The following is a 44693-nucleotide window of genomic DNA, read 5'->3' as shown; positions in this document are numbered from 1 at the left end:
GTGTCGGAGTGGGGGCAGGGGTCGGAGCAGGCGTGGGACTGGGCGGCGGTGTGGAGCCGACTGATCCCCCGCCGCACCCTGCAACCAGAACAAACGAAAGCGCAGCTGCCAGCATATGCAGCTTTGGTTCCAGTATGATCGACTTCGACATCTGCACTGCCTTCCAGCCGTTTAGCCGGCCCAGCATGCCGGCCAACTATGGTTGCTACTCTTTGCCACACGAATGCTTAACCAGATATTTCTGCCAGCTTGGGGTAAAAGGTCGTGCTTGCCCCTGAGCCAAGGGCCGGATAATCGCCGCTGGACATCGCCGAACGGCGTCACCGAAGAATTTGGGGATTTGCAAATGAACGCCACGCTTGCCGCCGCAATCGAAAGCGCCTGGGACGCGCGCGACAGCGTAACACCCGAAAGCCGCGATGTCCGCGCTGTGGTTGATGCTGCGCTGGAACTGCTCGATTCGGGCGAAGGCCGAGTGGCGGAAAGCGATGGCCAGGGCGGCTGGCAGGTCAACCAATGGCTCAAGAAGGCCGTGCTGCTAAGCTTTCGGCTGAATGACAATGCCGTAATGGACTATGGATCGGCCGGGGCCCCTTCGTTTGACAAGGTTCCGCTCAAATTTACCGGCTGGGATGCTGATCGGTTCCGCGCGGCGGGGATCCGCGCGGTGCCCGGCGCAATCGTGCGGCGCGGCGCACATATCGGTCGCAACGTGGTGCTGATGCCCAGCTTTGTGAACATCGGCGCCAACGTTGGCGATGGAACGATGATCGATACCTGGGCCTCGGTTGGTTCCTGCGCGCAAGTGGGCAGAAATTGCCACATTTCGGCCGGAGCCGGGATCGGCGGCGTGTTGGAGCCGATGCAGGCCAATCCGACGATCATCGGTGACAATTGCTTCATCGGCGCACGCAGCGAGATTGTTGAAGGCGTGGTGGTTGGCGAAGGCTGCGTGGTCGCGATGGGGGTGTTCATCACCGCCACCAGCAAAATCGTCTATCGCGATACTGGCCAGGTGATCACCGGCCACATCCCGCCGTTCAGCGTGGTGGTGCCCGGCGCGATGCCCGGCAAGGCCCTGCCCGATGGATCGCCCGGCCCTTCGCTGGCCTGCGCGGTGATCATCAAGCAGGTTGATGCCCAAACCCGCACCAAAACCGCGATCAACGAACTGCTGCGCGATTGATGCGGCGGCTGGCGGCCTTGCTTTTGGCGCTGTTGGTGGCGCCGCTAGCCGCCCAGCCAGCTGCGCCTACCGAGATCCCGCTGGAACGGGCGGCGCTGGTAAAGCGGTTTCCCCATGATCCTGCGGCGTTCACGCAAGGGCTGTTCATCGATCGCGGACAGCTGTTTGAAAGCACCGGAATGGTCGGCCGATCTTCGGTCCGCCTGGTCGATCTGGCCAGCGGCAAGGTGCTGAAATCAGCAGCCATCCCTGCGCCCCATTTTGGCGAGGGGATCGCCCCGTGGAACGGACAGGTGCTATCGCTGACCTGGCAAAGCGGGCTGGGTTTCCGCTGGGGCCGAGGCAGCTTGCGGCAGATCGGCACATTTCGTTACAGCGGCGAAGGCTGGGCGCTGACCAGTTCCGGCAAAGAACTGGTCATGTCTGACGGAACCGACACACTGCGCTTTATCGATCCCAAAAGGTTCGCAGTACTCCGCTCGGTCAAAGTCACGATCAGGGGCCGCCCGCTGAACCAGATCAACGAACTGGAATGGATCGAAGGACAGCTGTTCGCCAACATCTGGATGACCGACTATGTGGTGCGGATCGATCCCGCCAGTGGCAAGGTGATCGGCATTATCGATCTTGGCGATCTGCACCGCGATTCCGGCGCTTTCGGGCATGGTCAGGTTGCCAATGGAATCGCCTGGGATGCCAGGACCAGAAAGCTCTACCTGACCGGCAAGGAATGGCCCTGGCTATACGAGGTAAAGCTTGAACCAGCCGGTTCGGCGGGTTGAACCGATGAACCAGCTGTTCGCCCAATTTGCCGTTTCAACGCTAATGGTGCTGCTATGCGTGGCAATCCATGGGCTGGGCCTGTTCAGCCTGAGCCGGGTTTTGCGGACCGAGGCAGCGATCGAGCGGCTGCGCCATATCCGCGCATTAAGTCCGCGCGGGGCCGGGTTCACGCTGCTGATCGTGCTGGCCATGTTCATGCTCCATGGCTTTGAGATCTGGGCCTTCGCGCTGGTCTATTGGGCGCTTGGGGCAGTTTCCGGCCTTGAAGGCGCGCTCTATTTCTCAACCATCAGCTATTCCACCGTGGGGTACAACGATACCCATATCCTGACCCAGTGGCGATTGCTGGGCGCATTCGAGAGCATTCTGGGGGTGTTTCTGCTGGGTTGGTCAACCGCCTTCTTCTTCCGCATGCTGGGCCGGATCGAGGCGCATTAGGGTTCATTCCGCTTACGAAGAAGTGGGCCCTGGGCGCTCTGTTTCAGCTTGACTGAAACAGTCTCCAATCAAAAACTCACCGCGTTTTCAATCGGCGGGTCGCCGCGATGGGCAAAGGCATAGGCCTCTGCCGCTTTCAGCACCCGCAGCATGTTGCGGCTGGCAAGCTTTTCAAGATCGGACTGGCTCCAGCCGCGCCGCGCCAGTTCGATGAACAGCGCGGGATAGGTAGAGGCATCTTCCATCCCGGCAATCGTCACTTCGATCCCATCAAGATCGCCGCCCAGCCCAACGTGATCCGCGCCGATCCGCCTGGCGATATAATCCAGGTGATCGGCCACATCGCCGATCGTGCCGCGCGGCATCGGGTGGGCCTTGTCCCAATCGGCCAGTGCCGCCTTGGCCCCGGCCGGATCGCCGCGATGAAGCGCCTTGGACCGGGCTTCGGCAGCATCGCGTTCGGCCCCCCATTGCCGGGCAGCTTCCAGCACATAGGGCGGATAGAAGTTGACCATCACGATCCCGCCATTGCGCTTTATCGCATCCAGCGCGGCATCAGGCACGTTGCGCGGATGATGGTTGATCGCAAAGGCATTGGAATGGCTTACAATCACCGGCGCGCCGCTGATCGCCATGGCATCAAGCATGGTCTTTTCACTAACGTGAGCCAGATCGACCAGCATCCCCAGCCGCTGCATTTCACGCACCACATCCTTGCCCAGCGCCGTCAGACCGCCATGCAGCGGCGCATCGGTGGCGCTATCGGCCCAGGCATTGTTCTTGAAATGGGTCAGGGTCATGTATCGCGCGCCCAGCGCATGCATCTGGCGCAGCACGGCCAGACTGCCGCCGATCGAATGGCCGCCTTCCATCCCGATCAACGAAGCGATCTTGCCGCTTTTCCAGGCCGCCTCGACACAGCGCGAATCGATGCACAGCACCAGATCACCAGCACTGCGGGCAATCAGTCGCCGGGTCACGTCGATCTGTTCAAGCGTCGCCTGGACAGCCTGCGGCTCTGGTAGATTGGCCGAGACATAGACCGACCAGAACTGTGCCCCGATCTTGCCCTGGCGCATCCGGATCAGATCGGTCTGCATCGCGCCAACATTGCTGGCAGGATCGGCGGTGCCGGTGGTATCACGGAAATCGAAATCCCCCAGCACATTCCTGCGCCGATCACGCAGCTGCTCAGGCACATCGTTGTGCCCATCCCACACCGGCGCAGCCGCCAGTGCGGCCAGCGCGATCTGTTCAGGGGAGCGGGCCGGCTTGGCCGGAAGCGAAGCTGAAAGGGCGAGCAACGAGGCCAGCGATCCGGCCAGCAAAATGGAATGACGCATGGGTAGTTTCCGTTTCCTGTTCGCCGGGCAGCCTAGTCAAGCTCTCCGGCAAGGTCGAGCAGCTTGAGCATCACGGCGGCCCCGCACTGCTGCGATCGCGCTTTGGGATCATAACGGCCGTCGGCCACAAATTTGCCGCGCTCATACAAGGTTGAAAAGCTCCACAAGTATGGCGAGGCGCGCTTGGAGTGGCGATAGCCGAACCCGTTGTACGCCTCTAGCCGGTGGAGCATCCGCGGCACAGACCAATCGCTTTGCCCGGTGAAACCCAGCAGGCGCAGGGCATCAAGCGCGCTGGCTTCCCAGCTTGACGGCGGCAGCCAGGCGCGCGGCCGGCCAGCGGGCACCTGCCTGGTGCGCTGGTGCAGCGGATAATCGCCGTTGTGCATATGCGCGCGGAAATTGAAACTGGCCTCAAGCCCGTGGATTGCAGCGATGAATTGCCACGGCACGCCAACCTGTTTGCCCAGCGCCGCATAGCGGCTGCGCGACTGGCGCATCATCGTCAGGTGCCAATCGGTGCTTTCGCGGTGTTTGGGCCGGATTTCGGCAGCGCCAAACCAGGCGGCATATTCATCTGAAATATCATCAAACCTGTGACTGGCGCTGATGCCCGGCAAGGGCACTGTGGGCACATCTGGCACCGCCGGTTCGGCCACAGGCGCAGCCAGAACCACACCGGGCAAAACTGGCTGGGCCGGCAGATCGCCATCAAGCGGCGTGGCAATCCGCTGTGGCCGGGCGGTCTGCGGGAAATCAACGCTTGGCAAAGCCGGCATCAACGATCCCTGAAACCAGCCATCGGGGGCGACATACTGGGTCTGGTGCAACCGGAACAGCAGCGCCGCCGCCTTGTCCGCCAATTGCGGCACTCTGGCTTGCGAACGGTCAATCAGCGCAACCAGCCGCGGCATCACCTGTTCGTAGAGCCGCGATGTATCGCCGGGAATTCCGCCGCTGCCGAACGCCAGAGCAGAGGCCGGAAGCCGCAGTGCCTTGGCCTCTTCCTCAAGCCTTAGCAGCTCTGCAATCAGCTCTGCCGCGCCCCGCGCCTCGTCTGGCAAGAGGGCGCTGACCTGCGCTGGCAGGATCTGTTCAAGCGGGCCCGGTAGCGACAAAGGGCCCGCCAGCGCCGCCGCCATCGCCGCGCTGGCCGATCCCAGTAAGTCCCGCCGGTTGATGTCTTGCCCCATCGACTCGCTCCTTCGGGGCAAGTCTAGCACTTCCAGCAGCTTACCCAAGTGGCGGCAGATCAGCCCTCGGCCTCACGCTCAAACGCGGCTGCACCGCCCAACTTTGCCGCCAGCCGGCCCAGCGTGGCCAAAACCACCACCGCCACCAGCGTGGCCATGATCGCATAGGCATAAAGCCCGGCCAGATCATCGCTGATCCCCAATAATGCCAGTGTTGCCTTGATCGCCTCGTTCCAGGCCAGCGCCGCGACCAGCCCAAGCGAGGCCGAAGCGAGTGAAATCATGGTCTGCACCATGGCGCGTGGATCGGTCATATCAAATAGTCCCCATTGTCTGAAAAAATGTCGCCCCGCACCCTATCGCCCCGCGCGGCGGGGACAAGTGCTGGATCACGCTTTGCGAGCGGCTGATCCGGCAGGTTCCGGCCTGGGCCTAGTCGATTTCACCCAGCAGCCTGGCCGCCGAATGCGCGAGACCAGGAGAATCGAGTGCCGCCGCCCGTTTGGCGACCGAAGCCGCTTTGCGGCAGAACACGGCCGGATCGCGCTGATTGGCGAAGCGGTTGTAGATCCTGGTCTGATGGTGTTCAAAGCCGCCGCCATGACGACGCTGTTCGGCAGTATGGGCCGATGCCAGCAGGCCGCGATGCCGCCCAAGGAGCCGGGAATAGTCTGAGGCGACCGATACTCGGCCGCGCCCTTTGCACATCAATGCCGCAACATTGAGCCCAACCCGCAAATGCCAGACCGCTTCGGCCGGGTCGCCGAAAGGCTTGGCCCGAACGGTTTGCTGGCTTTGTTGCGATTGGCCGGCACACCCCCCCAGTAAGCCCAAAATGGCCAGAAAAGGCATTGCTCTGTGCATCGGCAGGGTCCTCCTGCTGCACCAATCAGACAGGTGCTTCCTGGCGGCAAGTCTGCGGAATGCGCGATGCGCCAGAGCGGCGCTGGGGTGCGACCAAGCCGCCGTGCCAGCCCCAAACGCAAAGCAGCCCGGAACGCAAAGGTTCCGGGCCGCCCTGAATTGCGGTTCAGCAATCGGCTGGCTTACTTGTCCTTGGTTGCCTCTTCGACAACTTCGACAGCAGCCTTGCCCATGTTGACGCAGGTGCTCATATTTTCTTCAATGTAGCCATCGCTCTTGGCGCTATCGCCCAGGATTTCGATGATCTTGTCGCTTTCGGTCGAAACTTCGGCGCCAACTTGTTTGGCATCCTTGTCGGCACTGACCGCCGCAATAACCATCAGCGAAACCGAATAGCCGTTGAACTGGTCGATCTGGTCCTTGTTCTTGACCTCGCCGCCATCAAGACCCAGCACGCCTGCAACCACCTGGTTGAACGCGGCGCAATGAACCAGATCGTTATAATTCAGGCCTGATTCGGCTTGGCTTGCGGTGGGTACGGTGATCGCCGAAAGGGCGAAGAGCGGCGCAATTGCCTTGCGTAAAAAGCTGGCTTTCATTCTTGGAACTCCCCTAAATATTAGACGGTCCGGGTAGCACCCCTTTACGCCGTCCAGATTGTAAGAACGCGTCGCAGTCTCGCACTCTGACAACACCCCCTTGTAATAGGATTTCTTGCTTTCGCCAGCCTGAGCCGGCTGTTTGCTGGCGTTCATGTTGGCCCATTTTGGGATATCCCACTTTTGTGAGGGCAGCGCCTAGAACGGCAACTCGGCCTGGCTGGCTGCGCTGGCCGGTGCCGGCTGGGCATCCTCATCCAGCGCCGAAAGGGTTAGCCCAACCAGCCGAACCGGCTGGGCCAGCGGTAGCACTTCAGCCAACAACGCGTGGCCGATCGCGGCGAATTCAGCCTTGTCTGCCACGGGCCGGGACAGTGACCGGGCCCGGGTCAACTGGCTGAAATCGGCATGTTTGAGTTTGAGCGTAACGGTTCGTCCGTGCGAGCCCGCGCTTTCGATCCGCCGCCAGATGATGTCGATGATCCCGGCCAGAACATCACGCAGTGCCGCACCTGAGGACACATCCTTGCCCAGCGTCCGCTCTGCCCCAACCGATTTGCGGGCGCGGTTGGCCTTGACCGCACGCAAATCGATCCCGCGTGCCGCACGGTAAAGGTAATCGGCCTGGCTGCCGAAATGCTTGCGCAGGAAATCGATATCGCGCCCGGCCAGATCGGCTCCGGTCTCGATCCCCAGCGCGGCCATCTTTTCGGTGCCCTTTGGGCCGATCCCAAAGAACCGGCGGACCGGCAGGGCGGCAACGAATGCGGCCCCTTCACCCGGCCGGATAACACACAGCCCATCAGGTTTGTTCTGATCGCTGGCCAATTTGGCGAGAAACTTGTTGTACGAAACGCCGGCACTGGCGCTGAGCCCGGTTTCGGCCTTGATCCGGGCGCGGATCAGCTCTGCAATCCGGATCGCCGAACCAATCCCCTGGCTATCCTCGGTCACATCAAGAAACGCCTCATCAAGACTGAGCGGTTCAACATGCGGGGTATAGTCGCGAAATATCTCGCGGATCTGGCGCGAGACGTCGGTGTAAACCGCAAAGCGCGGCGGGCGGAAAATCAGCGATGGACACAGCCGCTTGGCGGTGATCGATGGCATCGCGCTGCGGCAGCCAAATTTGCGCGCTTCATAGGAACAGGTGGTCAATACTCCGCGCGGGCCATCGCCGCCCACGGCGACCGGCAGCCCGCGCAATGCCGGATCATCACGCTGCTCCACGCTGGCATAAAACGCATCCATATCGACATGGATCACCTTCCTTAGGCCTTGTGCCTCATCGCCGGGATCATCGGCTTGGGTAGATGGTTCGATCATGGCCCCGGTGATAGCGCGCATCGGGCCAATACGAAAATGCACTGGCCTAAAAAGCCCAATCCGGTCATGGGCGGCGCATGTCTGCTGACTTGCCAAGCACTGAACGCCATATTCGCCCGCTGGGTGAACGCGAATTCGTGTTCATGATGGCGACGCTGATGGCCTTGGTGGCGCTTTCGATCGATTCGATGCTGCCCGCGCTGGACGAGATTGCGGCCGATCTGAACGCGGGCGATCCCAACCGCCGCCAGCTGGTGATCGGGGTTTATCTGGTTGCTGCTGCGCTGGGTGCACTGATCCCTGGCGCGCTGGCTGACCGGTATGGCCGCCGCCCGGTGCTGCTGGGCGCGCTGGGCTGTTATGCGGCGCTCGCGCTGGTCTGTGCGCTGGTCCGTGATTTTGAAACCTTGCTGGCCGCACGCGGGCTTCAGGCGCTGACCAGCGCCGGGCTTTCGGTGCTGCCCAGCGCGATTGTGCGTGATCGCTTTTCGGGCGATCGGATGGCGCGGGTGCTTTCAACCATCACGCTGGTATTCATGGCGGTGCCAATGATCGCGCCGTCTTATGGCCAGCTGATCCTGCTGGTGGCAGACTGGCGTTGGATCTTTGGCGGCACCACCGTGCTGGCGATGATTGTGGCGGCATGGGTCTGGCTGCGGCTGCCAGAAACGCTTGAACCGGCCAACCGCCAGGACATCCACATTGCCACGATTGGCAGAAATATGGGTCAGGCGCTAACCAGCCGCGCCTCGATCGGCTATGTCGTTGGTGGGGGGATTTTGTGGTCGGGGCTATTCGGCTATCTCAATTCCTCGCAGCAGCTGGTTGCAGAGCATTTCGGTGCGGGCGATCGGTTTGCGCTGTATTTTGCGCTGATGGCCGGGATGATGGCGATCGCAAACCTGACCAATGCATCGATCGTGATGCGGTTTGGCGCGCGGCGGGTTTCGCACAGCGCGCTGTTCGCGTTCATCGCGGTTGCCTGCCTGCAAATCTGGCGCGCGTTCAGCGGGCATGAGGCGCTGTGGGATTTCGTGCTGCTGATGGGCGCGCAGATGAGCCTGATTGCCTTTATGGGCGCCAATTTCACTTCGATCGCGCTGCAGCCGTTCGGACGTACCGCCGGAGCTGCGGCATCAGTCCAGATGTTCGTCCGCTCCAGCCTGTCATCGGTTCTGGGGATCGCAATCGGCCAGGCCTATGATGGATCAGCCCGGCCGATATCAGTGGCCCTGCTGATCGGCGGCTTGATTGCGCTGGTTTTGGTTCTGTTCAGCGAAAACGGCCGGCTGTTTCGCCGCCTCAATCCACCAGGTAGCCAGCCAACATGAGCACCACCGAACTTTACGACCTGGCCATCATCGGCGGCGGTGTGAACGGGGCCGGGATTGCCCGGGACGCAGCCGGACGCGGCGCGAAAGTGTTGCTGCTGGAAGCCGGCGATCTGGCCCAGGGAACCAGTTCGGCGTCAACCAAGCTGATCCACGGCGGCCTGCGCTATCTTGAGCACTACGAATTCGGCCTGGTTCGCGAATCGCTGAAAGAGCGCGAGGCACTGTGGCAGATCGCCCCGCATATCATCCATCCGCTGCGCTTTGTGCTGCCGCATGTCGAAGGGCTGCGCCCACGCTGGCTGCTCAGGCTGGGGCTGTTCCTTTATGATCATATCGGCGGGCGCAAACGGCTTGCCGCAACCCGCACGGTGGATTTGCGCCGCCATCCAGCCGGGGCGCCGCTCAAAGGTGGGTTTGCGGCTGCGTTTGAATATTCCGATGGCTGGGTTGATGATGCCCGGTTGGTCGCGCTGAATGCGCTGGACGCGGCCGAACACGGGGCCACCATCCTGGTCCAGAGCCGGCTTACCGCCGCGCACCGCGATGGGGATAGCTGGGAACTGAAAACCGCAGATCGCACGTTCCGGGCGAGCGCACTGGTCAATGCGGCCGGGCCACAGGTGCTGTCGGTTGAAGGCTTGCTGGGCGACAAGCCAGACTATGCAATGCGGTTGGTGCGAGGTTCGCACATCGTGGTGCCAAAGCTGTTCGACCACCCCTATGCCTATTTCTTCCAGCTGCCCGACGGGCGGATATTCTTTGCGATCCCTTATCAGCGTGATTTTACCCTGATCGGCACCACCGACCGCGATCAGCAAAGCGGCGATCCGATCGCGGCCAACGCTGAAGAGATCGCCTATCTGTGCGAAGGGGCGAGCCGTTATTTCGCCAAGACTATTACGCCGGCGGACGTGGTCTGGACCTATTCCGGGGTGCGCCCGCTGATTGACGATGGTTCTGGCAAGCCCGAGGCGGCAACCCGCGGCTATCGTCTTGAACTTTCCGATCCGGCGCGCGGCGCACCGCTGCTAAGTGTTTATGGCGGCAAGATCACAACCTACCGCCATCTGGCTGAAGAAGCGGTAGACAAGCTGGCGGCGCGCCTGCCTGCGTTATCGGGCAAGCGGTGGACCACCGCCCGGCCGCTGCCTGGCGGAGATTTTCCAATCGATGGGCTGGAAGCCCTGAAGGCCGATCTGGCCGCGGCCTATCGGTTTCTGGGTGAGGGCGATGTAGACCGGATCAGCCGCGCCTATGGCACCCGGGCCCGCGTATGGCTGGGCGATGCCCAAGGGTGGCAGGCGCTGGGCCGCAATTTTGGCGCCGGGTTGACCAAGGCCGAAGTCGATTATCTGTGTGCCCATGAATGGGCCCATCACGCTGAAGACGTATTGTGGCGCCGAACCAAGCTGGGCCTGCGGCTGAACAAGGCCGAACAAGCGGATCTGACCGAATACCTTGGCGGCTAGTCGTATCCACTTGCGTAAAAGCGGCACCGGCTAGGCCGCACCCAAGCCCTGCCACGCCAGCCCGGCAAATTCGCACAGCAGCGGGCGGGTATCGCGCGGATCGATGATCTCCTCGATCCCGAAGATCTCAGCTGTGCGGAACGGGCTGCGCACTTTGTTAAGCCGATCGCGGATCGCCGCAAGATGGGCCTGCGGATCGGCGGCTGCTTCGATTTCCGCCTTGTAGGCCACCTCGATCCCGCCCGCGATCGGCAGGCTGCCCCAATCGCCCGATGGCCAAGCATAGCGGTATTGAAAAGCATCGGCGTTGCTCATCGCCGATCCGGCGATGCCATAGGCCTTGCGCACCACCACACAGCACAGCGGCACTGTCGCCTTGTAGATCGCATTCATTGCATTGACGCCGTAACGGATCGTCCCGGCCATTTCGGCGGCATTGCCGATCATGAAGCCGGGATTATCAACCAGGTGGACCACAGGCAGGCGGAACTGATCGGCCAGCTTGATAAAGCGTTCTGCCTTTTCGCTGGTCTTTGCTTCCCACGATCCGCCCAAAAAGCTGGGGTCGCTGGCCAGCACCGCCACCGGCCAGCCATCAAGCCGGGCAAAGGCGGTGATCGCGGCGCGGCCCCACATCCGGCCCATTTCGAAAACCGAGCCTTTATCGAACACGGCTTCGAGCACCAGCCGCATCGAATAGGCCTGGGCAGCGCTGCGCGGCACGGTTGAAATCAATGCTTCCTCGCGCCGATCCACCGGATCGTTGCACGGTGTGCGGGCGGCAAATTGACCGACTGCGGAAGGCAGGTAGGACAAGAACCGCCGGGCGCGGGCAAATGCCTCAGCTTCGCTGCCCACCTCCTCATCCACCACGCCGTTGCGGGTGTGGATCTCGCTGCCGCCCAGGCTTTCCTTGTCGCTCTTCTCGCCAATCGCCTCAACCACTGCGGGCCCGGCGGCGAATAACTGGCTGAGCCCCTTGACCATGATCGAATAGTGGCTGGCCACCACCCGCGCTGCACCAAGGCCAGCCGTGGGGCCTAGCGAAAGCGCAACAACCGGCACCGTTTCCAGATTGCGGATCACATCGCTCCAGCCTGGCACAGCGGGCACATAGGTTGCCCCGATCACCTCCAGCGTTTTGACCGATCCGCCTCCGCCAGTGCCATCAATCATCCGGATCAGCGGAATTTTAAGGGTGTGGGCCATCGCCTCAACCTGTTCGAACTTGCGCCGGATCGCGGCATCAGCCGCCCCGCCGCGCACGGTGAAATCATCCGCGCTGGCCACCACCGGCCGGCCTTCGATACTGGCCCGGCCAAAGATCAGGTTTGATGCGGCCAGCCCCAGCAGGTTGCCATCACCGTCATAGCTGCCCTTGCCCGCGATCTTGCCGATCTCGCGGAACGAGCCGGCATCGACCAGGCCGGCGATTCGCGCCCGGGCATCCAGCTTGCCGCGCGAATGTTGCCGGGCCACCTTTTCCGCCCCGCCCATTTGCTCGGCCAAAGCCTCGCGGGTGCGCAATTCTTCGATTTCCCGTTCCCAGCTCACGCTTCTCTCCCGCTACTGCGTGGATAATTCGAACTATGGGCTAGAGTGCTATGCCGCGCACCGCAATGCCCCTTGCGCTTGGGCTTTCGCCTGACTAGAGCGACGCGCAAAGCGCAAATCCCAACGGGGCATAGACAATGGCAGACCGCTTCAACACCATCGCTGGCTGGACCTTGGGTGCAGGCATCGTCGCACTCGGATTGTCCAGCATTTCGGGCCACTATTTTGGCGCGGGCCAGCATCATCGGCCTGAGAAGATGGGCTACAAAATTGATGGCGTAATCGAAGAAGGCGAAGGCGGCGTTGAAGCCGAACCGCTCGAAGCCTATCTGGCCAAGGCCGATCTGGCCAAGGGTGAGGCCAGCTTCAAGAAGTGCGCAGCTTGCCACACCGCCACCCAGGGCGGTGCCGCCGGGATTGGCCCGAACCTGTTCGGGATTGTCGGCAAGGGCATCGGCGCTGGCGGCTTTGCCTATTCCGATGGCCTCAAGGGCAAGGGCGGCAAATGGGAATTTGCCAGCATGAATGCCTGGCTGACCAGCCCCAGCGCATTCGCAACCGGCACCAAAATGAGCTTTGCCGGGATTTCGGATCCGCAGGAACGCGCCAACGTGATCGTCTATCTGAACAGCCAGGGTTCAAACCTGCCGCTGCCGGCCGTGCCGGAAAAGAAGGAAGAAGCGGCTCCGGCAGCGTCTGAGGATGCCAGCGCCGCGGCCAAGCCGAAATAGACTTTCCAGCATCGTGATGAATGCAAAGGGCGCAGCCGCGGGGCTTGCGCCCTTTTGCTTTCCCCAAACCTGCTATCCCTTGAAGCCTTGCGCAATCACGTACCATTCGGACGAATCCTTGCGGCTTGCCGGCGGCTTGGCGTGCTTGACGCTTGAAAAGTGCTGTTTAAGCAGCGCCAGCAATTCGGTATCGGTTCCCCCGGCCAGAACCTTGGCCACGAAGGCCCCGCCCGGTGCCAGTTCCTGAATAGCGAAATGGGCGGCCAGTTCGACCAGCCCCATCGTGCGCAAATGATCGGTCTGCTTGTGGCCGGTGGTGTTGGCGGCCATATCCGAAAGCACCAGATCGGGTTGGCCATCAAGCGCGCCGGTCAGCGCAGCCGGCGCTTCATCGGCCATGAAATCCATTTCGAAAATCGTCACGCCTTCGATCGGATCTGTCGGCAGAAGATCAATTCCGACCACGGCCGATTTGGGGCTTTGCTTGCGCACAACCTGCGCCCACCCGCCCGGCGCAATGCCCAGATCAACCACCCGCCGCGCGCCCTTGAGCAGGCCAAACTTCTCATCGATTTCGATCAGCTTGAACGCCGCGCGGCTGCGCCAGCCCTGGGCCTTGGCCTTCTGGACATAGGGATCGGCCAATTGCCGCGATAGCCAGCGCGCCGAGCTGGCCGTGCGCTTGCCTGATTTCCTAAGCCGCTCGGGCTCTTTACCCTTGCCGCGCATCGCCCAGCCTTTCAGCCAGCGGCAGCGCCGCGGCGCTCGCCATACAGCGCTCCATCCTGGCCCCTCTCATGTCTGGCTTCGCCGGGCGGCACGCAAGGCTGCGCGGCTCTTTTCAGCCGCACCGCTGGTTGCCATCAGGCTGCGCAGAATGCCTTCGCGAATACCGCGATCGGCCACGCCCAGACGATCGGCCGGCCATAGCTCGATAATCGTTTGCAAGATAGCGCAGCCGGCCACCACCAGATCGGCGCGCTCGCGCCCGATGCAGGGCTGCTCGCGCCGCTGCAATGGGGTCATCAAGGCCAACCGCTCGCACAGCGCGGCCATGTCCTGCGATGCAACGATCAGCCCATCGACGGCCCGTCGATCATACTGCGGAAGCTCAAGATGCAAGCTGGCGAGTGTGGTCACGGTGCCGCTGGTACCCAGCAGGCGCAGCGGAACCGGCGATCCGGCCTCCTCCGCGATCCGTTGGGCAAAGGGGGCCAGACTATCGCGCACCAGGCGGCGCATCGCATCATAGCGTTCGGCCCGGCCCAGCGCTTGATCAGGTTCGGCCTGGACGCTTTCGGTCAGCGAGACCACCCCCCAGGGCACGCTGTGCCAATCATGGATCATGGGAACCTGTCCGTCGCGGCTCTCCACCAGCACCAGCTCGGTCGAGCCGCCGCCGATATCAAAAATCATCGCCGGACCATCGCCTTCCTCAAGCAGCAGATGGCAGCCCATCACCGCCAACCGGGCTTCCTCCTTGGCGCTGATCACATCCAGCAGGATGCCGGTTTCGCGGGCCACCCGATCAATAAATTCCGTGCCATTTTCTGCTCTGCGGCATGCCTCGGTCGCAACCGAGCGGGCCAGGTGGACATTGCGCCGCTTGAGCTTTTCAGAGCAGATCCTGAGCGCACCCAGCGCGCGATCCATCGCCGCTTCGCTAAGCCGGCCCGATTGCGCCAGACCTTCGCCAAGCCGCACCACGCGGCTGAACGCATCGATTACCATGAAATTGCCCCCCGCCGGGTGGGCGATCAGCAGGCGGCAATTGTTGGTGCCCAGATCAATCGCGGCAAAGGCCTGCCGGTGATAGGGTGCTTCGCGCACGGCTGGCGACCAGCCCGGCTGATTGCCGTTCGGCTCCCCGCTTCGGGTTCTCTCGCCGGAGCGGCGTGAGCGCTGCGTGGATTGCACTGCGCCTGCACTGGAGCCAGAGCTGCCAGCCGGCGCGTTGCTTTCAACACCCTGCATCTCGCGCGTCGCCGGCGGTGGATCATCCGCCATGGCACTTGCACTCTTATCATTATCCCACCCTGCGGGGCGGGTACCTGGCCTGTCGGTAGCCGGGTCGGCGTTCGGGGGCAAGTGTGGATGCATTGCCCGGCTTGACGCGGACCGGACGCCCGCCTAGAGACCCCGCGCTATTGCCCCGTCGTCTAAAGGTAAGACTACGGTCTCTGACACCGTCAATCGAGGTTCGAATCCTCGCGGGGCATCCAGTTCCCAATTTTTTGATTGGTGCGCCAATCGCCTCCGCGATTGGGCTGCAACACCGGGCCGGGGGAGCGGGCTGGTGTTGCAAGGTCAGACGGACGTCTGACCGCACCGGCGTCAGCCGGATCAGAACGCCTTCTCGTGAACCAGCACTCCCAGAGTGGCAATCAGGATCCTGAGATCGCGCCACAGCGACCAACCGTTCAGGTATTCAAGATCGGCTCCCAACCGATCCGCCAGATCGCGCTCAACAAAAGTCGCGCCGCGCAGGCCGCGAACCTGCGCCAGTCCGGTGAGGCCGGGCTTGAGCGCATGGCGCAGCCAATAGCGGCGATCGACCTCCCAGAACAACTTGTCACCAGCTTGCGATCCCAGCGCATGCGGGCGCGGGCCGACCAGCGACATCTTGCCCTCGATCACATTGATCAGCTGCGGAAGTTCATCAATGCTGGTCCGGCGGATAAACCGTCCTACCCGGGTCAGCCGTTCATCATCGCGCTGGGTTGAAGTATCGCCGGCCCGATCAGCCCGGGCGGCCCGCATAGAGCGGAATTTATAGACCTGGATAAAGCGGTTGGAGCGGCCAACCCGGCGCTGAACGAACAGGATCGGTGCGCCATCTTCCAGCAGGATGGCCAGACAGGTTACCAGCAGCACCGACGATAGAACGATCAATGCCCCGCCGGCCAGGATCAGATCGAACAGGCGTTTGCTGGCCCGCGCCCGCAGCCCAAGCGGCCCGATCGAGACTCGCAGCAATCCGTGCCCAGCCGTTATTCGTGCGCCATGTGCGCCAAGCTCTGCCACGCTGTCATCCAGCACTTCGCCATCGATATTGGCGCCTTTGAGGATCATCGCCCAGGCCGCGCGCCGCGCTGGCGGACAAGATACCACGGCCCGGTCGATCCCATGCAAAACCGCACCGATCCGGTTGAGCGCAGCCGGATCGTCCAGCGCCGGGATCAGTTCCATTGCCCCGGCATCGACGTGGAATGCCCCCGGCAATTCCAGCACCGGGCCGCCATCATCGATCACCAGTTCGTTGGTCACGCGCGCGCCGCAGCGCCAGGCCACAAAGGCCGCCATCTGGAACCGGAGCCAGACCAGCGCAAGCGCCCCAAAGATCGCGCCGCCCGTAAACAGCACGCGTGAGAATTCAGCGCTTGATTTGGTGTAAAAGGCGATGAACACCACCACCGCAACCGCCATCGCCAGCGAGAGCAAGGCCCGCTGCACCCCGCGCACTGCCGATTGCAGTCCGGCCAGCGAATAGGCCGCATTGTATAGCGCCAGGGTCAGGTAGACCGGCAGCAACAACTGGGCGAGAACCGCCGCCTGGGATAGCCCTTCCTGCCCGAGATAGAGATAGCCTCCTGCGCAAAAGCCCGCGAACACGGCCAGAATATCGCCCAGCATCTGCGCCAGATAGGATTGCAACCGCCGCCGCTCGAGCGGCTCTGGCGGGGAATACGGCGCGGCGGCAGCCTTTCCCGGATTGTCCTGATGGACGCCTGGCACTGCGTGATTTACGCTCATCTGTTGCGGCCCTGGACCAGTGTCTGCCCGGCCTGATTGGCCCAATTTGTCCGACAGTCAACCGCGCGGAGCAGCAGCCCGGGCGATCTCGGCCAGGCCATGGGCCAAAAGCAGTTCCGAATTCTGGCTGTTGGCCAGCAATTGCCGGTGCAATTCGATCAGGCGTTCGGTCAGCCGGCCCAGCTTGCGGCCGCGCCAGACCGCCAGTTGCTGGATCAGATCGCGCTGATCTTTCCAGAATACCCGGCGGGCGTTCGATTCGGCTTCGATGAATTCGCGAACCTTGCCGTGCGGGCCCATCCGCGCGGCCAGCTGGGCCAGCTGCGCAGCGCGGCGCTCAAACGCCAGCAGCAGGCCAACCGGGTTCAGCCCCTGTTCGCGCATCCGCCCCAGTTCTGCCCCCAGCTTGGCCACTTCGCCGCCCAGCACCACATTGACCAGCGGCATGAAGCCATCGTCATCACAGGCCGCGCCGATCGCATCCAGATCTTCGCTGCGGGCCTGGCGCGGGGCTTGCGGCCCGGCATCCAGATAAAGCGCCAGCTTGGTCACTTCGGATGCGGCCAGCCGGGTATCAAGCAGCGCGGCGCGCGCGATCCGCTCAGCCAGATCGCCGCTTAGCGTTACCCCGGCGGCATCAGCCATGCCGCGCACGCTGGCCGCGGCACTGCGCAGATCGGGCGGATAGAACATCGCAACCAACGCATCGCTGCGCGCGGCCAGCAGCTTTGCTGTGCGTGATTTGTCGGTGGCCGAAGTGGCGACAATCAGCACCGGACACGGTTCACCTTCCGCGTTCAGCAGGTTCTGCACGGCATCGTGCACTTCATCGCCGGCTGCGCGAACCCAGATGTGCCGCGCATCCCCAAATAACGAGCTGGACCGGGCTTCATCACCCAGCCGCACAGGATCGCGTTTCAGATCGGCCCCAGAAAGCTCGACCCGCTCACCCGGATCGCTCAGCAGTGCCGCAATCTGGTGCGCGGCATCGTGGGCTCCGGCTTCATCCGGTCCGCAAAAAAAGAACACCCTGGCTTCGCGCGCAGCACGCGGGGCCTGGCTTTTGAAATCCTTCTGGGTGGCCTTCACCGCTGGCCCGCATCCAGGCTGCGCAATTTTAACGCAAGCCGGGTCACGATCCGGTCAGCCACTTCCTTGGTCAGGTTTTCCAGCGCGGTATTTTCCGCCGCAATCGTTGCATATTCTGATGAAACCACATCGATCCCGGCATCAAGCCCAACGGTTTCATCAAGCACGATTTCGCCAGTGGCCAGATCGACCAATTGATAGCGTGCGCGCAAGGTGCGGCGTTCGCGGGTAACGGTATCATCCGAAAGCAGGCCAAGCCCTTCAAGCTTGTCATCAAGCCGGACATCCAGCCGGTAGCGTGCAGCCCCGCTGCGCCGCGCCGAGCCGAGCCGGTCGGTCAGCGCAGACTGCATCAGCCAGCCCGATTTCCCCTCAATCGGGGAAACATCAATCGCGGTAAGGCCCTGGGCAATCGCGCCGCCTGCTCCGCCGGCGTACATCGGCTTCAGCCCGCAAGCGGCAAGCGGCACAGCCAGCGCCAGCACAAGAGCCAACCGCCGCATCATGCCACCAGATTTACCAGCCGGTCGGGCACCACGATCACCTTTTTCACTGCCTTGCCATCAAGCGCACGCTGGACCTTCTCGGATGCCAGCGCAAGCGCCTCCAGCTCCTCGCGCGGCAAGCCCTTGGCGACGGTCACGGTATCGCGCAGCTTGCCCAGCACCTGGATCGCGATGGTCACTTCATCTTCAATCAGCAGCGCGGGATCGAACGGCGGCCACGGCGCATCGGCAGCCAGCCCCAGATTAAGCTGCGACCAGGCCTGTTCAGCCAAGTGCGGCATCATCGGCGAAACCAGCAGGATCAGCTTGCGGATCGCGTCGCTGCGGCTGGCCGATGGCGCGGCCTTTTCCGCCGCTGCGGTCAGCTCATAGATCCGCGCCACTGCCTTGTTGAACGACAGCGCCTCAATATCAGAAGCAACCGCGGCAATGGTCTGATGCAGCTTGCGATCAAGCGCGGCATCGTGCTGGGCATCGGCCCCGGCGCCGCCATTGCCGATCTGTCCAAACAACCGCCAGAGCCGCTGAACAAACCGCGCGCAGCCTTCGATTCCGGCTTCGGACCAGGGCAGGTCGCGTTCGGGCGGTGAGTCCGAAAGCATGAACCAGCGCACCGCATCGGCGCCGTACTGGGCGATGATGTCATCGGGATCGACGACATTTTTCTTGGACTTGGACATCTTGATGACCCGGCCGATTTCAACCTGATTACCATCGGCCTTTAGCGCTGCATTTTCACCACCACGCTCAACTTCGGCCGGGCTGAAATAAACCGGCTGGCCATTGACGGGGTCGGTCCGGGAATAGGTCTCATGCGTCACCATGCCTTGCGTGAACAGGCTGGCGAACGGTTCCCTGACATCGATCATCCCGATCCGCGCCAGCGCGCGGGTCCAGAACCGGGCGTAGAGCAGGTGCAGGATCGCATGTTCGATCCCGCCGATGTACTGTTCAACCGGCAGCCACTGTTTGATCACTTCAGGATCGAACGGGCGGTCAGCGGGCTGGCTGGCAAACCGCAGAAAATACCACGAGCTGTTGGTGAAGGTATCGAGCGTATCGGTCTCGCGCCGGGCCGCCTTGCCGCACTCGGGGCAGTCCACGTGCTTCCAGGTTGGGTGGCGATCCAGCGGATTGCCGGGAATGTCAAAGCTGACATCCTCGGGCAGCACCACCGGCAGCTGGTCCTTCGGCACCGGCACCACGCCGCAGGCATCGCAGTGGATGAACGGGATCGGGGTGCCCCAATAGCGCTGGCGCGACACGCCCCAATCGCGCAGCCGCCACACGGTGGTGCCGTGGCCCCAATCCCCCTGTTCAGCCCGGGCGATCACTTCGGCCTTGGCCGCTGCCACGTCCATCCCATCGAGGAACCGCGAATTCACCAGCGCGCCCGGTCCGCTATAGGCCTCATTGCCTTCGAACACCGGATCGACGGCATCACCATCGGCAACCACGCGGATAACCGGCAGGCCATATTTGCGGGCGAAATCGATATCGCGCTGATCGTGCGCCGGGCAGCCGAACACCGCGCCGGTGCCGTAGTCCATCAGCACGAAGTTGGCGATGTAGAGCGGCAGTTCGATCCCATCATCGAACGGGTGCTTAAGCCGCAGGCCGGTATCGAACCCGAGTTTCTCCTGCGTTTCGATTTCCGCGGCGGTGGTCCCGCCTTTGCGGCACTGCTCGATGAAGGCGGCGACGGCTGGATCATTCGCCAGGCCCCTCGCAATCGGATGCTCGGCCGCAATCGCGACAAAGCTGGCCCCAAAGATCGTGTCGGGGCGGGTGGTGAACACCTCAACTTCGGTCGCGCGATCGGCGCTGTGGAATTTGAACTGCAAGCCCTGACTTTTGCCGATCCAGTTTTCCTGCATCAGCTTGACCTTTTCGGGCCAATTCTTGAGCTCGCCCAGGCCTTCCAGCAGCTCGTCGGCAAATTCGGTAATCTTGAGGAACCACTGGCTCAGCTTGCGCTTTTCAACCAGCGCGCCGCTGCGCCAGCCGCGCCCGTCGATCACCTGTTCGTTGGCCAGCACGGTCATATCGACCGGATCCCAGTTGACCGCGCTTTCCTTGCGGTAAACCAGCCCGGCGGCATACATATCGAGGAACAGCGCCTGCTCGTGGCCGTAATATTCCGGCTCGCAGGTTGAAAGTTCGCGGCTCCAATCGAACGAGAAGCCGAGCCGTTTGAGCTGCTCGGTCATCGCCGCGATATTGGCGCGGGTCCAGCCGCCGGGGTGAACACCCTTTTCCATCGCGGCATTTTCGGCCGGCATCCCGAACGAATCCCAGCCCATCGGATGGAGCACTTCAAAGCCCTGCATCCGCTTATACCGGGCCAGCACATCGCCCATCGTGTAGTTGCGCACGTGGCCGATGTGGATCCGGCCCGAGGGATAGGGAAACATCTCAAGCACGTAGCTGCGCGGCTTTGGCGAAGCATCATCGGCGCGGAAAGTCTGGGCGCTTTCCCACGCCGCTTGCCAGTGGGCATCGGCGCTGGCGGGATCGAAACGTTCGCTGGTCATCTGGGCGCTCTAACGGCTGACGCGGCAATGTCGAGATCGGAGAGGGTTTTGATGGGCTCTCGCCGGTGCGGGAAAGCCGTCCGGCTTTCCCTGGCCTGGCCGGCCCGCTCCCCCGGCCCGTCCACCCACGGGGTACCTTAAACGGGAGGACGGGCCGGGGGAGCGGGCCGGCCAAGCCAAGCTGATCGCGGAGGCGATCAGCGCACCCAGATCAGTTCGGCGAAGAAGCCTGGCGGCGCAGATCGCGGGCGCGGGTCAGGATTACGTCTTCAAGCTTTTGCACGGTGGCGGCCTGCACCGGGGCATCGGCCCAGACCCCGCCGGCCATCACCTGGCGGCTGGCGGCAACCCGCAGCGCATCGGCGCGCAGATCCTGATCAAGGATCGTTACGGTAACCTTCATCCGCTCGTTCGGGTTGTTGGGATTGGCGTACCAATCGGTCACGATCACGCCGCCATTGCTGTCAGTCTGCAGCAGCGGCATAAAGCTGAGCGCTTCAAGACTGGCCCGCCACAGATAGCTGTTCACCCCGATTGTGGTGATCCGCGAAGCAGCCAGATCGGCCTTGGGTGGGCCCTTTGAGCCGCAAGCCGAAAGCGCAACAGCGGCAAGGGCAATCAGCCCGGCCCGGCCAAGGAGGCGCAGGTTGCTGGCTTGGGGGAAAGTGCTGCCGTTCATGATGGTTTCTTCCGGATCCTGATCGCCTGGGCGTTTGCCTGATCGCCTGGGCATATGATTGCAAAATGCGTGTTGCGCTGTGCCTCTATAGCCAAGGCGCGCTTGGCGGCAAGAGTGCGTGTAACAAGGCCAGCGCTAATGCCGTTTCGCGCCGTGAACCGCGGCTGAATGGCGCTGCGGGCGCGCTCTCTTCCATGCCTGTTCCAGCAGAACTGAAGCGGCGCAAAGCGCGCCATTCAGCGCGGGTTCAGTGCGGTTTGGCCATTGCTGCTTGCAATCCGGGCTGGATTGGCGTGAAGAACTGCGCAGCAAGCCCGCGATGGGCGTAGGAATTTCAGCAGCATGGTACAGCAAAGCACTGGCAAGCGTGGTTCGGGCGGCATGACGTCGGCCTTGCAACTGTGCTGCGCGGTTGCGGCATTGGCATTGCCCAGTGCAGTGCTGGCTTTCTCAACCGGCTTTCCGGCCGAACCGTCTGATAGCGCAGCCGAAATCGCGGCCTCTGGGGCATTTGTCCCGGCAGAGGTTGATCCCCGGCTGACCCGATCGATCACTGTGCGGGCCCTGTCCAAGGGCCGCTATTTCCGCTTCACCCCGGCCGCCACGCCCAGCCGGGTCGATGCTTCGGTAGTTACTGTCGCGGTTCGGCTGAACGGCAACAGTCTGCCACAGCTTAATCTGCGCCGACCCACGGTTGTGCCAGAGGTTAGCCAGGGTGCATCACTTGCGATCGCGCCTACCGCCTATAGCCTTGGCACCGCGCGGGGTTATTCCAGCTTTGCGCAAAACACCGCCAAACCGGCAGTGACCAGCCCGATTCGCCAGCTCGATGCCCCTGATCTGGCAAGCTATCGCCCGCGTGGCGGGGTTTCACCGGCGCCCTCGCGCCTGGCCCCGCGGATCGCGCTGGATGAAAAGCAGAAAGCCGGCCGCAGCCCGCAGACTTTCGAGCAGAGCGATCAGCAGGTCGATCTGGGCGGCAGCTACCGGGTCAGCCGCAATCTTGATGTTACCGCTGGTGTGCGGGTGACATCAGACCGTGACCGGCTCCGCCCGTTAACCGATGGCCGGCAGGATAATCAGGCGGTCTACGTCGGCACCCAGTTCCGGTTCTAGGGCATAATTGGTTTGATGCGCTGATCGCCTCCACGATCAGCTTGCAACACCGGCCCGCTCCCCCTGCCCGACCACCCCAAGGGTACCATGTAACGGGTGGCCGGGCAGGGGGAGCGGGCCGGTGTTGCATTTCGCGCAAACGAAGCACCTTTACGTATGCGTTAGCTTGCGCTGGCCCGCGCCTTGCGTAAATTCGCCTGAGCATGCCGTAGCGGCGGCTTGCAAAAGGAAGGGCACACCATGGCACGCGTAGCAATTGTAACCGGGGGAACGCGCGGGATTGGCGCGGAAATCTGCAAACGCCTGCAACGCCAGGGCCACACCGTGATCGCCAACTATGGCGGCAACGAGGAAAAGGCCAAGGCCTTTACCGCCGCCACCGGCATTCCTTCATACCGCTGGGACGTGGGCGATCATGAAGCTTGCATCCACAATTGCAACGATATTGCCGCCACTCACGGCCCAGTTGATATCGTCATCAACAACGCCGGGGTGACCCGCGACGGGGTGCTCCACAAGATGAGCTTCGATGACTGGAACGAGGTGATGCGGATCAACCTGGGCGGCTGCTTCAACATGGCCAAAGCAACCTTTCCGGGGATGCGCGAACGCGGCTGGGGCCGGATCGTCAACATCGGTTCGATCAACGGCCAGTCCGGGCAATACGGCCAGGTCAACTATGCCGCGGCCAAGAGCGGTATCCACGGCTTCACCAAGGCCTTGGCTCAGGAGGGCGCGAAATTTGGCGTAACCGTCAATGCGATCGCGCCAGGTTATATCGATACCGATATGGTCGCTGCGGTGCCGCCTGCGGTGCTGGAAAAGATCGTCGCCAAGATCCCGGTTGGCCGGCTGGGCATGGCCGAGGAAATCGCCCGCGGCGTAGCCTTCCTCACTTCCGAGAACGGCGGCTTCATGACCGGATCGACCATGAGCATCAACGGCGGGCAGCATATGTATTGATGGGAAAGCCGATGGCTTTGGCAATGGACCTGGCCGCAGCTCGGGCCGATTTGCGCCGGGCACATGTGGGCGGCGCTGCGGGGGTAATCGTTTCAGGACTGGTCTGGCTGTTTACCGGGCTGGTCTGGATGGCAACCGGGCCGGGCCATGCCCTGATCTTGCTGTTCATTGGCGGAATGGCGATTGCCCCCATGGCCGAACTACTCTCGCGGTGGTGGTTCAAGGCGCCCAAGGCCAGCATCGGAAAACGGCTTGAACTGGTCGGTCTTGTCACCGTGCCGATCATCCTCGCCGGATTCTATTTTGGCTGGAAATGGTACGGGCTCGAATCGCCGCAAACCATTGCTGTTGTCGCCGTGGCGGTCGGCTTGCGTTACCTTACCTTCCCGGCGATGTTCGGCGGCACGCTGTTCTGGATACTGGGGGGTCAGTTTATCGGATTCGGCATGCTGGCGCTGATGGCCTGGCCGGTGCCGCTCTTCAACGTGGCCATGGCATTGGGGCTATGCGAGTTGGCCATTGCCGCGCTGCTCTATCGCGCCAGTACCGACAGCGGCGGGGCCAGTTGATTGCCCGAAGGCAAATGTTAGCGCTGCGTTAACCGCACTCGGCTAGGTTCGGTTATCCATAGTCAGACCGAGGCCAGCATGAGCGCCACCAATGCAACCGACCCACGCCAGGAACAGCGCCACACGCTGATGCTGCGGACCGCCAAGGTGGTGTGCCAGAGCGGCGAATATGTCTGCCTGGTGCGTGATGTTTCAGCTGGCGGAGTTGGGCTGCGGTTCCTGCATGATGTACCTGAAGAGAAACGCATTTTCCTCGAACTGGCCAATGGTGCGCTCTATCCGATCGAGCGGACCTGGGCCGATCAAGGCCAGGCCGGCTACCGTTTCGCGGCGCAAGTGGTGCTGGAAAACTTTCTCTCCGAAGCCAGCCTGTTCGCGCATCGCCCGGTCCGCCTGCGGCTGAAAGTGCCGGTGCTGCTGACGGTCGATGGCCATGATTTCCGCGCGATGCTGGCCGATATTTCGCGCTGCGGGGCCAAGTTGAACGTGGACCGTTTGCTTCCCCAGGGTGCTTTCGCCCGGTTTGACGCGGCCGGCCTGCCGCTGCGCTTTGGCCACATCCGCTGGCGCAAGGATCATGACCACGGAATCGTCTTCCAGGAAGCTATTCCGCTGGAAGAACTGGCCCGCTGCCTCCACACGCTTCAGCCTTGCGCCGTGGCACCGGGCGGCGAGGTGCAGCAAGGCGAAATCCGCGCAGCCTAGACCTTCGCCCACAGCGCGCTTACCAATGCGCGCATGACCACGCCCTACCACCCCCCGGTCAAACGCTCGGTCGAGATCGCCGGGCACAAGACATCGATCAGTCTTGAGCCGCTCTACTGGGCGCTGCTCAAGCAGGCCGCCGAGGCGGAACGCCTGCCGATCAACGCGCTGGTCGCCCGGATCGATGCGGAACGGATCGCAGCACCAGTCCCGCCGGGACTGGCCGGCGCGGTGCGGATCTGGCTGGTGGCGTGGCTGGCAGGGAGGATCGTCTAGGCCAGATTCCTTTGCCTGCTATTAGTCCTGCGCTTCAAGCCAGCGCTGCACGCCAACGGGATCGGGTACAAGAATGCGGCGATACCCGGTTTCGATCAGCCCGTTTGCTTCCAGAATACGCAGCCCTTTCGCAATTGTGACTGCGGAAACGCCCAGAAACTGAGCCAGTTCTTCCTGCAGGCAAGTGATTTGGCCAGCCTGCCCGGATTGCATCAGCAGGGCCAGCAAACGCTTGGCCAACCGCGCTTCGATCTTGAGCATGCGCATATCGTCGACCAGATCGACCGCCGCGACCAGTCGGTGTGCCGCAACGCGATACAATGCCTCTACTATCTTTGGCTCGTTTTCCAGTATGCGCCGAAAGGCTTCGGCCGAGAGAAAATCGATTTCGGTTTCGCCGACCGCAATGGCCCGGTGGGTGCGGACAAGGCTATCCAGCGCAACGCTGTCGCCGTAGTTTTGGCCCTCGAGCACGGTCAGGGCAAAGGCCACCTCGCCGCTTTGGTTCAGCCGCATCAGTTTGACGCCGCCTTTGATTACCAGCCCCATCTCCAGATCCGGATCGCCGCGTTCGTGGACCACCTCGCCGTCGCGATAATGGCGGCGGTGGCAAAACCCGCTGAGCAATTCGGCCTCCCGGGGTGAAAGCAGCGCAAGCAGGTTTGGGATCCCAGGATTGTTCAACGGCCACACCAATTCCAAAGATATTTATATTTGATGCCGGATAACAATGATAACGATCCGGCACAACTAAGCAGACCGGAGGGACCAATGGGTATTACGCGCCGTGAACAGCTGGCCATGTTGGCCGCATCCCCGTTTGCGCTTGCCGCCACAGAAGGCGGCTTGGCCTATCCCGGCATCACGGTGTTCGAGGCTGCCAGGATCGTCACGATGGAGCCATCCAATCCATCTGCGCGGTTTGTCGCGGTTGCCGATGGAATTATCCTGGGCACGGCCAACACACTGGCAGAGCTGGAGCCGTGGACCCGCGGGCGCACCGTCCAAATCGACCGGCGCTTTGCCAAGGATGTGCTGATGCCTGGGCTGATCGATCCGCACGTGCACCCAATGCTGGCGGCAGTCGCGCTCAATATGCCCTATCTTGCGCCCGATGACTGGAAGCTGCCTTCGGGTTTTTACCCAGGCGTGCAAACCCAGCCGGCCTATCGCCAGAAGCTGGCAGAAATGCTTGCCGGATCGAAAGCCGATCCGTTCCTGTGCTGGGGCTACCATGAACTGTTTCATGGCCCGCTGGACCGTGCGGTGCTGGATCAGATGTCACCCGACCGGCCCGTGATCATCTGGCAGCGCAGTTTCCACGACATCATCGTCAACACTGCGATGATGAAGCGCTGGGGCTTTGAGACCCAGGCGCAGCTGGATGTTGCGATTGCGGCGGCCAAGGCCAATCCTGAGCACATCGATTTTGCCAAGGCGCATTTTTCCGAAACCGGCACCAATGTCGCGCTGGCCAAGATGCGGCCGCTGATCCTGACGCCGGAAAAGATCCAGCAGGGCATGGCTGCGCTTAAGCAAATGATGCTGACCAGCGGCGTAACCACGGTATCGGATATGGGAATTGGCGTGTTTGCCAGTGCCGAAATGGAAGCGGGCCTGATCAAGGCGGCGTTTGAACAGAGCCGCAATCCATCGCGCGTGTTGTTGATGCCGTCGGCAGGCAAATTGAACGCTGTGACCGATCTTGATGGCTGGATGGCCAATTTCACCAAAACCTACGCGTCGCACCACGTGCGGATTGATCGGCGAGTCAAGATGTTGGCCGATGGGGCCTTCTTCGGGCTCAACATGCGGATGAATGCACCAGGCTATCTCGATGGCCACATCGGCAAGTGGCTGACCGAACCGCAGTATCTGCGCGCCGAGTTCACGCGGTTCTGGGCGGCAGGCTTTTCCCTCCATATCCACGTCAACGGCGATGAAGGTCTCGACGTGGTTCTTGGCCATCTGGCCGAACTGCCGCGGCGCGCCAATCAAACGATCACACTGGAGCATCTGGGCTATTCAACCGAAGCGCAAAACCGGCGGATTGCGCAGATGGGGCTGATGGTCTCGGCCCAGCCCAACTATATCCGTGTGCTGGGCGACGTTTACGAACGCGAAGGCCTGGGCCCCGACCGCGCGGCCCAAATGAACCGGCTTGGCTCGCTTGAGCGCAAGGGCGTGCCGCTGGGGCTGCACAGCGATTTCAATATGGCCCCGATTGATCCGCTCTACCTCGCCTGGGTCGCCGCCAACCGCATCACGATCGGCGGCAAGGTCAAGGCCCCGAACGAACGGCTGAGCCTCGGCAAGGCACTGCGCGCGGTCACCATCGAAGCCGCACAAGTGATCGGAATGGATGCACTGGTCGGTTCAATCGCGGCGGGCAAAAAAGCCGATTTCACCGTGCTTGACCGCGATCCTTATTCGGTTGGCGCGGCACGATTGCGCGAGCTGAAAGTCAAAGGCGTGATTTTCGAGGGAGCGTTCACCGCATCGGGCGGTTGAGCGCGAGGTTGGCGGTGTTGCTAGTTGGATGGGCGGGTTAAACGTAACTGCATTTAATTCTTGCCAATTGCGAAAATGTAGTTACAGATAATTCGTGGAAATCGTATTCGATCCGGCCAAAGATGCGATCAACCGGGCTAAGCATGGCTTGTCGTTGGCCGATGCCGCCGCGTTCGAACTCGGTTCTGCCGTCGTCGAGCTCGACGGCCGGTTCGACTATGGCGAGATGCGTTTTCGCGCCTTCGGACGGGTCGATGGGCAAGCCCGCTGTCTGGTCTTTGCCTGGTCGGGCAGCACCATCCGCGCGATCAGTTACCGTCGCGCCCATGGCAAGGAGATGCGCCGTTATGAGTAAGCCCAAGCCGCCCGTCGATTACGACGACAACCCGGAATGGACCCAAGCGGATTTTGCCCGCGCCCGCCCCGCAACCGAAGTGCTGCCCCCCGAAGTGCTCGCCGCATTCGGCAAGGGCAAACGCGGCCGCCCGCTTGGCTGGACCAAACCCGATGCCAAGAAGTCGATCACCCTGCGGCTTGATCCTGATGTCATCGAGGGCTGGCGCCAGAGTGGGCCGGGCTGGCAGAGCCGGATGAACGCGGCGTTGAAGGAGGCTTTGGGGTAAGGTGAAAGCCACAGCCCTTCCATCCGACAACCAGATCGAAAATGCGGTACGGGTATTTCGCGCAGCAATCGACACCGCAGGGCCTGAACCTTGGATTGCCAAGCATATCACATTCCCACGTGGTGCATGCGGCCACGCAGCTGAACTACTTGGCAGATATCTAATTGATCAACTCGAGATCAGGCCTGAATACGTCAACCAAGTTGCCTATGAAGAAATTGGAGGGTGGAAGGACTCGCACGCCTGGCTTGAGTGGAATGGACTGACAATCGACATTTCGGGAGATCAATTTGGCTGGGATCCGGTAATAGTAACTCGCAGCCCACAATTTCATGGTCGCGGTGAAGAGTGCGCTCGCAATCTCGTCTGTCTTGAAAATCAACAGGAATGGTGGGTCAGAGAATGCGGTTCAATTTGGACGGCAATCGCTCCATTCCTTCGAAGTTAGAGCCGCATAGCATCAATCCCCGCCAACCCGCTCGATCTGCGCGCCGACCAAGGCCAGCTTTTCCTCCAGCCGCTCATACCCGCGATCAAGGTGATAGAGCCGGTGAACCTGCGTCTCACCCTCTGCCGCGAGGCCGGCAATTACCAGGCTCATCGATGCGCGCAGATCGGTGGCCATCACTTCGGCGCCGGTCAGCTTGCTCACCCCGTGGACCACTGCGGTGCGGCCCTTGGTTTCGATGTGCGCGCCCATCCGGTTGAGTTCGGGCACGTGCATATAGCGGTTTTCGAAGATCGTTTCGGTCAGCACCGTTGAACCTTCGGCCAGGCACAGCATAGCCATCAACTGCGCCTGCATATCGGTGGCGAAGCCGGGATAGGGCGCGGTTGAAAGGGTGACGGCCTTGAGCTTGCCGTCAGAGGCAATCTGGATCCCGCCCGCCTTGGGCTCAACATGCACGCCGGCATCGCGCAGCGCCTGCAACGTCGCGTCCATTTCCTCCGCCACGGCGTGTTTGAGGAACACTTCGCCGCCGGTAATCGCAGCGGCGCAGGCATAGGATCCGGCCTCGATCCGGTCAGACATCACGCGGTAAGTTGCACCGTGCAGGCGCGGGACACCGTGGATGGTGATGTCGCTGCTGCCAATCCCCTCAATCTGGGCCCCCATTGCCACCAACAGGTTGCACAGATCGACAATTTCCGGCTCGCGCGCGGCGTTGTGGAGCACTGATTTGCCCTTGCACAGCACCGCTGTCATCAAGGCATTCTCGGTCGCGCCCACGGATACCACCGGAAAGCTGTAACGCCCACCGGGCAGCCCGCCATCGGGAGCGACAGCGCGGACATATCCTGCCGCCAGTTCAATCGTGGCGCCCAGCGCTTCCAAGACCTTGAGGTGGAGATCGATCGGGCGATTGCCGATCGCGCAGCCGCCCGGCAGCGAAACCGTTGCTTCGCCCATCCGCGCCAGCATCGGCCCCAGCACCAGGATTGAGGCGCGCATCTTGCGGACCAGTTCATACGGCGCGACCGACGACGTGATCCGCGGTGCTTCCAGTGTCATCACCCGGCCGAAATCTTCGGGCCGTGATCCGGCGATGCTGGTCGAGATCCCGAACTGGTTCATCAGGTGCTGGAACCCATCGATATCCGCCAGCCGCGGCAGGTTGCGCAGGGTCAGCGGTTCCTCGGTCAGCAGCGCGCAGGGAAGCAGCGTGAGCGCGGCATTCTTTGCGCCAGAGATAGGAATGGTGCCGGAAAGGCGCTTGCCGCCTTGGATGATGATTTTGTCCATAGACAATCGATTTAGCGGGATTCCGCCGCGCGGCAAGCAGGTGAATGGCAGGCGTTGCGCATGGCAGTGGAAACCGCTTTAACGTAGCTGAAACAGGAACGTGGTTAAGGGCCGCTGATGACCGACAGTTCGCTTCGCAAACCGATCAGAAAGGCCGTGTTCCCCGTCGCCGGGCTGGGTACGCGTTTCTTGCCTGCAACCAAGGCAATCCCGAAGGAAATGCTGCCGATAATCGATCGTCCGCTGATCCAGTATGCGGTGGATGAAGCGCGTGAGGCCGGGATCGAACAGCTGATCTTCGTGACCGGGCGCGGGAAAACCGCGATTGTTGAGCATTTTGACACCGCTTACGAACTGGAAGCCACCATGAGCGAGCGCGACAAGTCGCTCGACGTGCTTGAGCCAACCCGGATCCAGCCGGGCAACCTCGTTACCGTGCGCCAGCAGGTGCCGCTGGGTCTGGGCCACGCGATCTGGTGCGCGCGGGCGATTGTGGGGGATGAACCCTTCGCGATCTTTCTGCCTGACGAGCTGATGATCGGCCAGCCCGGCTGCATGAAGCAGATGGTCGACGCCTATAATGCGGTTGGCGGCAATGTTATCTCGGTGCTCGAAGTGCCGCAGGACGAAGTTTCAAGTTATGGCGTGATTGCGCCTGGCAAGCGTGATGGCGCACTGACCGAAGTGCTGGGGCTGGTCGAAAAGCCCAAGCGCGCTGATGCCCCATCGAACCTGATTATTTCAGGCCGCTATATCCTCCAACCCGAAGTGATGCGGGTACTGGAAAATCAAGGCAAAGGCGCCGGCGGCGAAGTGCAGCTGACCGATGCGATGGCCCAGATGATCGGCCAGCAGCCGTTCCACGCGGTGACCTTCGCGGGCAAACGCTATGACTGCGGCAGCAAGACCGGGTTTGTCGAAGCGACCTTGGCAGTGGCACTGGAGCGCGCGGATATGCGCGATGAAGTGCGGGCGATGGCGAAAAGGTTGCTGGGCTAAGCCCGTGCCTCTTCCACTCCGGCCGAATTGTGGCGCAGCGCGGTCAGGACGCAATCGACGATTTGCGGGGCGTTGAGCCCGGCAGCGTCGTATTGCTTGTCGGGACTGTCATGATCCTGGAACAGGTCGGGCAGGCGCAGGGTGCGGATCTTGAGGCCCCCGTTTGCATTATCAGGATCGGTTAGCCCTTCATCGCTGGCCATGGTCAGCACATGCGCGCCCAGCCCGCCGATACTGCCTTCTTCTACCGTCACCACCACTTCATGGGTGGCCATCAGCGAACGGATCAGATCGCTGTCAATCGGCTTGGCAAAGCGCAGATCGGCCACCGTGGTGGACAGCCCCTTGGCTTCCAGCTGGTCCGCCGCCTTGAGCGCTTCGGCCAGCCGCGTGCCCAGCGAGAGCAGCGCGACCTTGCTGCCTTGCTTGACGATCCGGCCTTTGCCGATTGCCAGCTGCCGCGGTTCGGCTGGAAGCTCTACCCCGGTGCCGTTGCCGCGCGGATAGCGCAAGGCAATCGGGCCGCTGTCATGGCAAGCCGCAGTGTAGGTCATGTGGATCAGCTCCGCCTCATCCGCCGGGGCCATCACCACGAAATTTGGCAAGCTGGCCAAATATGCGATGTCGAACGAGCCGGCGTGCGTTGCCCCATCCGCCCCGACCAGTCCGGCACGGTCTATCGCAAAGCGGACCGGCAGGTTCTGGATCGCGACATCATGAACTACCTGATCGTAGGCGCGCTGAAGGAAGGTTGAGTAAATCGCGCAGAACGGGCGCATCCCTTGCGCGGCAAGTCCAGCGGCGAAAGTCACCGCGTGCTGTTCGGCGATCCCGACATCGAAAGCGCGATCCGGATGGGCGGCTGCGAATTTGTCCACCCCGGTGCCGCTGGGCATGGCGGCGGTGATCGCGCAGATTTTCGGGTCAGTATCTGCCAGCCTGGCCAGCGTTTCGCCAAACACGTTCTGATAGGCCGGTGCGCTGGCCGGGGCCTTGACCTGCTGGCCGGTGACAACATCGAATTTCTGGACACCGTGGTACTTGTCGGCGCTGGCCTCTGCCGGGGCATAGCCCTTGCCCTTTTGGGTCACGACATGGATCAGGCACGGTCCTTCGGCAGCATCGCGGACATTTTCCAGGATCGGCACCAGCTGTTCGATATTGTGCCCATCGATCGGGCCGACATAGTAAAAGCCAAGTTCCTCAAACAGCGTCCCGCCCATCGCCATGCCGCGCGCGAATTCATCAGTCTTTTTGGCCGCGCGGTGCAGCGGTTCAGGAAGTTTGCGCGAAAGCCGCCGGGCAATATCGCGCAAGGACAGGAACGGGCGCGAGGAGACCAGCTTGGCGAGATAGGCCGAAAGCCCGCCCACCGGCGGAGCGATCGACATGTCGTTATCGTTGAGGATCACCACCAGCCGGTTGCCCGCGGCCTGTGCGTTGTTCATCGCCTCATAGGCCATGCCCGCGCTCATCGCGCCGTCACCGATAACCGCAATACCCTTGCCAGGAGTGCCGGCTATCTTATTGGCAATGGCAAAACCCAGTGCCGCTGAAATAGAGGTTGAGGAGTGCGCGGCACCAAACGGATCGTATTCACTCTCGCTGCGCTTGGTAAAGCCCGAAAGGCCTCCGCCCTGGCGCAAAGTGCGGATCCGGTCACGGCGTCCAGTCAAGATCTTGTGCGGGTAGGCCTGGTGGCCCACATCCCAGACCAGCCGATCAGCGGGTGTGTTGAACACATAGTGGATCGCCACGGTCAGCTCTACCACGCCAAGCCCAGAACCAAGGTGCCCGCCGGTTTGCCCAACCGCGCTGATCATCTCAGCTCGCAATTCATCGGCCAGCTGGCGCAATTGATCAGGGCGAAGCCGGCGCAGGTCGCTTGGCAGTGGAACCGTATCGAGCAACGGGGTGGGCGGATTCGAACTCATCGCGATGCGCCTTACACGCTGGTTTCAATCGTGTCGATTGACACTACATTGCAGTTTCAATGGCCGTTTGATGGAGGATCCCAATGTCACTGCCCGCCAATTCCCCGCCCGTGGTGTTCATTCTGACCGCCGACCGATCCCGGTCATTGCCGTTTTACCGCGACGTGCTGGGGCTGCGATTAATGGGAGAAGACAGCCACGCCGCGACTTTTGATCTGGGTAACCGCACCCCGCTGCGGCTGACCGACTTGCCCGGCCATCAGGGCGCGGCCCATACTGTGCTGGGCTGGCATGTGGCCGATATCGCCGCCAGCGTGGCCGCGTTGGCGGCAAAAGGCGCTGTATTCAAGATCTACGAAGGCTTTGGCCAGGACGCCCAGGGGATCTGGGCCTCAGGCGATGGCGGCGCGAAAGTGGCCTGGTTTGCCGATCCCGATGGCAATTTGCTTAGCTTGACGCAGATCGGCTGATGTATTGGGCAGGCCCCGGGGCCCTCCCAATTCAGCTACACGCCGCGCAAACCCCGCGCAGTTCAACCACCGGGCGGATATCGGCAAAGCCAGCGCCCTTGGCCGCGTCCACCAGCGCGCCGGTCAACTTGTCATCATCGATATGTTCGGCCCGGCCGCAGGCATCGCAAATCAGAAATATGCAATCGTGGCGGCAGCCAGGGTGCGGGTTGGCGATGTAGGCGTTGGCACTTTCAACCCGGCGGGCCAGATTGGTCGCCACAAACAGATCGAGGATACGGTAAACTGAATTGGCCGCCACCCGCTTGCCGCGGGCCTTGGAGACATCTTCTGCCACATCATAGGCCGAAGCCGGCCGTTCACGCGCAACCAGCGCTTCGAAAACTTCGGCGCGCATCCCGGTCCATTGCTCACCGGCGTCAACCAGTGCGTGGGCGGCAGCTTCGATCAGGCTTTCGCCGGTCGGTTCGTGATGGTGGTGATGGGCAGCCATGGCCCCGATATAGGCGCTTGAACGCGCCGCGGCAATTGTAAGGGTCAGAACCTGTTTATGGTGCAACCATGGTCTGATCAGGCAGGCTTGGGGCCGCGGCTACGGCAGCGGGGATAACCTGATCGGCGATGCTTTGTTCAAACGGCGAACCCATCATCGCAACCAGCGCGGCACTGCCCAGCAGAAAGCCGATCGTGAAGGCGCGCAGCAGGTCGGACTTGAACAGGGTCATGGAAGAATCGCTTTGAACAGGTGTGGTTTGCTTGAGCGCCCTCCTGCACAAATGAAAGTTACCGTCCAGTGAATGGCGCGTGCAGGTTCGCGTCATCGCGATGAAGCGATTTGCGCCTGCGGTGAGCTGTTGCGATCAATGGCGAAAGTGGCGCATCCCGGTGAAGACCATGGCAAGACCGGCTTCATCGGCGGCCGCGATCACATCGTCATCTCGGATCGATCCACCCGGCTGAATCACCGCCGTTGCCCCGGCTGCTGCTGCGGCCAGCAGACCATCGGCAAAGGGGAAGAACGCATCAGACGCGACTGCGCTGCCCACGGTGCGGCTTGCTGCCCAACCGAACTTCTCGGCAGCTTCGGCTGCTTTCATCGCAGCAATCCGGCTGCTGTCGCGGCGGTTCATCTGCCCGGCACCGATCCCGGCGGTGATCCCATCGCGGGCATAGACGATTGCGTTTGACTTGACGTGGCGGGCGACGGTCCAGGCGAACAGGCAATCCTTAAGCTCTTGCTCGGTCGGAGCACGCTTGGTCACCACCTTCAGGTCAGCCAGGGTAATCGCACCGTTATCGCGGCTCTGCGCCAGGAGCCCACCGGTGATCGGTTTGACCAGCAACCCGGCGCGGCGCGGATCGGGCAATTCTCCGGTCAGCAGCAGGCGCAGGTTCTTCTTCTTCGCAAACGCCGCCCGCGCGGCATCATCAGCTGCCGGAGCGACGACAACTTCGGTGAAAATCTCGCAGATCGCTTCGGCGGTGGGCCCATCAAGCGGGACGTTGACCGCAACAATCCCGCCAAACGCCGAGACATCATCGCATTGCAGCGCGCCCTGCCAGGCATCAAGCAGGCTGGTGCCCTGCGCCACGCCGCACGGATTGGCGTGCTTGACGATAACCACCGCCGGCGCACCGCCGCGAAACTCGCTGACCAGTTCCAGCGCCGCATCGGCATCATTGTAATTGTTGTAGCTCAGCGCCTTGCCCTGCAGCTGCTCGGCCTGCGCAATCCCGCGCCCGTGTGGCCCGACCGGAAGATAGAGCGCCGCGCGTTGATGCGGGTTTTCGCCATAGCGCAATTCCTCTGCCCGCCTGGCGGTGATCGCCAGCGTTTCGGGAAAGACCTGCTGCTGATCGGCAAAGGCGAACCATTGGCTGATCATCGCATCATAGGCCGCAGTCGCCGAATAGGCCCTGGCAGCCATCAGCTTGCGAAAGTCGTATCCGCTGGAACCGTCTCTGGCGTCAAGCTCGGCCAGGAAGGCGGGGTAATCGGCCGGATCGGTCAGGATTGTGACATAGGCGTGGTTCTTGGCGGCAGAGCGCACCATGCTGGGCCCGCCGATATCGATGTTTTCGATAATCTCGTCGCGGCTGGCACCCTTGGCCACTGTTTGCGCAAAGGGATAGAGATTGACCACCACCAGATCGATCGCGCCAATATCATGATCGGCCATCGCGGCGGCGTGTTCGGGATTGTCGCGCACCGCCAGAAGCCCGCCGTGAACCTTGGGGTGCAGCGTCTTGACCCGCCCGTCCATCATTTCGGGAAAGCCGGTCAGATCGGAAATATCCATCACCGCAAAGCCCGCATCGCGCAGCGCCTTGGCCGTGCCGCCGGTGGAAACCAGTTCGACCCCGCGCGCCGCCAACGCCCGGCCCAGATCGGCCAGCCCAGCCTTGTCCGACACCGACAGCAGCGCCCGGCGGATCATAACATCGTTCACAATTCAAACCCTCTTCGTGACGAGCACTTGGTTGTATCGACATTTAGTTCAGAGCGAGCCGAAAATGGTGATTTTGCGTGACCCGGAGCGCAGCGACCGTTTTGGTCGTGAGCACCGGAAGCGCGCAGAAGCGCCATTTGCAGGCCGCTATGGGCTAGATGTCGATACAACCTAGCCCATCTTCTTGAGCAGCCAGGAGAAACTTCCCCCACCGCGCGAAACCATGCCCTGGATCACCAATTGCTGGATTGGCTGTGGGCGGCCCTGGCCATCGGCCCACAGGCTTTCCTCGATCGTCACCTGGCCTTCACCGCCGGCGCGGAATTGCCAGTAAGAGCCATCGGGCAGCGCCAGTCCCGCGCCCTTGCCGTCTTCGGAAAGGCCCGCTTCAATCCCTGGCCCCAGGTGGAACCGGATGGCAAAGCCGATCCTGCCAGCCTTGCCCTTGCCGCTGGCCGGGACCAGCAAATCTTCCCCGCGCAGTTCGGTGCCATCATCGCGCAGAATAAGGATCCGGCGGTGGATCAAGCCAAAGCGCGACGCATAACCGTTGTGGCTTGCTTCAAGCCGGGTTGCACCGGCATTCTTCTCACCAATCAGGGTGCGGCGATCAACATCAACCTCGGAAACCCCGCTGCCAATCGCACCATTGATCAAGACTGCGGTGGAGTTCGCATCATCAAGCACCAAAGTTGAATGGGCCGCAGTGGCGCGCAGGCCCTGTTCTAGCCGGACCGGGATCAGCCCGCCGGCGCAGGCCGCACCGCCGCAATTGACCACCAGCCGCTGACCGGCATGGCTGAATTCGAACGCCAGCGTCGATCCGCAGCCGGCCCGGGCATGTTTGGCCAGCGGCGGCGGAGCGGCATCGAATTGCAGCACGCCCTTTTGCGCCACCACGCGCTGATAGCCCCATTGCCGGACATCGCGCAAAGGCCGGGTCCGGACTCCGCTGGCCTCGATCAGGCCGGCCAGTTCCGAAGCATCGATTGCCCAGCCGCCCTGCCACGAACCGATCGAGCCATCACCGTGGGTCAGTGCCAGCAGCGGCGGCACCAGCAGATCCAGCATGGTTTCAAGCGCGCGCGGCATATCGCGCTTTACCGCCTGATAACAGGCCCGAAGCCGCACCAGCAAAGCAATCGCATCAATCTGGCCCAGCGGACTGCGCGACAGGACTCCGCCGTCATCGCCAACCATTTCGCCCAGCGCGCGGATCAGTCCGCTTTCCCCGAACAGCCTGCGCGGCTTGCCTTGCGGCAGCAGCAGCCCGGCCGCAACAATCCCGCACCAGCCAGCCACTTCGGCCAACCGATCTTCCGCGCGGCCAACATGCTTGTCGAGCCAGCGCGCGGTATCTGAAATGGCATCGAAAGTGCGGGTGCGCAGCACGCGATCCTGACCGGAAAGGATCAGCGGCGCGTAGACCAGCCAGTTGACCAGCCGGTTTCCGGCATTGTCGATGCTCCAGGCGGGGCCCTTGCCCGGTTTGGCCGGCAGCTTGAGATTGGCATCAAGCCAGGCGCCCAGGATCCGTTCGGCAACCGGAGCCACGGTTTCACGCGGGGCGCAGGCTTCAAGATCGGCCAGCCAGGAAAACGAATGGACCGTCCGTTCCAGCGGCGGAGCCATCCTTCCGGCCCCGACGAAATCGATCTGGGCGATCGGCGATTTGACCCCGTGGACCAGAAAATGCCCGGCGCGCAGGGCCGTCCCGGAAACCTTGCTGCCCTGCAGTGGGCAGCTGGCCGTGGCCAACAGCCGGAGCCGTGCGGCCTTGGCAAATGGCGTGCTGAGCGTAGAGCCTGGCACACCCATCCGATAGGCAAGGCGGATCAGGCGTTCGCCCATTCCCAGCGCGGGCGGCCCGAAATCAGCCAGCGCCAACGCGCGGCCCGGCTCAACCAGTTCACCCGGCGCAGTCTGAACCGCTGCGGCCGATTGGGGCATAGCAGTCACGGGCGCAGCCTCGATCACCAGCGCAGCCTCGTTGCCCAAGCCCAGGGGAATGGCCGGTTCATCGCCTGCCCAGGCCGGCGCGGTGCGGGTTGAGACTGCGGCATCGGCCATGCTTCATCCCGCACCTTTCAGCGCGGCAATATTGGCAGCATAGCAATCAGGTCCGCCCTTGAACGTGGCCGAACCCGCCACCAGCACATCGGCCCCGGCATCAACACACTGCCGCGCGATGGCGGCATCAACCCCGCCATCAACCTCAAGCCAGATATCACGCCCGGTCTTGTCGATCGATTTGCGGATCGCCTCTATCTTGCGAATCTGGCTGGAAATAAAGCTTTGCCCGCCAAATCCGGGGTTGACGCTCATCACCAGCACCAGATCGATCTCTTCATAGAGATAATCGAGCATCTTGGCCGGTGTGGCCGGGTTCAGCGCAACCCCGGCCTTTTTGCCCAGCGCATGGATCGCCTGGACGGTGCGGTGCGCATGCGGCCCGGCTTCGGGGTGGAAGGTGATGATATCGGCCCCAGCCTCGGCAAAAGCGGCCAGAAAGGGATCGGCCGGCTCGATCATCAGGTGAACATCAAACAGTTTTGCGCTGTGTGGACGCAGCGCCTGTACCACCATCGGCCCGATTGTCAGATTGGGAACGAAATGCCCGTCCATCACATCGACGTGGATCCAATCGGCGCCGGCAGCGTCGATCGCGCGCACCTCCTCGCCCAGCCGGGCAAAGTCGGCGGACAGGATCGAAGGTGAAATCAGCGGAGTTGCCATGGTGTGCGGGGTTGCTCCCTTCCCTCGCGCTTAGCCAGCACCCTGCATGCAAACAACGGGAAGCGCCGCGTTTTCCACATCGCTTGGCAGTATTTCACCGCAGGACGGGCACAGGGCATCGCGATTGACACAGACAAGGGCCAGCGGGCACAGCGCAGCCACGATGCGGACCCCGGCTGAAACCATGGCGCTGATCGCGCGCGAAACCCGCAGCCAGCCCGGCGCGGTGCCCAAGCATTTGGGCGGGCATGAAATTCCCGGCGGCAACCGGCTGTTCGCACTGGGCCAGTTCGTGTTGCACACCGGGACCGGCTTTGGCTTTCACTATCGCCCAGGAATTGGGGTGAGCTATACCGTGGATCCTGGCGCCGATCCGGCTGAACTGGAACTGTGGCTTTATGGCAGCGTCTATGCGGCGATCGCTTGCCTCAACGGGCTCTATCCGGTCCATGCCTCGGCGATTGCCGATAATGGGCGGGTTCACGCCTTCACCGGGCCCAGCGGAGCCGGCAAATCAACCCTGGTGGCCGGGCTTGGCAGGCGTGGTTATCCGCTGTTTTGCGATGATACCCTGCTGCTTGATCTGTCCGATCCCGGGCGGATCGTGGCCTTGCCTGGGCACAAGCGGCTGAAACTGACGGACCATGCGCTGGCGCTGGCCGGGGCCGAGGTGCTGGGCCCGGTCGGATCGGGTACCGGCAAAAGCTATGCCGCGCCCGCAGCCGGATCGCTGCGCGAACCGCTTGATCTGGCCAGCCTGACCTTTCTGGAACAAGGGGCCGAAGCGGTGCTGGATCCGATCAGCGGCGCGGCCCGCTTTGCCCGGCTTGATGACGATCACTACACCCAGCAGCTCTATTTCGACGCCCAAGCCCCGACCCGCGCCATGATGTTCGCGCTACGCTCCAGATTGGCCCAGCACCTGGCCATGGCCCGGCTGGTCCGGCCTTTTTCAGGCGAAGGGTTTGCAAAGTCGCTGGATCTCGCCGAAGCTGCGGTTCGCCAGTTTTCCAAGGAGCCCCCGCAGTGACCCGCGTTCTGGCCAAGGCCGCCGACCAATTCAGCGAAACCGTGATCGACGACGAGATCGTGGTGATGAGCCTCGCCAGCGGAGACTTCTTCTCGTTGACCGGGTCTGCGCGGGCAATCTGGGAACTGATCGACGGCACCCGCACACGCGCGGCCTTGCTGGCCGATCTGGCCGCTGCATTTGGCCGGACTGAGGCCGATCTGGCTGGTGATGTGGACGCTTTTGTGGCCCAGCTTGGGTCTGCGGGGCTGCTTGAGCCCGATTGACGCCTGGGCCGCCCGGCTGCACACCTTGCGCGCGATCGGCTGGCTGTTGCTGGCCCAGGCGCTGGTGGCAACTGCACCGTTCCGGTTATGGCGAGGCCGGCTGGGCGGGCGCGGCGGTGAACACGCCGATGCCCCGGCAACACGGAGACTGGCCGCCCAGATCGAACGCGCGGCATGGCGTTTGCCGTTCACGGTCAAATGTCTGCCGCAGGCCATTGCGCTAAGCTGGCAGCTGCGGCGGCGGCGGATCGCCCACGGCCTGGTCCTGGCAATCCGGCCGCCGGACAAGCGCGGAGGACGCGATGATCTGCACGCCTGGATTGAATGCGATGGCACCATCGTGCTGGGCCAGCGGCCCGGCCCCTGGGTCAGGGTCCACACGCTGGGGCAAGTCCCGGCGCACCGAGCCGAACCAGAATAGGGTTGCTAAATACCTGCAATTCGGGGCATAGTGCGCAAGAAACAGCAGGGTCGCGCAACGCCTTAGCTCGGAGATTACCCAATGCAAAAGCCCGCCCAAACCTGGACCAAGCCGGAACTCGTCCGCCTCGGCAAGATCGCCGATGTGGCCAACTCTGCCCCGGGGCCTGCTCAATGCGGCCCTCAGCCTTGCACCAACAAGTCCTGATTGCAGGCGGCGTGCCTGCCTGCTGAATGATTCTGTTCCAGCGCGATTGGTGCGGCCCCAGCTGGGCGCAGCCGCGCCGCGCGCTGCAATCACTGGGCCTGTTTGCGGGCCAAGCGCCCAATTGCGAACAATCCGGAACCGATTTCCTGGCCGAACTGGCCAGCCCGCGCGCGCGCCCCGTATTGGGCTGGCGCGCCGCACGATTCGCGAACGATAGCCCCGCGCTGTTCAGCGGCTGGCTGGATAACGCGGCTGAACTGGCCAGCGAGCTTGGCCTGTCGGGGGCCAGCCCGGCCAGGATCTATGCCGAAGCCTATAGCCGCTGGGGTACCGCCGCTGATCGCCGGGCAATCGGCTGCTATGCTGCGGTGCTGGGCCTGCCCGATGGCCGGGTGCGGCTGTCGCGCAGTCCGTGGGGCGGACGAAGCCTGTTCTACCATAATGACGGCGATGTGCTGCTGGCCTGCTCGATCCCGCGGCCCCTGTTTGCCGCCGGTCTTGACAAGCAGCTGCGCCCTGAGGCGATCGACCGGCTGATCGCGATGGAATTGCCCGATCAGGAAGAATCGCTGTTCGCCAATCTGCGGGTGGTGCCGCAGGGCAGCGAAGTGATTGTAGCGCGCGGCCAGCAACGGACCCAGCGCTGGTACGATCCGCTTGATCTGGCCCCGGTCCGTTTCAAGCGCGATGATGATTATGTTGAGGCGGCTGAGGCGCATTTGAGCGCAGCCGTAAAGGCCGCGCTGGCCGGGGCTAAGCGGCCGGGGGTGGCGCTATCGGGCGGGCTCGATTCGGCGCTGGTCTGTGCAGAGATGTTGCGGCAACTGCCACCGGGCGAACGGCTGCCCAGCTTTACCTTTCATCCGTGCCGCGAATTTGATGGCCAGGTGCCGCCTGGCAAATTCGGTGATGATCGCCCCTGGGTTGAAGCCTTTGCGCGGATGCATCCGGCGCTTGATCCGCATTTCTCGGACAATCCCGGGATCAGCTTTGAAGATCGGGCCGAACAGGTTTTTGCGGCCTGCGATGCGGGCTATCCCAGCCGGGTGATGGGCACGGTCCATCACGGACCGATGCGCGATGCGGCTGCACATGGTTGTGACTGGCTGCTGGGTGCCGATACGGGCAACATGACCTTCAGCAATTCCGCGATCTGGGCCGCGCCTGAATTTTTGCGGCAAGGCAAGTGGCTGGAATTGCTCCGGCTGGTGAGCGGCCAGGCCGGCAATCACTGGCCGGTCTGGCGGCGGATTGCGGCGCAGGGGCTGATGCCCAATCTGCCGCCTGGCTTGCAGCATTCAATCCGGCGGCTGATGGGCAAGGATCACCGGGACATGAATCTTTTTGCCAACCCTTTCATTCGCAGCAGTTCGCGCCTGGCCGCCTGGCGCGACGAAGCCGCAATCGCCAACAACATGCTGACGGTTGATCGCACCGAATCGCGCGCCGCCTATATCCGCGCAAATTATGATGCCTGCAGCCTTGGCCTGGAAGTAGTGCATGGCCACGAGCAGGTTTTCGGGATCGGGCTGCGCGATGTCACCGCCTATCGCCCGCTGATCGAATTTTGCCTTGCGCTGCCCACTGCCCAATTTGTCCGGGCCGGCGAAAGCCGCTGGCTGGCCCGGCGCATGGCCAAAGGCCGCATGCCCGAAGCCCAGCGCACCAATCGCCTCTATGGCGAGCATAACAGCGATTGGCATCAACGCCTTGGCGCCCAGCGCGCCGAGCTGCGCCGTGCGGCGACAGCATTGCGCGATCATCCGCAGCTTGGGGCCGTGCTGGATGTAGCCGCGATGGAACGGGCGCTCGATGATTGGCCGGCGCAAGCCCCGCAGACCAGGGACCAGATCAACCAGCTGCGCTTCTACCTTCCCGCAATGCTCTATGTGGCGCGGTTTGTTGATCATACCACCGGGCGCAACCAGCCATGAGCCTGGTTGCGCTTAGCCCGATGATTTCGCGGCCCAAGGCAGCCGTGCTGGCATGGCTGATGCTGGCCAGCGCACTGACCGAAGGCCTGGGGCTGGTGTTGCTGGTGCCTTTGCTGACAGTATTGAGCCGCGATCAGCCTGGCCGGCTTGATCGCTGGCTGGGGGCATTGGGAATTCCGGTCACGCTTGAAGCGCTGCTGGGCTTGTTCGTTGTACTCGTCGCATTGAGATCGGCAATCAATCAGGCGCGGCTGGTGATGGCCGAACGGTTCCAGCTTGGCCTGATCGACCAGCTGCGCAACAGAGCCTGGCATGCCCTGCTGCATTGCGATTGGCGGGTTCTGCAATCGTTGCGGCGCTCTGATAGTGCCAGCTTGCTGCTGGGCGAGGTTGAGCGGGTCGGCTACGGTGTCCAGCAGGCGATTTCTGCGATCGGGATCGTATTGACCCTGGCAGCGATCCTGCTGGCCGCGCTGACCATTTCGCCCTTGGTAACAATCAGCGCCGGTCTGTCCGGGGTGGTTGTATTGGCGGCCTATGCCGGGCTGCGCCGCCGCGCCAACGTGTTGGGTGAAAATCTGGGCCGGGCCTTTAGCGATAGCTATGCGGCATTCTCCGAAGGGCTAAGCGCCATGCGGGTGATCAAGAGCCTGGCCGGAGAAGACCGGGCAGAGGCTGAAACCCAGGCAACGGTGGCGGCGATGCGCCAGGCCCAGATCGGCTATGTCCGCGATCGCGCCATGGGGCAGGCTGCGCTCCAGCTTGGCGGGGCTGCTGCGCTGGCCTTGTTGGTCTGGCTGGCGGTGCAGCACTGGGGCATGGGGGCCAGTGCTATACTGCCGATGGTGGCGCTGTTTGCCCGCGCACTGCCGTTGCTGGGGAACCTTCAGGAAAGCTGGCTGCAATGGCGCCATTCACGGCCCGCGCTGGATGCCACACTGGCACTTATCACCCGCGCCGAAGCCGCCCGCGAACCCGATTCCATCGATCCCAGCGCACCGCTCTTCAGCCACGAACTGCGGCTGAGGGACGTCACTGTCCAATTTGAGGAGGCAGAACAGCCTGCCCTCAATACCATCAGCCTTACCATTCCAGCGGGTTCGATTGTGGCCATCAGCGGCGCTTCGGGGGCCGGAAAAAGTACTCTGGCCGATCTGCTGGGCGGATTGATCTCACCAGATAGCGGGATCATGACGGTCGATGGGCAGATCATCGATCCCGCACGGCGCCGGGCCTGGCGGCGGCGGGTAGGCTATGTCCAGCAGGATCCGGTCATGCTGGCGGCCAGCGTGCGTGAAAACCTGATTTGGGGACAGGACTATAGCGATAGCGCCATAGAGAGCGCCCTGGCGGCTGCTTCGGCAGAGTTTGCGCTGGCCCTGCCGCAAGGGCTGGGAACCCGGCTGGGCGATGGCGGGCGGATGCTGTCGGGCGGAGAGCGACAGCGGCTGATGCTGGCCCGCGCGCTATTGCGCCGTCCTGCGCTGCTGATCCTTGACGAAGCGACCAGCGCGCTTGATGCCGAAAACGAAGCCCTGATCGCGGCGGCGCTGCAAGGCCTGAAGGGTCAGATGGCGATCCTGCTGATCGCCCACCGTGGCGCGCTGGGCGATCTGGCCGACCTGACTTACCGGCTTGAGCGGGGGCAACTAAAGCGGTGATTCCTCAACGCGCTGCTTGCAGTCTCGGTATGGATGCACAATGCTGCTGCCCGGCGCATCGCCGCCACGATCGGAGCCTGACATGTTGCACGAACACCTGCTTGAAGGGGCCCGCGCCATATCCGGCGAAATCACCGCGCTGCGCCGGGCCATCCATGCAGAGCCCGAATTGGGGCTGGAAACCCCCAAGACTCTGGCCAAAGTTCGCGCTGCGCTAAGCGGGCTGCCGCTGGAATGGCGTGAGGGCAGATCAACCAGCGGCGCGGTGGCACTGCTGCAAGGCGGCGGGGGTGCTGGTCCAACTGTGCTGCTGCGCGGCGATATGGATGCGCTGCCGATGCCCGAGGAAACCGGGCTTGAATTCGCCTCGCAAGTACCCGGCACCATGCATGCCTGCGGCCACGATGCCCACACCGCGATGCTGGCTGGCGCTGTGCAGCTGCTGTGTGAGCGCAAGGACAGCCTGAAGGGACAAGTCCTGTTCATGTTCCAGCCGGGTGAGGAAGGCTTTCACGGCGCCAAATTCATGCTTGAGGAAGGCCTGCTCGAAGGCGGCGAGGGCTGGGGTGCGCCAGAAGCCGCCTTTGCGCTGCATGTCATGCCCAATGCCCGGCATGGGCAAGTGGCGGGGCGGGCTGGCGCATTGCTGGCTTCGGCCGACAAGTTCGAGATTCGGATCGACGGGCGCGGCGGACAC

General features: G+C 62.7%; 45 protein-coding genes and 1 tRNA gene (1 of these 46 only partly in view). 24 read left to right on the top strand and 22 right to left on the bottom strand.

All coding sequences use genetic code 11. The features are described 5' to 3' along the window. Positions 1 to 346: 346 nt before the first annotated feature. Genes dapD through ABL914_RS03730 form a run of 3 tightly spaced genes read left to right on the top strand, consistent with a single transcriptional unit; the run spans position 347 to position 2407 of the window. Positions 347 to 1186 (top strand): 2,3,4,5-tetrahydropyridine-2,6-dicarboxylate N-succinyltransferase, encoded by an 840-nt coding sequence (gene dapD / locus ABL914_RS03740; protein ID WP_391561813.1) that lies wholly within the window; start codon positions 347 to 349, stop codon positions 1184 to 1186. 35 nt (positions 1187 to 1221) lie between these two features. Then, positions 1222 to 1968, top strand: a complete 747-nt coding sequence (locus ABL914_RS03735; protein WP_391561812.1) for a glutaminyl-peptide cyclotransferase — start codon at positions 1222 to 1224, stop codon at positions 1966 to 1968. Between the two features lie 4 nt (positions 1969 to 1972). Beyond that, positions 1973 to 2407, top strand: a complete 435-nt coding sequence (locus ABL914_RS03730; protein ID WP_391561811.1) for an ion channel — start codon at positions 1973 to 1975, stop codon at positions 2405 to 2407. A 68-nt stretch (positions 2408 to 2475) separates the two neighbouring features. Here the strand turns inward: ABL914_RS03730 and ABL914_RS03725 are convergent, their stop codons facing one another. From ABL914_RS03725 to dinB, 6 genes are all read right to left on the bottom strand, one after another. Next, positions 2476 to 3750, bottom strand: a complete 1275-nt coding sequence (locus ABL914_RS03725; RefSeq protein WP_391561810.1) for a dipeptidase — start codon at positions 3748 to 3750, stop codon at positions 2476 to 2478. Positions 3751 to 3782: 32 nt separating this feature from the next. Next, entirely contained in the window at positions 3783 to 4943 is a 1161-nt protein-coding gene (locus tag ABL914_RS03720; RefSeq protein ID WP_391561809.1) for a hypothetical protein, read from the bottom strand. A 59-nt stretch (positions 4944 to 5002) separates the two neighbouring features. Beyond that, positions 5003 to 5257 (bottom strand): DUF5654 family protein, encoded by a 255-nt coding sequence (locus ABL914_RS03715; RefSeq protein WP_391561808.1) that lies wholly within the window; start codon positions 5255 to 5257, stop codon positions 5003 to 5005. A gap of 118 nt (positions 5258 to 5375) precedes the next feature. Beyond that, positions 5376 to 5651 carry a hypothetical protein gene (locus ABL914_RS03710; RefSeq protein ID WP_391561807.1) on the bottom strand — a complete coding sequence of 92 codons (276 nt, stop codon included), beginning with the start codon at positions 5649 to 5651 and terminating at the stop codon, positions 5376 to 5378. Between the two features lie 338 nt (positions 5652 to 5989). After that, positions 5990 to 6406 carry a hypothetical protein gene (locus ABL914_RS03705; protein ID WP_391561806.1) on the bottom strand — a complete coding sequence of 139 codons (417 nt, stop codon included), beginning with the start codon at positions 6404 to 6406 and terminating at the stop codon, positions 5990 to 5992. Positions 6407 to 6604: 198 nt separating this feature from the next. After that, positions 6605 to 7753, bottom strand: coding sequence for a DNA polymerase IV (gene dinB / locus ABL914_RS03700; protein ID WP_391561805.1), 1149 nt, complete (start codon positions 7751 to 7753; stop codon positions 6605 to 6607). 56 nt (positions 7754 to 7809) lie between these two features. On the opposite strand from dinB, the gene ABL914_RS03695 reads away from it, so the two are divergent. Both ABL914_RS03695 and ABL914_RS03690 read left to right on the top strand, forming a co-directional pair. Further along, on the top strand, positions 7810 to 9063 hold the full coding sequence (locus tag ABL914_RS03695; RefSeq protein ID WP_391561804.1) for a multidrug effflux MFS transporter: 1254 nt from the start codon (positions 7810 to 7812) through the stop codon (positions 9061 to 9063). Then, positions 9060 to 10535 (top strand): glycerol-3-phosphate dehydrogenase, encoded by a 1476-nt coding sequence (locus ABL914_RS03690; protein WP_391561803.1) that lies wholly within the window; start codon positions 9060 to 9062, stop codon positions 10533 to 10535. The genes ABL914_RS03695 and ABL914_RS03690 overlap by 4 nt, the downstream gene beginning before the upstream one ends. Positions 10536 to 10565: 30 nt before the next feature. On the opposite strand, the gene ABL914_RS03685 is transcribed toward ABL914_RS03690, so the two are convergent. After that, positions 10566 to 12089, bottom strand: a complete 1524-nt coding sequence (locus ABL914_RS03685) for an acyl-CoA carboxylase subunit beta (protein WP_391561802.1) — start codon at positions 12087 to 12089, stop codon at positions 10566 to 10568. A 137-nt stretch (positions 12090 to 12226) separates the two neighbouring features. Here ABL914_RS03685 and ABL914_RS03680 point away from each other — a divergent pair, with 137 nt between their 5' ends. Next, entirely contained in the window at positions 12227 to 12820 is a 594-nt protein-coding gene (locus ABL914_RS03680) for a c-type cytochrome (RefSeq protein WP_391561801.1), read from the top strand. Positions 12821 to 12892: 72 nt separating this feature from the next. Here the strand turns inward: ABL914_RS03680 and ABL914_RS03675 are convergent, their stop codons facing one another. After that, entirely contained in the window at positions 12893 to 13549 is a 657-nt protein-coding gene (locus ABL914_RS03675) for an RlmE family RNA methyltransferase (protein ID WP_391561800.1), read from the bottom strand. Between the two features lie 66 nt (positions 13550 to 13615). Continuing rightward, a complete protein-coding gene (locus tag ABL914_RS03670) occupies positions 13616 to 14650 on the bottom strand; it encodes a Ppx/GppA phosphatase family protein (protein WP_391561799.1) in 1035 nt (344 codons plus the stop codon). A 318-nt stretch (positions 14651 to 14968) separates the two neighbouring features. On the opposite strand from ABL914_RS03670, the gene ABL914_RS03665 reads away from it, so the two are divergent. Beyond that, positions 14969 to 15042: transfer RNA gene (locus ABL914_RS03665), tRNA-Gln, on the top strand. A gap of 121 nt (positions 15043 to 15163) precedes the next feature. Here the strand turns inward: ABL914_RS03665 and ABL914_RS03660 are convergent. The 5 genes from ABL914_RS03660 to ABL914_RS03640 form a co-directional block, all read right to left on the bottom strand. Then, positions 15164 to 16573 carry a sugar transferase gene (locus ABL914_RS03660; RefSeq protein ID WP_391561798.1) on the bottom strand — a complete coding sequence of 470 codons (1410 nt, stop codon included), beginning with the start codon at positions 16571 to 16573 and terminating at the stop codon, positions 15164 to 15166. A gap of 57 nt (positions 16574 to 16630) precedes the next feature. After that, positions 16631 to 17662: a DNA polymerase III subunit delta gene (holA, locus tag ABL914_RS03655; protein WP_391561797.1), complete on the bottom strand. Its 1032-nt coding sequence runs from the start codon at positions 17660 to 17662 to the stop codon at positions 16631 to 16633. Continuing rightward, positions 17659 to 18168 (bottom strand): LPS assembly lipoprotein LptE, encoded by a 510-nt coding sequence (lptE, locus tag ABL914_RS03650; protein WP_391561796.1) that lies wholly within the window; start codon positions 18166 to 18168, stop codon positions 17659 to 17661. The genes holA and lptE overlap by 4 nt, the downstream gene beginning before the upstream one ends. Next, entirely contained in the window at positions 18165 to 20702 is a 2538-nt protein-coding gene (gene leuS / locus ABL914_RS03645; protein WP_391561795.1) for a leucine--tRNA ligase, read from the bottom strand. Before leuS ends, lptE begins: the two co-directional genes overlap by 4 nt. A 211-nt stretch (positions 20703 to 20913) precedes the next feature. Continuing rightward, positions 20914 to 21381, bottom strand: a complete 468-nt coding sequence (locus tag ABL914_RS03640; RefSeq protein WP_391561817.1) for a DUF3576 domain-containing protein — start codon at positions 21379 to 21381, stop codon at positions 20914 to 20916. A gap of 342 nt (positions 21382 to 21723) precedes the next feature. Here ABL914_RS03640 and ABL914_RS03635 point away from each other — a divergent pair, with 342 nt between their 5' ends. The 5 genes from ABL914_RS03635 (at position 21724) to ABL914_RS03615 (ending at position 25010) form a co-directional block, all read left to right on the top strand. Then, on the top strand, positions 21724 to 22497 hold the full coding sequence (locus tag ABL914_RS03635; RefSeq protein WP_391561794.1) for a hypothetical protein: 774 nt from the start codon (positions 21724 to 21726) through the stop codon (positions 22495 to 22497). A gap of 240 nt (positions 22498 to 22737) precedes the next feature. After that, entirely contained in the window at positions 22738 to 23460 is a 723-nt protein-coding gene (gene phbB / locus ABL914_RS03630; RefSeq protein WP_391561793.1) for an acetoacetyl-CoA reductase, read from the top strand. Then, positions 23460 to 24029 (top strand): DUF7010 family protein, encoded by a 570-nt coding sequence (locus tag ABL914_RS03625; RefSeq protein ID WP_391561792.1) that lies wholly within the window; start codon positions 23460 to 23462, stop codon positions 24027 to 24029. The genes phbB and ABL914_RS03625 overlap by 1 nt, the downstream gene beginning before the upstream one ends. A gap of 78 nt (positions 24030 to 24107) precedes the next feature. Continuing rightward, on the top strand, positions 24108 to 24734 hold the full coding sequence (locus ABL914_RS03620) for a PilZ domain-containing protein (RefSeq protein ID WP_391561791.1): 627 nt from the start codon (positions 24108 to 24110) through the stop codon (positions 24732 to 24734). Positions 24735 to 24767: 33 nt separating this feature from the next. Further along, positions 24768 to 25010, top strand: a complete 243-nt coding sequence (locus ABL914_RS03615; protein WP_391561790.1) for a ribbon-helix-helix domain-containing protein — start codon at positions 24768 to 24770, stop codon at positions 25008 to 25010. Between the two features lie 21 nt (positions 25011 to 25031). On the opposite strand, the gene ABL914_RS03610 is transcribed toward ABL914_RS03615, so the two are convergent. Then, entirely contained in the window at positions 25032 to 25694 is a 663-nt protein-coding gene (locus ABL914_RS03610) for a Crp/Fnr family transcriptional regulator (protein ID WP_391561789.1), read from the bottom strand. Between the two features lie 87 nt (positions 25695 to 25781). On the opposite strand from ABL914_RS03610, the gene ABL914_RS03605 reads away from it, so the two are divergent. The 4 genes from ABL914_RS03605 (at position 25782) to ABL914_RS03590 (ending at position 28592) form a co-directional block, all read left to right on the top strand. Further along, on the top strand, positions 25782 to 27521 hold the full coding sequence (locus ABL914_RS03605) for an amidohydrolase (protein ID WP_391561788.1): 1740 nt from the start codon (positions 25782 to 25784) through the stop codon (positions 27519 to 27521). Between the two features lie 94 nt (positions 27522 to 27615). After that, positions 27616 to 27876, top strand: coding sequence for a BrnT family toxin (locus ABL914_RS03600; protein ID WP_391561787.1), 261 nt, complete (start codon positions 27616 to 27618; stop codon positions 27874 to 27876). Continuing rightward, complete coding sequence (locus ABL914_RS03595) at positions 27869 to 28144, top strand: BrnA antitoxin family protein (protein ID WP_391561786.1); 276 nt, start codon at positions 27869 to 27871, stop codon at positions 28142 to 28144. The genes ABL914_RS03600 and ABL914_RS03595 overlap by 8 nt, the downstream gene beginning before the upstream one ends. A gap of 1 nt (position 28145) precedes the next feature. After that, positions 28146 to 28592 (top strand): hypothetical protein, encoded by a 447-nt coding sequence (locus tag ABL914_RS03590; protein WP_391561785.1) that lies wholly within the window; start codon positions 28146 to 28148, stop codon positions 28590 to 28592. A gap of 12 nt (positions 28593 to 28604) precedes the next feature. Here ABL914_RS03590 and murA read toward each other — a convergent pair whose 3' ends face one another. Beyond that, positions 28605 to 29888 (bottom strand): UDP-N-acetylglucosamine 1-carboxyvinyltransferase, encoded by a 1284-nt coding sequence (murA, locus tag ABL914_RS03585; protein ID WP_391561784.1) that lies wholly within the window; start codon positions 29886 to 29888, stop codon positions 28605 to 28607. Positions 29889 to 30005: 117 nt separating this feature from the next. Between murA and galU the strand changes: the two genes are divergently transcribed. Further along, a complete protein-coding gene (galU, locus tag ABL914_RS03580) occupies positions 30006 to 30887 on the top strand; it encodes a UTP--glucose-1-phosphate uridylyltransferase GalU (protein WP_391561783.1) in 882 nt (293 codons plus the stop codon). Here the strand turns inward: galU and dxs are convergent. Then, entirely contained in the window at positions 30884 to 32821 is a 1938-nt protein-coding gene (gene dxs, locus ABL914_RS03575) for a 1-deoxy-D-xylulose-5-phosphate synthase (protein ID WP_391561782.1), read from the bottom strand. The two genes, galU and dxs, sit on opposite strands and share 4 nt — an antisense overlap. A gap of 83 nt (positions 32822 to 32904) precedes the next feature. Here dxs and ABL914_RS03570 point away from each other — a divergent pair, with 83 nt between their 5' ends. Continuing rightward, positions 32905 to 33291 carry a VOC family protein gene (locus ABL914_RS03570; protein ID WP_391561781.1) on the top strand — a complete coding sequence of 129 codons (387 nt, stop codon included), beginning with the start codon at positions 32905 to 32907 and terminating at the stop codon, positions 33289 to 33291. Positions 33292 to 33322: 31 nt separating this feature from the next. Here the strand turns inward: ABL914_RS03570 and ABL914_RS03565 are convergent, their stop codons facing one another. The 5 genes from ABL914_RS03565 to rpe all read right to left on the bottom strand — a co-directional run bounded on the left by ABL914_RS03565 (position 33323) and on the right by rpe (position 38477). Then, positions 33323 to 33784, bottom strand: a complete 462-nt coding sequence (locus ABL914_RS03565; protein ID WP_391561780.1) for a Fur family transcriptional regulator — start codon at positions 33782 to 33784, stop codon at positions 33323 to 33325. A 55-nt stretch (positions 33785 to 33839) separates the two neighbouring features. Further along, positions 33840 to 34016, bottom strand: coding sequence for a hypothetical protein (locus ABL914_RS03560; RefSeq protein ID WP_391561779.1), 177 nt, complete (start codon positions 34014 to 34016; stop codon positions 33840 to 33842). A 135-nt stretch (positions 34017 to 34151) separates the two neighbouring features. Then, positions 34152 to 35729: a bifunctional phosphoribosylaminoimidazolecarboxamide formyltransferase/IMP cyclohydrolase gene (purH, locus tag ABL914_RS03555; RefSeq protein ID WP_391561816.1), complete on the bottom strand. Its 1578-nt coding sequence runs from the start codon at positions 35727 to 35729 to the stop codon at positions 34152 to 34154. Positions 35730 to 35912: 183 nt separating this feature from the next. Next, the gene (locus tag ABL914_RS03550) at positions 35913 to 37811 is read right to left on the bottom strand and encodes a heparinase II/III family protein (protein ID WP_391561778.1); all 1899 of its coding nucleotides are present in this window, start codon (positions 37809 to 37811) and stop codon (positions 35913 to 35915) included. A 3-nt stretch (positions 37812 to 37814) separates the two neighbouring features. Then, the gene (gene rpe / locus ABL914_RS03545; protein WP_391561777.1) at positions 37815 to 38477 is read right to left on the bottom strand and encodes a ribulose-phosphate 3-epimerase; all 663 of its coding nucleotides are present in this window, start codon (positions 38475 to 38477) and stop codon (positions 37815 to 37817) included. A gap of 124 nt (positions 38478 to 38601) precedes the next feature. Between rpe and ABL914_RS03540 the strand changes: the two genes are divergently transcribed. From ABL914_RS03540 to ABL914_RS03515, 6 genes are all read left to right on the top strand, one after another. Next, on the top strand, positions 38602 to 39507 hold the full coding sequence (locus ABL914_RS03540; RefSeq protein ID WP_391561776.1) for a hypothetical protein: 906 nt from the start codon (positions 38602 to 38604) through the stop codon (positions 39505 to 39507). Further along, a complete protein-coding gene (locus ABL914_RS03535; protein WP_391561775.1) occupies positions 39504 to 39773 on the top strand; it encodes a PqqD family protein in 270 nt (89 codons plus the stop codon). Before ABL914_RS03540 ends, ABL914_RS03535 begins: the two co-directional genes overlap by 4 nt. Further along, on the top strand, positions 39760 to 40194 hold the full coding sequence (locus ABL914_RS03530; RefSeq protein ID WP_391561774.1) for a lasso peptide biosynthesis B2 protein: 435 nt from the start codon (positions 39760 to 39762) through the stop codon (positions 40192 to 40194). The genes ABL914_RS03535 and ABL914_RS03530 overlap by 14 nt, the downstream gene beginning before the upstream one ends. A 233-nt stretch (positions 40195 to 40427) precedes the next feature. Then, entirely contained in the window at positions 40428 to 42335 is a 1908-nt protein-coding gene (locus ABL914_RS03525) for an asparagine synthase-related protein (RefSeq protein WP_391561773.1), read from the top strand. Beyond that, on the top strand, positions 42332 to 43996 hold the full coding sequence (locus ABL914_RS03520; RefSeq protein ID WP_391561772.1) for an ATP-binding cassette domain-containing protein: 1665 nt from the start codon (positions 42332 to 42334) through the stop codon (positions 43994 to 43996). The genes ABL914_RS03525 and ABL914_RS03520 overlap by 4 nt, the downstream gene beginning before the upstream one ends. An 82-nt stretch (positions 43997 to 44078) precedes the next feature. Further along, positions 44079 to 44693 carry the 5' portion of a M20 family metallopeptidase gene (locus ABL914_RS03515; protein ID WP_391561771.1) on the top strand. It continues 600 nt past the right edge of the window, so only the first 615 of its 1215 coding nucleotides appear in the window; its start codon is at positions 44079 to 44081; the stop codon falls past the right edge of the window.

Origin of the sequence: Novosphingobium sp. (assembly GCF_040079535.1) — a bacterium.
Taxonomy (GTDB): domain Bacteria; phylum Pseudomonadota; class Alphaproteobacteria; order Sphingomonadales; family Sphingomonadaceae; genus Novosphingobium.
Note: the sequence above shows the minus strand (reverse complement) of the source record. Positions and strands in the feature narration are given on the sequence as shown.

What these genes read in the sequence shown, in the direction of transcription:
- dapD (WP_391561813.1), top strand. Translation starts at nt 347, where the DNA reads ATGAACGCCACGCTTGCCGCCGCAATCGAAAGCGCCTGGGACGCGCGC.
- ABL914_RS03730 (WP_391561811.1), top strand. Translation starts at nt 1,973, where the DNA reads ATGAACCAGCTGTTCGCCCAATTTGCCGTTTCAACGCTAATGGTGCTG.
- ABL914_RS03725 (WP_391561810.1), bottom strand. Translation starts at nt 3,750, where the DNA reads ATGCGTCATTCCATTTTGCTGGCCGGATCGCTGGCCTCGTTGCTCGCC.
- ABL914_RS03720 (WP_391561809.1), bottom strand. Translation starts at nt 4,943, where the DNA reads ATGGGGCAAGACATCAACCGGCGGGACTTACTGGGATCGGCCAGCGCG.
- ABL914_RS03715 (WP_391561808.1), bottom strand. Translation starts at nt 5,257, where the DNA reads ATGACCGATCCACGCGCCATGGTGCAGACCATGATTTCACTCGCTTCG.
- ABL914_RS03710 (WP_391561807.1), bottom strand. Translation starts at nt 5,651, where the DNA reads ATGTGCAAAGGGCGCGGCCGAGTATCGGTCGCCTCAGACTATTCCCGG.
- ABL914_RS03705 (WP_391561806.1), bottom strand. Translation starts at nt 6,406, where the DNA reads ATGAAAGCCAGCTTTTTACGCAAGGCAATTGCGCCGCTCTTCGCCCTT.
- dinB (WP_391561805.1), bottom strand. Translation starts at nt 7,753, where the DNA reads ATGCGCGCTATCACCGGGGCCATGATCGAACCATCTACCCAAGCCGAT.
- ABL914_RS03695 (WP_391561804.1), top strand. Translation starts at nt 7,810, where the DNA reads ATGTCTGCTGACTTGCCAAGCACTGAACGCCATATTCGCCCGCTGGGT.
- ABL914_RS03690 (WP_391561803.1), top strand. Translation starts at nt 9,060, where the DNA reads ATGAGCACCACCGAACTTTACGACCTGGCCATCATCGGCGGCGGTGTG.
- ABL914_RS03680 (WP_391561801.1), top strand. Translation starts at nt 12,227, where the DNA reads ATGGCAGACCGCTTCAACACCATCGCTGGCTGGACCTTGGGTGCAGGC.
- ABL914_RS03675 (WP_391561800.1), bottom strand. Translation starts at nt 13,549, where the DNA reads ATGCGCGGCAAGGGTAAAGAGCCCGAGCGGCTTAGGAAATCAGGCAAG.
- ABL914_RS03660 (WP_391561798.1), bottom strand. Translation starts at nt 16,573, where the DNA reads ATGAGCGTAAATCACGCAGTGCCAGGCGTCCATCAGGACAATCCGGGA.
- lptE (WP_391561796.1), bottom strand. Translation starts at nt 18,168, where the DNA reads ATGATGCGGCGGTTGGCTCTTGTGCTGGCGCTGGCTGTGCCGCTTGCC.
- leuS (WP_391561795.1), bottom strand. Translation starts at nt 20,702, where the DNA reads ATGACCAGCGAACGTTTCGATCCCGCCAGCGCCGATGCCCACTGGCAA.
- ABL914_RS03640 (WP_391561817.1), bottom strand. Translation starts at nt 21,381, where the DNA reads ATGAACGGCAGCACTTTCCCCCAAGCCAGCAACCTGCGCCTCCTTGGC.
- ABL914_RS03635 (WP_391561794.1), top strand. Translation starts at nt 21,724, where the DNA reads ATGGTACAGCAAAGCACTGGCAAGCGTGGTTCGGGCGGCATGACGTCG.
- phbB (WP_391561793.1), top strand. Translation starts at nt 22,738, where the DNA reads ATGGCACGCGTAGCAATTGTAACCGGGGGAACGCGCGGGATTGGCGCG.
- ABL914_RS03625 (WP_391561792.1), top strand. Translation starts at nt 23,460, where the DNA reads ATGGGAAAGCCGATGGCTTTGGCAATGGACCTGGCCGCAGCTCGGGCC.
- ABL914_RS03620 (WP_391561791.1), top strand. Translation starts at nt 24,108, where the DNA reads ATGAGCGCCACCAATGCAACCGACCCACGCCAGGAACAGCGCCACACG.
- ABL914_RS03615 (WP_391561790.1), top strand. Translation starts at nt 24,768, where the DNA reads ATGACCACGCCCTACCACCCCCCGGTCAAACGCTCGGTCGAGATCGCC.
- ABL914_RS03605 (WP_391561788.1), top strand. Translation starts at nt 25,782, where the DNA reads ATGGGTATTACGCGCCGTGAACAGCTGGCCATGTTGGCCGCATCCCCG.
- ABL914_RS03595 (WP_391561786.1), top strand. Translation starts at nt 27,869, where the DNA reads ATGAGTAAGCCCAAGCCGCCCGTCGATTACGACGACAACCCGGAATGG.
- murA (WP_391561784.1), bottom strand. Translation starts at nt 29,888, where the DNA reads ATGGACAAAATCATCATCCAAGGCGGCAAGCGCCTTTCCGGCACCATT.
- galU (WP_391561783.1), top strand. Translation starts at nt 30,006, where the DNA reads ATGACCGACAGTTCGCTTCGCAAACCGATCAGAAAGGCCGTGTTCCCC.
- dxs (WP_391561782.1), bottom strand. Translation starts at nt 32,821, where the DNA reads ATGAGTTCGAATCCGCCCACCCCGTTGCTCGATACGGTTCCACTGCCA.
- ABL914_RS03570 (WP_391561781.1), top strand. Translation starts at nt 32,905, where the DNA reads ATGTCACTGCCCGCCAATTCCCCGCCCGTGGTGTTCATTCTGACCGCC.
- ABL914_RS03565 (WP_391561780.1), bottom strand. Translation starts at nt 33,784, where the DNA reads ATGGCTGCCCATCACCACCATCACGAACCGACCGGCGAAAGCCTGATC.
- ABL914_RS03560 (WP_391561779.1), bottom strand. Translation starts at nt 34,016, where the DNA reads ATGACCCTGTTCAAGTCCGACCTGCTGCGCGCCTTCACGATCGGCTTT.
- purH (WP_391561816.1), bottom strand. Translation starts at nt 35,729, where the DNA reads ATGATCCGCCGGGCGCTGCTGTCGGTGTCGGACAAGGCTGGGCTGGCC.
- ABL914_RS03550 (WP_391561778.1), bottom strand. Translation starts at nt 37,811, where the DNA reads ATGGCCGATGCCGCAGTCTCAACCCGCACCGCGCCGGCCTGGGCAGGC.
- rpe (WP_391561777.1), bottom strand. Translation starts at nt 38,477, where the DNA reads ATGGCAACTCCGCTGATTTCACCTTCGATCCTGTCCGCCGACTTTGCC.
- ABL914_RS03525 (WP_391561773.1), top strand. Translation starts at nt 40,428, where the DNA reads ATGATTCTGTTCCAGCGCGATTGGTGCGGCCCCAGCTGGGCGCAGCCG.
- ABL914_RS03520 (WP_391561772.1), top strand. Translation starts at nt 42,332, where the DNA reads ATGAGCCTGGTTGCGCTTAGCCCGATGATTTCGCGGCCCAAGGCAGCC.